The organism is Pseudoalteromonas luteoviolacea S2607, assembly GCF_001625575.1.
In the GTDB taxonomy this organism is placed as follows: domain Bacteria; phylum Pseudomonadota; class Gammaproteobacteria; order Enterobacterales; family Alteromonadaceae; genus Pseudoalteromonas; species Pseudoalteromonas luteoviolacea_E.
In genome coordinates this window covers 57,672-115,342 of record NZ_AUXV01000016.1, presented here as the reverse complement: position 1 = coordinate 115,342, position 57,671 = coordinate 57,672, and the positions used below count along the sequence as shown (strand labels likewise).

At 42.6% G+C, this 57,671-nt stretch carries 64 protein-coding genes and 1 tRNA gene (2 of these 65 cut by a window edge); 15 read left to right on the top strand and 50 right to left on the bottom strand.

Annotated elements, in window-relative coordinates:
- From N480_RS10100 to N480_RS09990, 23 genes are all read right to left on the bottom strand, one after another.
- Positions 1 to 690: the 5' portion of a baseplate assembly protein gene (locus tag N480_RS10100; protein WP_063372379.1), read on the bottom strand. Its footprint begins 150 nt before the window's first position; 690 of the gene's 840 nt are visible here — the first part of the coding sequence; it begins with the start codon at positions 688 to 690; its stop codon lies beyond the left edge, outside the window.
- Positions 691 to 717: 27 nt separating this feature from the next.
- Positions 718 to 1,074 carry a hypothetical protein gene (locus tag N480_RS10095; RefSeq protein ID WP_063372378.1) on the bottom strand — a complete coding sequence of 119 codons (357 nt, stop codon included), beginning with the start codon at positions 1,072 to 1,074 and terminating at the stop codon, positions 718 to 720.
- Between the two features lie 7 nt (positions 1,075 to 1,081).
- Entirely contained in the window at positions 1,082 to 1,870 is a 789-nt protein-coding gene (locus tag N480_RS10090; RefSeq protein ID WP_063372377.1) for a hypothetical protein, read from the bottom strand.
- A gap of 102 nt (positions 1,871 to 1,972) precedes the next feature.
- Positions 1,973 to 2,278, bottom strand: a complete 306-nt coding sequence (locus N480_RS10085; RefSeq protein ID WP_081225465.1) for a tail fiber assembly protein — start codon at positions 2,276 to 2,278, stop codon at positions 1,973 to 1,975.
- Positions 2,279 to 2,290: 12 nt separating this feature from the next.
- Positions 2,291 to 3,103 carry a hypothetical protein gene (locus N480_RS10080; protein WP_063372376.1) on the bottom strand — a complete coding sequence of 271 codons (813 nt, stop codon included), beginning with the start codon at positions 3,101 to 3,103 and terminating at the stop codon, positions 2,291 to 2,293.
- 1 nt (position 3,104) lies between these two features.
- The gene (locus N480_RS10075) at positions 3,105 to 3,659 is read right to left on the bottom strand and encodes a phage tail protein (RefSeq protein ID WP_063372375.1); all 555 of its coding nucleotides are present in this window, start codon (positions 3,657 to 3,659) and stop codon (positions 3,105 to 3,107) included.
- Between the two features lie 14 nt (positions 3,660 to 3,673).
- Positions 3,674 to 4,564, bottom strand: a complete 891-nt coding sequence (locus tag N480_RS10070) for a phage tail protein I (protein WP_063372374.1) — start codon at positions 4,562 to 4,564, stop codon at positions 3,674 to 3,676.
- Entirely contained in the window at positions 4,557 to 5,588 is a 1,032-nt protein-coding gene (locus N480_RS10065) for a baseplate assembly protein (protein ID WP_063372373.1), read from the bottom strand. Before N480_RS10065 ends, N480_RS10070 begins: the two co-directional genes overlap by 8 nt.
- A 72-nt stretch (positions 5,589 to 5,660) precedes the next feature.
- A complete protein-coding gene (locus tag N480_RS10060) occupies positions 5,661 to 5,963 on the bottom strand; it encodes a hypothetical protein (RefSeq protein WP_063372372.1) in 303 nt (100 codons plus the stop codon).
- A 2-nt stretch (positions 5,964 to 5,965) separates the two neighbouring features.
- The gene (locus N480_RS10055; protein ID WP_063372371.1) at positions 5,966 to 6,862 is read right to left on the bottom strand and encodes a hypothetical protein; all 897 of its coding nucleotides are present in this window, start codon (positions 6,860 to 6,862) and stop codon (positions 5,966 to 5,968) included.
- A 99-nt stretch (positions 6,863 to 6,961) separates the two neighbouring features.
- On the bottom strand, positions 6,962 to 7,330 hold the full coding sequence (locus N480_RS10050; RefSeq protein ID WP_081231822.1) for a hypothetical protein: 369 nt from the start codon (positions 7,328 to 7,330) through the stop codon (positions 6,962 to 6,964).
- Positions 7,331 to 7,340: 10 nt separating this feature from the next.
- Complete coding sequence (locus N480_RS10045) at positions 7,341 to 7,922, bottom strand: hypothetical protein (protein ID WP_063372369.1); 582 nt, start codon at positions 7,920 to 7,922, stop codon at positions 7,341 to 7,343.
- Positions 7,923 to 8,038: 116 nt separating this feature from the next.
- A complete protein-coding gene (locus tag N480_RS10040; protein ID WP_063372368.1) occupies positions 8,039 to 8,500 on the bottom strand; it encodes a hypothetical protein in 462 nt (153 codons plus the stop codon).
- 21 nt (positions 8,501 to 8,521) lie between these two features.
- Complete coding sequence (locus N480_RS10035; protein WP_063372367.1) at positions 8,522 to 9,298, bottom strand: hypothetical protein; 777 nt, start codon at positions 9,296 to 9,298, stop codon at positions 8,522 to 8,524.
- A 63-nt stretch (positions 9,299 to 9,361) separates the two neighbouring features.
- Positions 9,362 to 9,628: a hypothetical protein gene (locus tag N480_RS10030; RefSeq protein ID WP_063372366.1), complete on the bottom strand. Its 267-nt coding sequence runs from the start codon at positions 9,626 to 9,628 to the stop codon at positions 9,362 to 9,364.
- A 9-nt stretch (positions 9,629 to 9,637) separates the two neighbouring features.
- Positions 9,638 to 10,192 (bottom strand): phage tail protein, encoded by a 555-nt coding sequence (locus N480_RS10025; protein ID WP_063372365.1) that lies wholly within the window; start codon positions 10,190 to 10,192, stop codon positions 9,638 to 9,640.
- A gap of 26 nt (positions 10,193 to 10,218) precedes the next feature.
- Positions 10,219 to 11,229, bottom strand: a complete 1,011-nt coding sequence (locus N480_RS10020; protein ID WP_063372364.1) for a phage tail protein I — start codon at positions 11,227 to 11,229, stop codon at positions 10,219 to 10,221.
- A gap of 3 nt (positions 11,230 to 11,232) precedes the next feature.
- Complete coding sequence (locus tag N480_RS10015) at positions 11,233 to 12,069, bottom strand: baseplate assembly protein (RefSeq protein WP_063372363.1); 837 nt, start codon at positions 12,067 to 12,069, stop codon at positions 11,233 to 11,235.
- A 118-nt stretch (positions 12,070 to 12,187) separates the two neighbouring features.
- Positions 12,188 to 12,436 (bottom strand): hypothetical protein, encoded by a 249-nt coding sequence (locus N480_RS10010; protein WP_142050168.1) that lies wholly within the window; start codon positions 12,434 to 12,436, stop codon positions 12,188 to 12,190.
- Positions 12,433 to 12,831: a 3TM-type holin gene (locus N480_RS10005; RefSeq protein ID WP_063372362.1), complete on the bottom strand. Its 399-nt coding sequence runs from the start codon at positions 12,829 to 12,831 to the stop codon at positions 12,433 to 12,435. Before N480_RS10005 ends, N480_RS10010 begins: the two co-directional genes overlap by 4 nt.
- Positions 12,828 to 13,247, bottom strand: coding sequence for a glycoside hydrolase family protein (locus N480_RS10000; protein WP_063372361.1), 420 nt, complete (start codon positions 13,245 to 13,247; stop codon positions 12,828 to 12,830). The genes N480_RS10005 and N480_RS10000 overlap by 4 nt, the downstream gene beginning before the upstream one ends.
- A gap of 13 nt (positions 13,248 to 13,260) precedes the next feature.
- Positions 13,261 to 13,620 carry a hypothetical protein gene (locus N480_RS09995; protein WP_063372360.1) on the bottom strand — a complete coding sequence of 120 codons (360 nt, stop codon included), beginning with the start codon at positions 13,618 to 13,620 and terminating at the stop codon, positions 13,261 to 13,263.
- Entirely contained in the window at positions 13,595 to 13,870 is a 276-nt protein-coding gene (locus N480_RS09990) for a helix-turn-helix domain-containing protein (RefSeq protein ID WP_063372359.1), read from the bottom strand. Before N480_RS09990 ends, N480_RS09995 begins: the two co-directional genes overlap by 26 nt.
- 572 nt (positions 13,871 to 14,442) lie before the next feature.
- Here N480_RS09990 and ettA point away from each other — a divergent pair.
- The 5 genes from ettA to N480_RS09965 all read left to right on the top strand — a co-directional run bounded on the left by ettA (position 14,443) and on the right by N480_RS09965 (position 18,831).
- Positions 14,443 to 16,107, top strand: coding sequence for an energy-dependent translational throttle protein EttA (gene ettA / locus N480_RS09985; protein ID WP_063372358.1), 1,665 nt, complete (start codon positions 14,443 to 14,445; stop codon positions 16,105 to 16,107).
- Between the two features lie 111 nt (positions 16,108 to 16,218).
- Positions 16,219 to 16,581, top strand: a complete 363-nt coding sequence (locus N480_RS09980) for a PilZ domain-containing protein (protein ID WP_063372357.1) — start codon at positions 16,219 to 16,221, stop codon at positions 16,579 to 16,581.
- A gap of 16 nt (positions 16,582 to 16,597) precedes the next feature.
- A complete protein-coding gene (locus N480_RS09975; RefSeq protein WP_063372356.1) occupies positions 16,598 to 17,002 on the top strand; it encodes a DUF350 domain-containing protein in 405 nt (134 codons plus the stop codon).
- 9 nt (positions 17,003 to 17,011) lie between these two features.
- Positions 17,012 to 17,605 (top strand): DUF1190 domain-containing protein, encoded by a 594-nt coding sequence (locus N480_RS09970; protein ID WP_063372355.1) that lies wholly within the window; start codon positions 17,012 to 17,014, stop codon positions 17,603 to 17,605.
- Positions 17,606 to 17,661: 56 nt separating this feature from the next.
- Positions 17,662 to 18,831 carry a glutathionylspermidine synthase family protein gene (locus N480_RS09965; RefSeq protein WP_063372354.1) on the top strand — a complete coding sequence of 390 codons (1,170 nt, stop codon included), beginning with the start codon at positions 17,662 to 17,664 and terminating at the stop codon, positions 18,829 to 18,831.
- A 43-nt stretch (positions 18,832 to 18,874) separates the two neighbouring features.
- Here the strand turns inward: N480_RS09965 and N480_RS09960 are convergent, their stop codons facing one another.
- Both N480_RS09960 and N480_RS09955 read right to left on the bottom strand, forming a co-directional pair.
- The gene (locus N480_RS09960) at positions 18,875 to 19,708 is read right to left on the bottom strand and encodes a CheR family methyltransferase (protein ID WP_063372353.1); all 834 of its coding nucleotides are present in this window, start codon (positions 19,706 to 19,708) and stop codon (positions 18,875 to 18,877) included.
- A gap of 17 nt (positions 19,709 to 19,725) precedes the next feature.
- A complete protein-coding gene (locus N480_RS09955) occupies positions 19,726 to 20,658 on the bottom strand; it encodes a chemotaxis protein CheV (RefSeq protein ID WP_063372352.1) in 933 nt (310 codons plus the stop codon).
- A 140-nt stretch (positions 20,659 to 20,798) separates the two neighbouring features.
- Between N480_RS09955 and flgA the strand changes: the two genes are divergently transcribed.
- The 3 genes from flgA (at position 20,799) to flgN (ending at position 22,322) form a co-directional block, all read left to right on the top strand.
- Entirely contained in the window at positions 20,799 to 21,506 is a 708-nt protein-coding gene (gene flgA, locus N480_RS09950; protein WP_063372351.1) for a flagellar basal body P-ring formation chaperone FlgA, read from the top strand.
- 71 nt (positions 21,507 to 21,577) lie between these two features.
- On the top strand, positions 21,578 to 21,901 hold the full coding sequence (gene flgM / locus N480_RS09945; protein ID WP_063372350.1) for a flagellar biosynthesis anti-sigma factor FlgM: 324 nt from the start codon (positions 21,578 to 21,580) through the stop codon (positions 21,899 to 21,901).
- Positions 21,894 to 22,322, top strand: coding sequence for a flagellar export chaperone FlgN (gene flgN / locus N480_RS09940; RefSeq protein WP_063372349.1), 429 nt, complete (start codon positions 21,894 to 21,896; stop codon positions 22,320 to 22,322). The genes flgM and flgN overlap by 8 nt, the downstream gene beginning before the upstream one ends.
- An 89-nt stretch (positions 22,323 to 22,411) precedes the next feature.
- Here flgN and N480_RS09935 read toward each other — a convergent pair whose 3' ends face one another.
- A complete protein-coding gene (locus N480_RS09935; protein ID WP_063372348.1) occupies positions 22,412 to 22,882 on the bottom strand; it encodes an LPP20 family lipoprotein in 471 nt (156 codons plus the stop codon).
- Between the two features lie 125 nt (positions 22,883 to 23,007).
- Between N480_RS09935 and N480_RS09930 the strand changes: the two genes are divergently transcribed.
- A complete protein-coding gene (locus tag N480_RS09930) occupies positions 23,008 to 24,198 on the top strand; it encodes a flagellar assembly protein T N-terminal domain-containing protein (protein WP_063372347.1) in 1,191 nt (396 codons plus the stop codon).
- 54 nt (positions 24,199 to 24,252) lie between these two features.
- Here the strand turns inward: N480_RS09930 and N480_RS09925 are convergent.
- From N480_RS09925 to N480_RS09880, 10 genes are all read right to left on the bottom strand, one after another.
- Positions 24,253 to 24,327: transfer RNA gene (locus tag N480_RS09925), tRNA-Arg, on the bottom strand.
- Between the two features lie 211 nt (positions 24,328 to 24,538).
- On the bottom strand, positions 24,539 to 25,180 hold the full coding sequence (locus N480_RS09920; protein WP_063372346.1) for a FlgO family outer membrane protein: 642 nt from the start codon (positions 25,178 to 25,180) through the stop codon (positions 24,539 to 24,541).
- 5 nt (positions 25,181 to 25,185) lie between these two features.
- Positions 25,186 to 25,842: a FlgO family outer membrane protein gene (locus N480_RS09915; RefSeq protein WP_063372345.1), complete on the bottom strand. Its 657-nt coding sequence runs from the start codon at positions 25,840 to 25,842 to the stop codon at positions 25,186 to 25,188.
- Positions 25,843 to 25,853: 11 nt separating this feature from the next.
- Positions 25,854 to 26,444 (bottom strand): FlgO family outer membrane protein, encoded by a 591-nt coding sequence (locus N480_RS09910; protein ID WP_063372344.1) that lies wholly within the window; start codon positions 26,442 to 26,444, stop codon positions 25,854 to 25,856.
- Positions 26,445 to 26,562: 118 nt separating this feature from the next.
- The gene (locus N480_RS09905) at positions 26,563 to 29,478 is read right to left on the bottom strand and encodes a hypothetical protein (RefSeq protein ID WP_063372343.1); all 2,916 of its coding nucleotides are present in this window, start codon (positions 29,476 to 29,478) and stop codon (positions 26,563 to 26,565) included.
- Positions 29,479 to 29,495: 17 nt separating this feature from the next.
- Positions 29,496 to 30,302, bottom strand: coding sequence for a molecular chaperone (locus tag N480_RS09900; protein ID WP_081231820.1), 807 nt, complete (start codon positions 30,300 to 30,302; stop codon positions 29,496 to 29,498).
- Positions 30,303 to 30,308: 6 nt separating this feature from the next.
- On the bottom strand, positions 30,309 to 30,758 hold the full coding sequence (locus tag N480_RS09895) for a DUF4402 domain-containing protein (RefSeq protein ID WP_063372342.1): 450 nt from the start codon (positions 30,756 to 30,758) through the stop codon (positions 30,309 to 30,311).
- Between the two features lie 60 nt (positions 30,759 to 30,818).
- Positions 30,819 to 31,412 (bottom strand): DUF4402 domain-containing protein, encoded by a 594-nt coding sequence (locus tag N480_RS09890; RefSeq protein ID WP_063372341.1) that lies wholly within the window; start codon positions 31,410 to 31,412, stop codon positions 30,819 to 30,821.
- Positions 31,413 to 31,574: 162 nt separating this feature from the next.
- A complete protein-coding gene (locus tag N480_RS09885) occupies positions 31,575 to 32,198 on the bottom strand; it encodes a hypothetical protein (RefSeq protein ID WP_063372340.1) in 624 nt (207 codons plus the stop codon).
- A gap of 232 nt (positions 32,199 to 32,430) precedes the next feature.
- Complete coding sequence (locus tag N480_RS09880) at positions 32,431 to 33,282, bottom strand: thymidylate synthase (RefSeq protein ID WP_063372339.1); 852 nt, start codon at positions 33,280 to 33,282, stop codon at positions 32,431 to 32,433.
- Positions 33,283 to 33,576: 294 nt separating this feature from the next.
- On the opposite strand from N480_RS09880, the gene N480_RS25310 reads away from it, so the two are divergent.
- Positions 33,577 to 33,717 (top strand): hypothetical protein, encoded by a 141-nt coding sequence (locus N480_RS25310; RefSeq protein WP_155732814.1) that lies wholly within the window; start codon positions 33,577 to 33,579, stop codon positions 33,715 to 33,717.
- Positions 33,718 to 33,766: 49 nt separating this feature from the next.
- On the opposite strand, the gene N480_RS09875 is transcribed toward N480_RS25310, so the two are convergent.
- From N480_RS09875 to N480_RS09850, 6 genes are all read right to left on the bottom strand, one after another.
- Positions 33,767 to 36,916: an efflux RND transporter permease subunit gene (locus tag N480_RS09875; RefSeq protein ID WP_063372338.1), complete on the bottom strand. Its 3,150-nt coding sequence runs from the start codon at positions 36,914 to 36,916 to the stop codon at positions 33,767 to 33,769.
- Positions 36,917 to 36,925: 9 nt separating this feature from the next.
- A complete protein-coding gene (locus N480_RS09870; protein ID WP_419554939.1) occupies positions 36,926 to 38,656 on the bottom strand; it encodes an efflux RND transporter periplasmic adaptor subunit in 1,731 nt (576 codons plus the stop codon).
- Between the two features lie 151 nt (positions 38,657 to 38,807).
- The gene (locus N480_RS09865; protein WP_063372337.1) at positions 38,808 to 39,296 is read right to left on the bottom strand and encodes a DUF411 domain-containing protein; all 489 of its coding nucleotides are present in this window, start codon (positions 39,294 to 39,296) and stop codon (positions 38,808 to 38,810) included.
- Between the two features lie 145 nt (positions 39,297 to 39,441).
- Entirely contained in the window at positions 39,442 to 39,849 is a 408-nt protein-coding gene (locus N480_RS09860; RefSeq protein ID WP_155732813.1) for a hypothetical protein, read from the bottom strand.
- Positions 39,850 to 39,982: 133 nt separating this feature from the next.
- Positions 39,983 to 40,777 carry a prolipoprotein diacylglyceryl transferase gene (lgt, locus tag N480_RS09855; protein ID WP_063372335.1) on the bottom strand — a complete coding sequence of 265 codons (795 nt, stop codon included), beginning with the start codon at positions 40,775 to 40,777 and terminating at the stop codon, positions 39,983 to 39,985.
- A gap of 9 nt (positions 40,778 to 40,786) precedes the next feature.
- Entirely contained in the window at positions 40,787 to 41,599 is an 813-nt protein-coding gene (locus tag N480_RS09850; protein ID WP_419554938.1) for a sulfite exporter TauE/SafE family protein, read from the bottom strand.
- A 764-nt stretch (positions 41,600 to 42,363) separates the two neighbouring features.
- Here N480_RS09850 and N480_RS09845 point away from each other — a divergent pair.
- Genes N480_RS09845 through N480_RS09830 form a run of 4 tightly spaced genes read left to right on the top strand, consistent with a single transcriptional unit; the run spans position 42,364 to position 45,432 of the window.
- On the top strand, positions 42,364 to 43,197 hold the full coding sequence (locus N480_RS09845) for a hypothetical protein (RefSeq protein ID WP_063372333.1): 834 nt from the start codon (positions 42,364 to 42,366) through the stop codon (positions 43,195 to 43,197).
- 15 nt (positions 43,198 to 43,212) lie between these two features.
- Entirely contained in the window at positions 43,213 to 44,079 is an 867-nt protein-coding gene (locus tag N480_RS09840; protein ID WP_063372332.1) for a Hint domain-containing protein, read from the top strand.
- A gap of 52 nt (positions 44,080 to 44,131) precedes the next feature.
- Positions 44,132 to 44,929, top strand: coding sequence for a hypothetical protein (locus N480_RS09835; protein ID WP_063372331.1), 798 nt, complete (start codon positions 44,132 to 44,134; stop codon positions 44,927 to 44,929).
- Positions 44,926 to 45,432 carry a hypothetical protein gene (locus tag N480_RS09830; protein WP_063372330.1) on the top strand — a complete coding sequence of 169 codons (507 nt, stop codon included), beginning with the start codon at positions 44,926 to 44,928 and terminating at the stop codon, positions 45,430 to 45,432. The genes N480_RS09835 and N480_RS09830 overlap by 4 nt, the downstream gene beginning before the upstream one ends.
- Positions 45,433 to 45,485: 53 nt before the next feature.
- Here the strand turns inward: N480_RS09830 and N480_RS09825 are convergent, their stop codons facing one another.
- The 3 genes from N480_RS09825 to rppH all read right to left on the bottom strand — a co-directional run bounded on the left by N480_RS09825 (position 45,486) and on the right by rppH (position 50,323).
- Positions 45,486 to 47,234 carry a PKD domain-containing protein gene (locus tag N480_RS09825; RefSeq protein ID WP_063372329.1) on the bottom strand — a complete coding sequence of 583 codons (1,749 nt, stop codon included), beginning with the start codon at positions 47,232 to 47,234 and terminating at the stop codon, positions 45,486 to 45,488.
- Positions 47,235 to 47,510: 276 nt separating this feature from the next.
- A complete protein-coding gene (ptsP, locus tag N480_RS09820) occupies positions 47,511 to 49,790 on the bottom strand; it encodes a phosphoenolpyruvate--protein phosphotransferase (protein WP_063372328.1) in 2,280 nt (759 codons plus the stop codon).
- Positions 49,791 to 49,804: 14 nt separating this feature from the next.
- Positions 49,805 to 50,323 carry an RNA pyrophosphohydrolase gene (gene rppH, locus N480_RS09815; RefSeq protein ID WP_063360376.1) on the bottom strand — a complete coding sequence of 173 codons (519 nt, stop codon included), beginning with the start codon at positions 50,321 to 50,323 and terminating at the stop codon, positions 49,805 to 49,807.
- Positions 50,324 to 50,753: 430 nt separating this feature from the next.
- Here rppH and mutH point away from each other — a divergent pair, with 430 nt between their 5' ends.
- Positions 50,754 to 51,428 carry a DNA mismatch repair endonuclease MutH gene (gene mutH, locus N480_RS09810; protein ID WP_081231819.1) on the top strand — a complete coding sequence of 225 codons (675 nt, stop codon included), beginning with the start codon at positions 50,754 to 50,756 and terminating at the stop codon, positions 51,426 to 51,428.
- Between the two features lie 67 nt (positions 51,429 to 51,495).
- Here mutH and eno read toward each other — a convergent pair whose 3' ends face one another.
- The 5 genes from eno to rlmD form a co-directional block, all read right to left on the bottom strand.
- Positions 51,496 to 52,788: a phosphopyruvate hydratase gene (gene eno, locus N480_RS09805; RefSeq protein WP_063372326.1), complete on the bottom strand. Its 1,293-nt coding sequence runs from the start codon at positions 52,786 to 52,788 to the stop codon at positions 51,496 to 51,498.
- A 157-nt stretch (positions 52,789 to 52,945) separates the two neighbouring features.
- Positions 52,946 to 54,580 carry a CTP synthase gene (locus tag N480_RS09800; RefSeq protein ID WP_063372325.1) on the bottom strand — a complete coding sequence of 545 codons (1,635 nt, stop codon included), beginning with the start codon at positions 54,578 to 54,580 and terminating at the stop codon, positions 52,946 to 52,948.
- A gap of 110 nt (positions 54,581 to 54,690) precedes the next feature.
- On the bottom strand, positions 54,691 to 55,482 hold the full coding sequence (mazG, locus tag N480_RS09795; protein WP_063372324.1) for a nucleoside triphosphate pyrophosphohydrolase: 792 nt from the start codon (positions 55,480 to 55,482) through the stop codon (positions 54,691 to 54,693).
- A gap of 9 nt (positions 55,483 to 55,491) precedes the next feature.
- Positions 55,492 to 57,648 carry a GTP diphosphokinase gene (relA, locus tag N480_RS09790; RefSeq protein ID WP_063372323.1) on the bottom strand — a complete coding sequence of 719 codons (2,157 nt, stop codon included), beginning with the start codon at positions 57,646 to 57,648 and terminating at the stop codon, positions 55,492 to 55,494.
- Positions 57,649 to 57,654: 6 nt separating this feature from the next.
- Positions 57,655 to 57,671 carry the end of a 23S rRNA (uracil(1939)-C(5))-methyltransferase RlmD gene (gene rlmD / locus N480_RS09785; RefSeq protein ID WP_063372322.1) on the bottom strand. 1,288 nt of this gene lie beyond the right edge of the window, so only the last 17 of its 1,305 coding nucleotides appear in the window; its start codon lies beyond the right edge, outside the window — the gene reads right to left on this strand; the stop codon is at positions 57,655 to 57,657.

The window sequence follows — 57,671 nt, the reverse complement described above, 5'->3', positions numbered from 1 at the left end:
AAGTGCCATGGTCTCTTGCCAAGCTTCACGCAGCTTACCTTCCAGTTGAGTAAATACCCAGTTCGGTACATTGTCTTGCAGATAAATATCTGCTTTAACATCAATCGGGACTTCTTCAGCATGATTAACCTCGACCTGATCAGTTAAAACTTTGACCTGATCACTCAATATGTGGCTTCTTACTTGTTGCAATAAAGCATCTGCATGCTCTTTGTCTTGAAATAGAATTGAGACGCGTACGCGCCCAGGGGTTGGACTATCCACTTCAACATCTTGAATAGTATTTGGAGCAGCTGTTAATGCTGCATTGCGGTAATGATCTTTGCTGCCGGCAGTACTGGACGCCAATGTTTTTTGCCGAATGCGAAGACGGTAGTTACCGTCTTCTTCACCCTCGGCACGCACTAAACCATAAAACACACCAAGCTGATCTAAATCACTACTTTTCGCAGTGGCCAATAAGTTGCTATATGCAGCTTCATTGATACGCTGACGCAACAATAGCTCTCGATAACTTTCCACTTGCAGACATACAGTCAGTGGATCGCTTTCAAGTTCTAGCGCGTCAGCATATTGGGGCGCTATTGATTTAAATCTTTCTACTCTAGCTTGGTAAATAGCTTCATAGTCCAGTTGCTCAATGATGTCCGGCGCAGGCAGCGCAGAGAAATCAAAGTACTGGGAGTTCATAGTGGGTTCTTGGGTTGGTTAAAATTTTTAAGGTTTGATGATATCAGCAACACCCTGCGCGCGCGTCGATATTTCATCATATACACGAGCAATTTCTTTGTGTTGATAAGGAAATGTCAACTGATTAGCCAAGTGCTTATCTAACAAAGGTGCAAACATATCAGCTGGCGGTTTTGCTGCAGCTTTTACTTCTTCAAGTGATGTAGCAGCCACAATTGCTTTGCTTAATTTGGCAAATTCAACGAGCAGTAAATGTACTGTGTCCGAAGTTGTACCAAGTAAAGAATCAGAGTCTGCAACTGCATAATGAATACGGCTACGTTGCGCTTCTTTTTCATATACGACGGAAGTATCTTTGAATTCAGATTCAATATTTTCAGTCATGCTTCACCTATGCTGGAATTCGAGGGTAGTTAACAACGCGGTCAATCGCAAAATTACAACTGCCACCAAATTGAATGATGTTTTGAGGCTGTTTATCACCAGGCTCAGAAACTCCGTCAGACACAACATTAACCAACCGAACAAATAAGCTGCTATAGACATGCAATCCAGAGATTTGCATAGAAGGAATATCTCTCACTGAAGAGCCATTCCACCAACCACCTGTAAGTGAGGTATTAATATCAACACCTTGAGATGCAATATTTTCATTGATTTGCTCGCTGCTCGCCTCAGAGTTAGTCAGAATAAACTGCATATATGTGCGACTCCAGTCTCGCGCATACTGTACAGGAGATTCACTGTAGCCCGGCGAATATGAGTAACCCGCAACAGTATGTAATTTGGTCATTTTATTTGCCGCAGGATAAGTATGAAAGCCGCTCCAATCTCCACCATTTGGTACCCTAACCCAGATTGACTTGGACTCGTCATTAGGGTCTGCTACCAAAGCATTATCTTGTACCAAAGTATCTTTCGTATGCACTTTGCGGTCATAATAATTGATACGCATATCCGCATGACTCTGCGCCAAGTTCAAAATCGCTTGGCTAATGCGACTATCCGCTGTAGAAATAGCAGTATTTACGCCAGCTTGCGCATTAGTAAGTGCCGCATCAATCGTGCCCATCTTGTCAACAACTGTACTCGTAAGTTCATTATTAGCTGTAACAAGTTCACCATTAGTGGCGTGCAGCTCGGTAATTAGCTGTTCAAGCGTTTTTGCTTGTGTAGACATCTATAAGTTTCCTTTTAAATTGTATTTTTGTTTCAATCCAAAGCTAAGTAACTCTGTGCAAGCGTTTGCTTTGGACAAATAAGGGAAAGAGAAAAGTAGCCGCTATGATGGCTCTTTTGGCCATTCAACGTCTTCGACAGATGAATAAGTTTGCGGTATTGCGCGTAGCGCTTTGCGATAAAGGGACCATTGCTGCTTCATATCATCAGAAAGATCGATGTCTGACATTTGTGTGAAATCAGACTCAGCAAGTAGTTGGTTTCTTTTGGTTCTAATCGAGCTCCATTTAAGCTGATCAATTGCCTTTTCGGTTGCGGCAGAGTCGAAACCCAAAGATTTCAAGTACTGGTAATCTTCTTCGCTGTTGATGACACCAAACACCGTTTGGCCACAAATAGTAATATCCATAGAAATATACTCCTAAGTAGTCACAACATGTAAGCTGTTAAATACAGTGTGTATTTGGTTAGAAGACTCAGAGTAAGTAAATACTCCCTCAGGAAAAGTGCTTTGCCAGTTGTTTACAAAACAACTACCTGCATACCGAGATGCAAAGGCAGTTACTTTTTTACCCGCTGGTGCTTCGGCATTTTTCAACCGAAAACGACTCAATGAAATTGAAGAAATACCACGCGCACTCGTGTAACTCCCTTGCATTAAGGTCAGGTGAGCATTGCCTGTTATATCCAAAAATGTTGATTCGTATCCACCTATATGAAGATTTGCGCCCGCCTTTGCATACATCAGTGTTTTATTACTGGACATCGAAATGCTACCAGATGCTCCACCCCAGTTAGAAAACTGCAAGCTACCGTGGGGGGCGCAATTAAATACCGTTGTAATTTTGTCATCTAGATGGATTTCATTGCCAACGAATCTAATCTCAACAGCTCTGCGGCCTAAATCAATTAGTTCATCGATCACAAATGGCGTGCTCTTGCCGTCTGGTATCAATTGAATCGTGCAAACGCAATTTTCAGGTGTGCTTTCGATTGCGCGTTTAATCGACTTAAATGGCTTTGCGCTAGTACCATCAGCTGTCACATCATCTCCTTGATGAGATACATAGTGATGAGCATCCATCATGCCATTGACTCTGCTTGGTAAAGCTTTAAGCTCTGAGTGCATGCTGTTGAGCACACTTGAAACTTCTGACGTTAGGCTACTGACATCTAAACTGAGTTTGGTATTTGAGCTTGTCAGCTCAGCCATTCTTTGCGTAATACCAGCCATGTTAAGCTCCTACAGCCAGTAGACGTTCATTGAACTGTATTTGCCTATGATTGGATTGAACTTGAGCCGTGGCCATCTGCGTCTGTGCAATTGTCATCGCTGCAAATTCATCAGCATAATAGAGGCTCAAATCGCCTGTTACATTGAAATCAAGGCTATCTGGCGGAACAGCCGACAGTAATAAATCAAACCCTTGTACAATTTTCGCTATCGGAGTCTGATAAAAAAGCACATTTTCGGGGTGAGACCACACCGCAAATAATGTTCTCTGACTTTCGTCTGCATGATCATTTAGATAGAAGCCGACCTCTTTGACCGCATATTGCTTATTATCAGTGAACTCAGCAGTTACATGAAACTGGCCGTTACCGACAACTTCTGCACCAGATACTGGCGCCGTGTTTTTTTGGCTTTTCAGAGCGGTTTGGTTTCTATCAGGTGTATAACCTGAATCACCGACTGCAATATGACCAATTTGGATTTTAACCCCTTGTTCAAGGGCACTCACCGCTGCATTTATCCCTTGCTGGGTAACAACGGGTGTATATACATTCATATATGTACCTCAGTTTAAAAATTAAGCGTAATATTTTGAATTGAAACGGTGTACGCACCGTTTGCTATCGAACTGCTAGTTGCAAAGTTTGATGTAGGATTATCTCGCATTTGAGTTTGCGACATATGTGTCGACAATGCTGTCGTAGATACAGTCACCAAGTCGGTAAAACTTGCACTTGGCGCATCTTGAAATAGATCTATCGCCACTTGATTTGTATGACCGCAAGTGAATACTTGTATATCGCTTAGATTGAAATCAATGCTTGGATTATCACTAAAACGTGTGACTTGTAGGTTGTTGGAATGAGCACTGGCCAAACTGCCAACACTTACGGGGGCAAAGTTAAAAATAGGTTCATCTCTATTAAGCGCGACTTGAACCGTAGCACTTTGCGCACCACCAATCACTTGAATACCAGAACTAAGATTAACGCCAATTGTAAAGTCAACTTGGGTCCGCTGTGGCTTAGTAGCGACAACTGATTGCCACATTTGTGCCTGCAATTTGGGACTTAAAAATGTATTGCCCTTGCTGTCTAGATTTTCATTCGCAATCGCCAACAACTTAGCACTATGAGGAACACCTCCATACTGCCACCACTCCTGCAACTCAACTTTTGCATTGAGCACATTAAGTGAATTATTAACCGCACTCACAGTCCCTTTGTATCTATGGCGTGGCACGCTGTCCGCGATGACTTTTCGCTTCACGTGTTCTGGCCAATTACTATCCCAAACATCCACGCTCAATGCATCAGCCAACCAAGGGAGAAAGCTCGCTGGACATTGAAATGGGTCCCATAATTGGTGGATATTCACCGGGGTTTGTAATATGCGATCACTACAATGCTCTAGTGCAAGCTCAAGTGCAGTCGTATTTCCCAGCAGAGAAAAATTAGACATGCTCTTCCCCTAACTCGATATTGACTGAAGAGCAAAATGCCGCTTGGTGTTCTTTTATTGATATATCCCATTGCGGGGAGTGCAATTCAACTCGCTGTACCCCCTCCTGATGAAGTACCGCATACAAACCTGACAGTGAAATATCATGGCCTAGCTGATGATGTTGATTCAGCCAAGCGGTTAAACTTTGCTTTGCTTCATTGACCAATGCTGCGCCATCCATCCCAGGATAAATATGCAACGTTGCATCGAGTGCAAATTCAACGATCTCTGCCGATTTGATGTGAACCCTGTCGGTAAGCGGGCGTACGTTGTCTTTATTCAGCTGTGCCTGAACTTGCTCAATAACTCCCTCCGTTGCATGGCCATTTCCTTGGTCAGTTAACAGCGTTATTGCGACATCACCGGGCATTGGCTCTGGTGGTATTGCTCCTGCCAATACACCAGGTGTTAACCCTGCATCGTTTGTACACACTAGCAGCCTTGCACTTGGGGGCAGTAAATTATTGACTTGTTCAGATAAATCAACGTATGCAAATTGCGGCGCGTCGACGAATACATCTTTAACGTGCTGCGACCCTTTCATCGCATGAAATGCATAAGCGCCTGCGGGCCCCGCGGTACTAAATCCCTCCAAAGCAAGTGCGATACGCTCGCGAAACCTCTCGTCACTCTCATACTCAGCCTGCTGAGGTGGTATTTTGCTATCGTCTGCTGGGACCAATAATACGCGTTCAACGCCAAAACGATTCCCAAGATAATCCAGCTCGCTACTTGTTGCATTTGCTAAAAGTACACTGTGGGCGCTCTCGTTAATCCGTTGACGCAGCAGTAACTCACGATAAGCAAAAGACTCCACCAGCTTTATCACCGGGTCGCTCACTAAATTCAACTCAGCGTTTGGGAATCGCGTTTTAAAATCATCTAAAATCTCAGCCCTAATCTTTTCAAAGCTTAAAGGTTCAATGAGGTTTGGCGCCGGCAAACGGCTGAGATCAATGGCGCTAAAGTTTGTCAATGACATAACTAAGCTCTTAATTAAGTGTTGAGAAATGCCTGACTAAAACCTAGCCAGGCACATGGGGAAGTGTATAAATTATGACTTTGGAAAGCTTGCTTTCACGCTAGCTCTAGCACCCAACCAAGCTTGTTTTGCGTCTATAGTCGCTTGTGCCGCATCACCTAACTCCGTTAGGTTTGCCATGTAATCGATAAACAAATGGTCGCAAGCTTGTGCATATCCTTCTCGGCGATAATCTAGAACCTCTTTTTCAGAGAAAACAAGCTGATAGTCCCCTTCAGCTACGCCTGCGTTTTTGGCCATTTTCTTCGCGCTGTCTTGGTTTGTAAGCCCACCAGCAACAATACGGCCTGTTGAAATCTGTTTTAAAATAGCCATGATTACACTCCTACATATCCGGCTGCATCAGTGTGTGTATATGGGAATCCAACACTGTCTGCCCAAACCATATTATCGCCATGATTACCCGTCCCTACATAAGGTAGGCATATGGCAACTTTCATTTTACCAAGCCCACTGAACAACGGTTGGTGGCACCCTCCCCACCCAGATCTAATTGCATGCTTGTACTGCCACCCTTTACCAAGATCGGATTGATTACACTCAATCGTTGCTGAGCGATTTGACGAGGGGTAAAAACGAATTGTATCCGCACATTCCAATACGTTTATCCAGCAACTGGCTTGAGTAAGGAACTCACCTCTCCCCCAGCCAAAATGGGTGTCACACCCCTGAGACAAGACGAAGAATTGACCATTATTTGCATCACTGTTGCGCCCTTTAGTAATTTCAATATCAAACAGTAAAACACGATAATTAGAGCCATAGAAAGCTTCTCCACCATGGTTTTTGTAACCTATGCCTCGGTTTAGAAAGTTTTCATTTGGTGTCAGGCCATACTCATCTAATTTGTCTAAACTTACGCGAGTAACAGTACCAGTCCCTTCAGTGCCATCATATAAAAACGACAACCATGGTGCTTTGTGCGCAGTCACAACATCAGTTGGGGTGTTGTTGGCTTCGCAAATTGAATTAAAAAACTTAGAATCCACCAGCGTATTCGGCGCCAGTGGTAGTGCCTTTTGAAAATCTCGAATTTTGGCATCAACCGCCTGCTCTTTAGCAGTTAAACGGCTTTCAACCGCAGCATTTTTTTGGTCAATCTCAATGGCTTTTTGTGCCACGCGATTGTCGATATCTTCAATTTTTGTATCCACCACATCACTGAGCTTTTCTGATGCTTCAACGACGCGGGCAATGTCTTGCTCTAAAGACATAATGTACCTCCATTTAAAAATAAAAAACCCACCGAAGAGGTGGGCTGGGTTTGTTTAGAATTCTGTTTGTGGGTTAAATTACAGCGTATTTTGCCTACTTTATTTCAGCAAATTGCTGACGCCATGGGCACGCGATAGCGCCTCATCTAGCGCGGCCGTTTGACCTTTTATTTGGTAAGGTAATTCAACTTCACCGCTGGCAACTTTCCCTTCAATTGCGCCAATGGCATTTTTCAATGACTCTGTTGAGGTGCGCATTTCAGCTAGGGAGTTAGCTTGCGATAATTTGTTCACAAAGATGCTTAACTCATGGAGCAGAATATGGGAAATATCAGATGTATTCCCCAGCATGCTGTCTGTATCTGCAATACGATTGAGTATTTTATGCCTGACATCAATACGTGCATTCTCCAATACTATTTTTTCTTCTACTGATGCACTTTGTGTATTTGCAATTAGATTTTCCATTATTAGCTCCCTATAGCTGCGCTTCTGTACTGCTGATAAAATGAACATCACCTGGCTTAAGTACTCTACCGTTGCCAACGTAAGTAGAGTCAACGCTCAAGGTTAGGTAGTACTGACTTTCAAGCGTTATTCTTAAATAAATATGTTGATCAGTGCCGACATAAACAATAGGTTCATGGGAGCCCGAGGTCCTTGATTGATAAAGTCGATTGTTAGATGCATAACAATAACCGGTGAATGTCGCATCAACAATTTTGTTACTACCATATTCGTAGCCATATATATTTAAATGGAACATACAGTTATGAGTATCGATCTTAAACGGGAGCTTTAGGTGCATGTTGGTCGCACCTCCCTCTGTAGTAAAAAAGCCTGCAATGGCCACACTTTTTGTGCCTCTAGTACCATCGCCAAGCACTTGCTTACTCTCAAGCGCATTATCAACCCGAGTGACTTGCTGAGAAATTGTCGAATTCATCTCAGACACTTTGCTATTAACTGTGCTATTAATATCTTCAATTTTTGTATCCACAATGCCAGTGAGTTGCTCTGCTGCACTGACTACATTTGCAATGTCTTGCTCTAAAGACATAATTTACCTCCAAGTAAAAAATAAAAAAGCCCACCAAATGGCGGGCTTTGCGTTTAGGTTTAAGAATGAAAATTCAAAATCAATAAGGTGTGCTCAATACCCTATTGATGCCATATTTACTGCGCTTTAATGACGGCATCGACGCCATTAGCACGCGCGATAATGTCATTCATCACATCACTTTGACCTTTCGTTTGATATGGAAAGCTTAGCGAACCATTGGCCACTTGAGTTTCAATATCACCAATAGCCGCTTTAAGCGATGTCGTTGATGAACGCATTTCTGCAAGTGATTGAGCAGCACTCAACTTATTGACAAAGCCGCTCAATTCATTCAGCAATAAATGTACGGTGTCAGAGGTTGTACCTAGTATTGACTCTGAGTCCGCGACCTGCTGTTCAAGGTTTGTGCGTACAACCTGACGACTTTTTTGTAGTGCTTCATCAACAGTAAGCTCTACTGAAAATGTGCTGTCTTCACCAAAGTTTTCTGTGACAATTTGTGCCACAGCATATTGAGATAAGCTCGCGTCGAAAAACTGCTCAACAACTTGCCCATTAACAATTAGTTTAGCCATTTATTTATTCTCTCCTTTACCTTACGAAATCACGTCGAAGGCACCATCACCAATGTAGGCGAACTGGCTCCAAGCTTTATGAATTGGCACATGGCCTGATACAACAGCTGGTAAAGCGACCTGAATTACACCTTTTTGATCAGCCGGTAAATTTTTCCCACCCACGATTGGGTGGCAATGTGTGTAATGATTACGGCTACTATGGCTATAATGAACCCCGCATACTTTTGCAGCCTCGCCTGCTTTAAGCCCGTTACACCATGCCCCATTCGGAACAACACCACGAATATGCTTTACGATTGCGCCAATTGTTATTTCAGTTGGTCTTCTTACATATTGATACATAATGTATGAGTCTAAATGGCTACTCTCGCCACCACGATTAGGCGAGTATTCCAGCTCCCAAATATTAAAGTTCTGTGCAAACCATTTAGTATCTGAATTGATCGCTTGTAAAAACTCTCTTGCAAGGGGCGTACGTTGGTCACGCTCAACACCGGTTTCGACTTTCTCAAGTAACGTTGCCTTTGTTACATAACCACCGGCCCAAGCTTCAGGGAAAGTACCTGCTTGGTTAGCAACCAAAGCCTGATTTTTTGTCAATCTGAAGTGCGATTGACGCTCCTCATATGAGTTGAGAAGTGCATCTGCTGATGCTAGATGGCTATCCACCTTAGTTTTTGTCTCGGCCACAGCCGAGTTCAATTTATTTGTGATCTCACTGATCTGATTATCAACCGTTGCCGTCAAACCTTCTGTGGCTTCAACGACTCGAGTTATATCCTGTTCTAATGACATTAAATATCTCCGCTAAAAACAAAAAAGCCCACCTAAGGTGGGCAAAAGCACTGTCAAAATTAATTAGTCATGAAATTTAGGATAACGCGCCTGCACAGCCTTTCGAGCGAACAGCCATGCTTGTTTGGCTTCATTTGCCTCAGGGCTTTGCTCACCGAATTCAGCTTGGGCTGCCAAATATTTGAATGCAAGACCATCACTTTGCTGTTGATAGCCAAGAATGCGCGCAGCCTGACACTGTGCTTGCTGTTGCAAAAGTTTTGCCTCTTGCATCAATTTCAGAGCTTCTTCAGCGAGCGTCAGTGCACGCAAGTTATCTTCTTTTTTCATAGACCTTCCTTACAAAATTCCTTTGTCAATTAATGCAAACTTTTGTTTTAAGTGACGATACATATTCATAATTTGAGAACGTGCCATTTTGGCAAGCTCCGGCGCAATTAAGATATTAAAATCCACGCCTTTGTCGATAATCGTAATTGCATCGCCTGGCACACCAGTCAAAGTCAGATCAAAAGCCAACAGTAAATCAATGTCATTTGACTTATAGGCGATTGGCTCACCTGCCGAGTAAACAGCAAATAGTACATGGCGAACTTGGCCATTTACTTCTTCTTCAGTATAAAAACCAACCTCATTTACAAAGAAGCCGTCTCCAGCAACCTTGGAGTCGTCTCGAACAGTTAAATGTAGTTGCTTTTGATCTTCAAAATACTCCGCATGGTCGATATCTAGACGATACTTTTCATCTTTTAGATTTGTGGTATTTTCATCAACTTGATGAACACCAGATCCTATTCCAATTTTTGTGATCTTGGCTTTAAAACCTTTTTGCTGTGCTCTGAACACAGCAGCAAGCCCCGCTGAGGTGATCACCGGCTGTAAAATCGTGCTCACTATTGCACTCCTTGTTTTCGAAATGTTTAAGTTGCAGTAACTGCATTTAGGTACAAACGACGCACGGTCGTTTGCTTTGCACTTTTCGAGATTGCACCTGCCATCTGACAGCTAAACTCTATAAAGCGCGAAGGCATTGTTTGTTCACTGCGGATGTACGTTCTGACAACCTGTCCTGAGCCAGTTGATAGTGCAGCACCAAAACCTAATTTTGCGCGAGCACTCAAGCTGCGTACATTCGCAGTACTCACACGCTGGCGACTAATCAAAGGCACTTGTTTTCGAATGACAAGGGCGCACCCTGGCTGAGATTTCGCGGTAATTTTGCGCTCAGATGAAGATGCAGCATAGTGGCGGGAAGCGGCTGTGCGATGCCCAGAGATGGCACCTGCGAGTGAGAGTGTATTACTGCCAGCACGACGCTTCTCATGTGGCATAACTTTGGCATAAACACGACTACTCGCAAATCCATGTGCAGAGCTCGCTGCAACGGCTTGCGAAGACATTTTCATACCAACTAAAAAATCAAAATGAGCCCGCTGTGGTTTTGTCTGGTTCGTAACTCGATAAATCGTGTCATAGAGTTTCTGATCCAGTACCACGGCGCGGCTTGTATACGGTACAGCATTTGCCCAAGCAATAAACGTAAATGTATGTGGTTCACCACTGTGATGAGGCGCTAGATAAACGTCATCAATATCATCAAACCATTCAAAAAACTCAATTTCCAGTCCCAGTGATGCTAAGGCACGCTTTACTGCACCAACGGTCCCTTTATGTTTGTGGATTGATACCGAGCTTGCAATCATGGCCCGTTTCGTTTCGACAGACCATGATTCATCCCATTCATCAACAGAGAGTGCCCATGCCAACCAAGGCAACAGACCTTCTGGGCAAGTCAATGGGTCCCACTGAGAACCTATACTCTGAGGGATCACTTGGTTAGAATTAAACTCCTCTCGACTTAACGTTAGGCTTTGTTCTAATTCCCTTTCCAGCTTTGTGCTATTTATTGGCAGTAACGATGTTTGCTTCATCTTTTATGCCTCTTCTGGAAAAGCGATATCAAGTGTCAATCGATAAGCTTGGTTTACAGTTGGCTGCAAATCTTCTGTCGGCGTTAAAAGTTTTACTTTTCTAACCCCAGGCTGGTGAAGCGCATCAATAATGCCTGAATGCGGTACTTCTGTGCCAAGCTTAAAGTGGTTCTCAATAAACTTATCAAGCGCTTGTAATATGGTAAGTTCAACCTGCGCTTTATTAGCACCTACACTCAAATATACTTGAGCAGACAAAGGGACTAAAGTCGGCATTACCCACTGAACCACAACTTTATCCGTAATCGGTCTGATATCTTCATCATTTAGCCGTGCTTCTATGTCTGCTTTTACCTCATTAGCCTGGGCTTCGCTCATTGTATCTAGCAATGCGTAAACATTAACTCGCCCTGGTTGCTCTGAGTCTACATACACATCATGTACCAAACTATTCGCGGAAAAAGTATGAAATTCGTAGGCACCGCGAGTACCTGCCATGCTGTAACTTTCTAAAGACATTGGGATGCGCTGGCGATAGCGTTCATCCTCTTCGATACCATCACGCTCAATACCAAATAGTGCGCCTAAGTGATCTAAATCATTTCCTCTAGCAAACGCTAACATCACAGACTTGGCAGCATCATTAATACGCTGTCGCAGTAAAAGTTCTCGGTAGGCAGCTAATTCCAGTAATTTAATGGCTGGATCTGAAGCTAATAGAGCATGATCAGGAATTTTCTCCAACAATGCTTGCTCAATTTGTTGATATATCTCCTCATAACTAAGCGCTTCAATAACCTGAGGAGGTGGCAATTTCGCTAATTCTATTGCAGTACTCAAAACTCGTCTCCTTGTTAAATTTTTTGCACACGAACGCACACTCGGCCCTGTCTGTCAGTGCCGACTATCTTCAGTGCTTAATTACAAAGGTGGAAAAATGGAGGCTCAGTAAAAGGTTTTACAGGCCATTACGTTTGGCGCTTAACAGGGCGTCAAGCTTTGCATCAATGGAGTCCAAACGTTTCTCTATGCGCTTTTGGTCTTCTTTTCGGATTTGTTTTAAATGAGCAAGCTCCTGCTTATTGGATGTAATGCGTTTATCCAAATCATTCAGATACAAAATTCCAGATACCACCAAAGCTATCGTAGTTAAAATATGGGCTAAATTTAACTCCTTTTTCATTTGCCAATTATCAGGCTGTCTCACTTAGCGACTCCTTTTATCTTCTCAATCGTTCTCAAACCTGCTAAACCTAGCATGCCCAAGGTCAATTCAAGCATCACATCAAGTGGTAACTCTGGTGCGCCATATTGCGGTAAAATCCATTGCAATACAGGGTTAATTACAAATGCAAATAAAAACCCCAAACCACAAACCCACATTAAAAAAGGTCTTGCACCCGCGACAAATGCGCTGCGATGGCTGGCTTGGACAGAATTAATTTGCGCCTGAATTTCACTTTGCTTTGTTAGCAAACGCGCCTTTAATACTTGCTGTTCCAACACCTCTTCTTCGCTTGTGTACAAATCGTCAATTATATTGCCAACAATTTGTAATGGTTCGCGCACGTTACTTGCAAATAAGCTGGTAAACCAACTCATGACTGCCACTCTCCACTTAGCATTTGTTGCGCTAGCTCCTGCGCTCTATTTGGCACTTGTTTAGCCCAGCGACTGTCTAACATCTCTAAGGCAGCTTCCTCAAACTTGCCTTGTTCAACATGCCCCAACATCCTTTTAAAGCCCATCACGCCCTGCAATCCGATATTAAAGGCCATATTAGTCAGTACAGCCAATCGCGCTTCGTTGCAATGACTTACATTAATACGGCGCTTCACCCCAGCTAACGCATTCTGCACATCTTGAGCAAGCAAGTATTCAGCTTCTTCTTGGTCAACACCTTTGTTATCCAAGTTTCTGCCATACCCAATGGTAAGTTTGCCACCAGTACAGTAATATGGGTAGCGCCGATACCCCTCATGCTTTTTTATTTGCTCCACTGTATTCATAATCGACATTTATTTTCCTATTCTAATAACTAAGCTCCAGCATTAACGCTCTTTCAGCTTTGATTAGCCAAAACTCTGCCGAACGTTTGGTATCAAAGCCAAGCATCTTTGCTGCTTGAGTAAGATCCATATCCAACAAATATTTGGCCCGTATTGCACGTATACACTCTGGTCGCAGCTTAGCTATTAACTGCCCGATTAATTCAATTTCTTCAGGGACGCTCATCATATCGCTAGAAAAATAATTGCTTCGTCCACCGCCTGCTTGTTCAGTTACGGCTTGACGACTAAACCCTTTACCAAGCTCACGTTGACGCCAAAACTTACCCCAGCGTCTAAGTGCACTTCTAATTTGTTTAATGGTTATCTGAGTTGCTATCATTTAGCTTTCCTATTACTTCTAAAATATCTAATGAGTAAACATCTTCTACTAAGCCAACTACGTCGTTCCATTTAGGGCTGTATTCCTTATTTTCCCAACGCCTCAATGTGCGTTCTTCAATTCCGTAGCTTGCTGCTGACTCTGCTTGAGTGTATCCACGTAAACGTCTTGCAAAACGGAGTATCTCTGCTCCAAGCGGAGCTCGTCTTTGTTTAAAAATCCTATTTGGTGAGTAACTTAACTGCGCCATAGCTTTCCTTACCGAGTTTTCCAGATGAGCTTATGATTATTTTTATTGCTATTTAATTGATATTTTCCGTCTAAAAAGGTTCGCAAATAACCTCGTCAATGAGGCTATTAAAAAATTCTTTCTGATTAAAATGATGAGGTTTTTAATTATTAAGGTACGTTGAATCACGAGGTGGATTACTACTCCCCTCTTCGATTTGTAAATAAATTTGCTGAAGAGTTCATTCTATAAAGTGTAACAACTTTATTTCATAGCTTTGCTGAGCATAGGTAAATAATACCGTTTTTCTGGAATTAAAACAGGTCAAAAATGCCCTAAGAACAAGGGTGTAAGATAAATAAGGAATTGAGAGGTCAATTTAGGTCCAAAGCTAAACAGTTACAATTAGCTGTATCAGCATTCTAATTTCCGCCACAACCCTTTCCAATAAAGGAACACGCTTCGCACAAATAGTACACAGTGACTTAAGTAAAGTCGGCACAAGTGAGTCACGATATCTCCCTTGCTACGTTGAATGCTTATTAAGTTGTAACTACAATAGCGGAAATTAAAAAATTAGTTGGACTATATAGATGGCTCAATATATTTATACTATGTCGCGGGTGAGCAAGGTTGTTCCACCTAAGCGCACAATTCTAAAAGATATCTCTTTGTGTTTTTTCCCAGGCGCAAAAATAGGCGTTCTTGGTCTAAACGGTGCCGGTAAATCTACTTTACTTCGTATTATGGCTGGCGTGGACACTGAGTTTGAAGGTGAAGCACGCCCTCAACCAGGCACTAAAATTGGCTATTTACCTCAAGAACCAGTACTTGACGAAAGTAAAACGGTACGAGAAACCATTGAAGAGGCTGTCAGCGAAGTTAAAATGGCTCTTACACGTCTAGATGAAGTATATGCAGAATATGCGATGGATGGCGCTGACTTTGACGCGTTAGCTAAAGAGCAAGGTGAACTCGAAGCAATTATTCAAGCACATGACGGCCACAACCTAGACAATGCACTAGAGCGCGCTGCTGACGCACTGCGTTTGCCTGAATGGGATGCAAAAATTGAACACCTATCTGGTGGTGAGAGACGTCGTGTTGCCATATGTCGCTTATTGCTTGAAAAACCAGACATGCTGCTACTAGATGAACCAACCAACCACTTAGATGCAGAATCAGTGGCTTGGTTAGAGCGCTTCTTACATGATTACGAAGGTACTGTGGTTGCGATTACCCACGACCGTTACTTCTTAGACAACGTCGCGGGCTGGATCCTAGAGCTTGACCGAGGCCATGGTATTCCATGGGAAGGTAATTATACATCTTGGCTAGAACAAAAAGATGCGCGACTTAAGCAAGAAGAAAAGTCAGAAAAAGCACGTCAAAAGTCGATTGAGAAAGAGCTTGAATGGGTGCGTTCAAACCCTAAAGGCCGCCAAGCAAAATCAAAAGCGCGTATGGCGCAATTTACTGAGCTTCAACAGTCTGATTACCAAAAGCGTAATGAAACTAATGAATTATTTATCCCACCGGGTCCTCGTCTGGGAGATCAAGTCATTGAAGTGACTAACCTTAAGAAAGGGTTTGGTGACCGAGTTTTAATTGATGACTTGAGCTTCTCAATGCCAAAAGGCGCTATTGTGGGTATCATCGGTGCCAACGGTGCGGGTAAATCAACACTATTTAGAATGTTAAGTGGCGAAGAGCAACCAGATAGTGGTGAAATCAAACTTGGTGATACCGTTGAACTTGCTACGGTAGAGCAGTTCCGCGACAATATGGATGACAGTAATACAGTTTTCCAAGAAATTTCTGATGGTCAAGATAACCTAAAAATAGGCAATTTTGAAATTCCTAGCCGCGCTTACGTGGGGCGCTTTAATTTCAAAGGCAATGACCAGCAAAAATTTGTTAAAGAGCTTTCGGGTGGTGAGCGCAACCGCCTACATTTAGCTAAACTGCTTAAAGCGGGTGGTAACGTAATCCTACTGGATGAGCCAACCAATGACCTAGATGTAGAAACATTGCGTGCACTTGAGAATGCAATTTTAGAGTTTCCTGGGTGTGTTATGTGTATTTCGCACGACCGTTGGTTCCTTGACCGTATCGCGACACATATTTTAGATTATCGTGACGAAGGTCAAATTAACTTCTTTGATGGTAACTATACTGAATACGAAGAGTGGTTGAAGAAAACGTACGGCGCAGAAGCAGCTGAACCTAAGCGTATCAAATACAAAAAGATTGGTTAATTTAATGCCAAACTAAATTTGAAGCCCTGAACCTGTTCAGGGCTTTTTTATATCTGGTTAGTCTGTAAAAAAATGACTAAACTTTAGATAACGAAATGACGAGATCCCTTTATGAAAGAACGCAGAAAATTTTCCCGAGTCCTATTCTCAAACCAAGCATCATTAATGACGACAACTGGGGACTATAATTGCGAAATTATTGACTTGTCATTAAATGGTGCACTGATCACCTTGCCAATTGGGTTAACGCCACTCAAAGGACAACCCGCGAGTCTAAAGTTCAACTTGCCCGGTAGCGAGGTAGAAATATGTATGGAAGTAGAAATTCGACACATCGAAGAAGCACACCTAGGGTTGCACTGTGCGCAAATCGACCTAGACAGCGTAACTCACTTAAAACGATTAATTGAATTAAACATCGGTGATGATGATATACTCCACCGTGAGTTAGAGAATTTAACACTTCACGAATAATTTAAAGGGACGCTCGATGTTACTGGAATCTCTGCAAGGATTTATTCCTTTTATCGCCTATTTCACTCTGGGTTATCTACTCATTCTGACCTTTTTATTTGTCTACACTAAGGTTACACCCCACTGTGAGTGGCAGTTGGTCAAAGACAATAACCCGTCAGCAGCTGCGGCTTTTTGTGGCACGCTAATCGGGTTTACCCTCCCAGTAGCCAGTGCTGCTGTTAACGCAGTCTCCCTCATTGACTTTGCATTGTGGGGTGTGATCGCAGGCATAATGCAGTTAGTGACATTCTTTTTAGTGCGTTTATATATGCCGTTACTTTCGCAAAAGATTGAAAGCAACCACATTGGCGCAGGTCTGTTTTTAGGTGGCGCGTCACTGGCAACAGGGATCTTAAATGCTGCCTGCATGACATATTAAGGAGCCGATATGAAACGCAGCAAGCATATTAAGCTCACCTTAATGATGGGTGCCAGTGCAGGTCTAGTAGGGTGTGGCGACAGTGATGAGTCAGCATTGCTGTTTAAAAACATTGATGAATGTACCTCCTTTGGCGTTGAAGAAGACGCCTGTCAATTTCAATATGAACAAGCACAAAATAGGCACCTTTCTGAAGCCCCTAAATATGCCACAGAGCAGCTCTGTGAAAGCGATTTTGGCTATGAACAATGTGATAACAACGGCGGAATATGGCGGCCGTTAATGGCAGGGTTTATGGTCGCAGCGATAGCTGAAGCTGTCGACGAAGGCCTTGATGCCATGAAAAAACGCAAGCGAAAAAAAGCGGCATTTTTAAGCGGTAAATACTATTCAGGAGCAAAGCCTTTATATCGTAGTAAGGATGATTACTTCAAGTATCGTAATGCTCAAAATGCGATTGTTGCTAGCACAAGCGCAGCCGGAACAACCAAAGTAAGCGCTTCAGCTATTAATTATAGGGCCAAACCAAACAAGGTGGTCACGAGGACGAAAAGCCGAGGCGGCTTTGGTCGCAGCGCCAGTAGTCGAAGTTGGGGAGGGTAACCAGCCCTTTCTACTTTTAGAGCACACAAAACCCGAAGTCTGACGGCAGTATTCAAATGATAAAAGTCCCCATCAATGAACGTCCAAACTGGCGGACACAAGCCCAAGAAATTGGGTTTAGATTTCACACCATGCATGGACAACCCTACTGGGATGAGCGAGCTTATTATCAGTTTTCTCTCAAACAAATAGAGCAAGGTATAGAAGCACCTACCGTAGAACTGCATCAAATGTTATTACACGTGGTAGACAAAGTTTGTAATGACGATGCCTTAATGCAACGTTTTGCTATCCCTGAACCTTTTTGGCATATGATAAGACGCTCTTGGCTGAGGCGAGACCCGCATTTATATGGCCGCTTTGATCTTTGTTATGACGGTCGTCACAATGCCAAATTACTTGAGGCTAATTACGATACGCCGACCTCTTTATTCGAGTCAGCCTATTGGCAGTGGATATGGCTTGAACAACAAGTCAGTGCAGGATTGCTGCCCAAACACACAGACCAATTTAATAGCATACAAGAACAGTTAATTGCTCGCTTTCGACATTTACACAAACTAAATCGTTCTAAGAGCTTACATTTTAGCTGCTGTAAGGACACTATCGAAGACAAGGGGACCATTGATTATTTAAAAAGTTGTGCCATTGAGGCTGGTATCCGTAGCAAGTTTGTATATATCGAAGATATTGGAATAGATACCCATCGCCAATTTACTGACTTAGACGATACTTCAATTAGCTGGTGTTTTAAATTATACCCTTGGGAGTTTATGTTTGAGGATGAATATGCATACGCATTGGCTGACAGTAAAACAACTTGGTTAGAGCCATCTTGGAAAGCGCTGTTGTCGAATAAAGCAATATTACCACTGCTGTGGCAGCATTTTCCAAACCACCCTCACCTATTACCAGCGTATTTCTCCGATCAAAAACATCAATTATCAACTCGTCAGGGCATTGTTAAAAAGCCTATTTTTTCTCGAGAAGGTGCGAATATTGAAATCCGTCAAGATAATCAAGTCATTGCGCAATCTTCAGGGAGTTATGGTGAAGAGGGGTTTGTTTATCAAGCATATAGTCCGCTACCTAAATTCGAAGATGAATATCTCGTGGTTGGAAGCTGGGTTGTAGGAGACGAGCCCGCGGGTATGGGTTTAAGAGCAGACAAAAGCTTAATTACACAAGATTTAAGCCGTTTTATTCCACACATTATCTTAGGTTAGTCAGCACCACTAGAATAAAAAAGCAGCCCGATGGCTGCTTTTTTTAAGATTTTTTCTGATAAATAATGCCTGGATTACACCGCAACATTTCAAAGTCGTCGCTTAAACCAGCCATAGACTCCGATGCTCCCAAAAATAGATACCCATTTGGGTTTAACGCCTGAGCAAACTGCGAAATTATTTTAGCTTTCACTTCTGGTGAGAAGTAGATAAGTACATTGCGACAAAAAATCACGTCGAACTTACCCAATAATGCGTATGAATCAAGTAAATTCAAATGTCTGAAATTCACCATTTTACGAATAGGATCGACAACTTTTGCCATACCATTGCCGCTATCCATAAAGAATTTTTTTCGTCTTTCAGGCGACAAACCTCGCGCAAGTGCAAGTGCATCATATTCTGCATTCTTACACATATCGAGCATGGTATTAGAAATATCGGTTCCCACTACCTGTGCACCCATTTTCAGTGCACCAGGATTTAAGGACTGGTACTCACTTGTCGACATCGCTATAGAATACGGTTCCTGACCAGAAGAACTAGCAGCAGACCATATTTTAACTGGCCGACGCAAGTCTTTAAATTCAGGGTAAATTTTCTTTTTTAGCAATTCGAACGGATATTGATCGCGAAACCATAGTGTTTCATTCGTTGTCATTGCATCAACAACTGCAGCTCGCAGTTGGCGCTCATGTGGGCTCAGAGTTTTGCTCACCAATGAAGAAAGAGACTCTACATTGAATCGAGACATCAGAGGCGCAAGCCGACTCTTCACCAAATATAGCTTGTTATCACCAAGCACTATCCCGCACTGCTGTTCTAAAAAAGTGCGAAATTGATCGTACTCGCTTTGCTCAAGATGTTTATTTTCCAAAGTTATACCGCCACTTATTAATCACAATGAACCCATTTTTTTACAGCAGATGCCAGTTCATCAGGGTTAAATTTAGCGATAAAGTCGTCTGCACCGACTTTTTCAATCATAGCCTGATTAAACACACCACTGAGAGAAGTATGTAATATAACATGTAAAGGTGCTAATTTTGGATCGGCTTTAATTTCAGCCGTTAGGGTATACCCATCCATTTCTGGCATTTCAACGTCAGAAATCAAAAGCCCAACACGCTCAGTGATGTCATTTTGACAGTCTACTTCAGCGATCTCTTTTAATCGTATGAGTGCCTCTTTACCATTTTTGGCCAGCTCGGTCTGCACACCAAGCGGTTCAAGCGCTCGCTTGACTTGGTTTCTAGCTACCGCAGAGTCGTCTGCAATAAACACGATACGCTCACCGAGGTCTTTTTGCATCTCACCATCGGCAACAATGTCTTCACTGACTTCTGTGTTAATTGGGCAAATCTCATTTAAGATTTTCTCAACATCGAGTATCTCGACTAATTCTTCTTCGATTTCTGTCACAGCAGTCACATAAGAGTAACGACCCGCGCCAGATGGCGGAGGCATAATGCGCTCCCAATTCATATTTACAATGCGCTCTACCGCGCCCACCAAAAACCCCTGAACCGAGCGGTTATATTCAGCAATAATAACAAAGCAATTTTTAATATCTTCGATTGGCGGACCGCCTACAGCGAGAGACATGTCAATAACTGAAATAGTTTGCCCACGAATGTGTGCAACCCCTCTTACATACGAATTAGATTTTGGCATAGCCGTAAGAGGTGGACATTGGAGTACTTCTCTTACTTTAAAAACATTGATACCGAAGCGTTGGCGACCTTTCAAACGAAAGAGTAATAGTTCAAGTCGGTTTTGACCCACCAACTGAGTTCGTTGGTTAACTGAGTCTAAAATACCTGCCATTTCATTCTCCTACTCAAAATACAGCTTATCGGAACAATGTTTGCTTGTTAATTAGCATTCAAAGTTGCCCTTGAAGCGGTGAAGCAATTCACGCAAAATCTTTATACCTTGTTTCACCCCATAAGCATAGTCGAAACATCATGAGTTTGTTAAAAAATACAGTTGCAGTTCAATTCTTTCTTATTTTGGCATATTTTTTAGCCATGTCATCCGCTTATGCTCAGACCTATCAGTCAGAGCAAATTCAGGAACTCGCAATAAAGTATGTAGAAAAGCATGCGATTCAAGAGTCTAAAGGAGAAACGAATATTAGCGCACTCCCACTAGACTCTCGTCTTCCTAATAGGCAATGTGCACGCCCCCTAAAAGTATCTAGCAAAACACGCCCGCCGTTTGCGCGTCAAGTAACCGTACAAGTCCGTTGTGATAGCAGAGAGAAGTGGGTACAATTTGTGCATGTGAAAATTGAAGTACTATTTCCTGTTATAGTCAGTTCACAGCAGTTAGACAAAGGTGTTGTGCTACAAGCGGAAGATCTCAAAATCGCGATGCGACCAAAACATTTTGTACGGGCATCAAATATCGATGACATTTCAATGTTGATTGGCAGTAAAACAAAACGTCGCATTCAAGCTGACAAAGCAATCAACATGAGACATATATGTATGGTCTGCAAAGGAGATACCGTTATAATTTTGGCTGGTAATGAACACTTCGCCATCAAAACGCAAGGAATAGCCCTGCAAGACGGCAACTTAGGTGAACAAATCCGAGTTAAAAACACAAAATCAGGAAAAACTATACGAGCACGTGTAAAAGATGTTGATTCCGTAGCGGTCAATATTTAAAATTTTTGCTAAAGTAAATAAAGGAACGGTCGATATAAAGACTGAATCAACTTTTTTAATGGGTCAGAATCATGGTTAATAACATTAACGGTCAGAATCAGCCGAACAATGTTGCTAATAATGTTAAGCAACAACGTGCTGAATTGCAAAGAAATGATGCAAATAATCCTGCAACTAAACCTGCCGCCCAACAGAAAGCAGCAGCAGACTCTGTAAGCTTGACGCCTCAAGCACAGCAACTTAAAGGTTTGCAAGAAAAAGCACAGCAAGCACCTGCATTCGACAATAAAAAGGTCGAAGAGCTGAAAAAAGCCATTGCTGAGGGCAAATATCAAGTCGATGCAGAAAAATTAGCCAAAAATATAGCCGCATTTGAATTCGATTTATATGGATAACACGACCGAGCTGTGTATACAGCAATTAAATGCTCAAATCGCCTCATTGGAAGCTTTGACCCAGCTTCTTGATGAGGAGTTGACTGTTCTCAGCTCAAGAAACGGTGATGGTTTAAAAGAAATCGCTCGGCAAAAGATTACCTACCTTAATACGATTCAAAAAACTGACAAAAGTTTGTCTTCATTTCCGGCTGAGCTTTTCAAAGACCCAGACGTAGTTCCGCTTACTGAAGAAATCAACAAGCTTTTGTACAAGTGCAAAAACCAAAATGAAGTTAACGCTAAAGCCGCGCATTTGGCAAATATGACAGTCCGAGAATTGAAAGAAATTCTGATAGGGACACCAACTTCAACTACATATACAGAAGAAGGGAGTGTGGTAGAAAATGTCGGTGAGCTTGTGAAGAACTTAAAAGCTTAGCGATAAAACGTCTATACAATCTACGCAAAAGCACGCATTTTAACTAGCGTGCTTTTTTGTGCCGGTAGATGCTCTTTGCCGAGCAAAGATTAGTAGTAGGTTACTCGTTGAATTTTCTTAGGTTTAACTTGGCCTATATAAAGATCGTAGACAGTCTTCATATCCAACTCTAGCTCTGTTGTATAAATGTCTCCAACCGCATAAGATTTCAATACTCTAGCACCGCGGATCACACCTTGTACTTGGCTTCTCAAGCCATCATTTTGGGCAATGACCCCTCTTACGGTTGTCGATGCATTAAGCTGGTGGCCATATACTTGCTCTGCCAGTTCTCGGTAAGCCTCTAACTTAGAGACCTTAATAGCCATCAGCATTTTTTCGCTGTCAGTTGCCCCTGGCTGAGCATCCAGCGGCGCATAACCAATTGCTTTTAAAACAGGGTAGCTATCGGGCTGTACATAACTATACTCTACATGTTTGTCGATAATTGAACTACACCCAGCAAGGCCAAGCACAAAACTTGCAGCAAGCACTTTGCCGATTTGATAAAACTTTCGCATTTGCTACCGACTCCTAATAAAACCAATTAATGTCCACTAAAGCACATGCACAAATTGAGCCAACACTATTGGCATAAGACTTGCGTTAACAACGTTAGATAGATTTTTGATATGGTAATTGCTCAATGAACAAATTAAGTTGTATAGCGCTTGTTACAAGTGCACTCAGTCTTCCTTGTAAAGCTGAGTGGTTTGAAGTTACGGGTTATGCCAATGCCTACACCTCCGACAGAGCAGCCGCCAGACAAGAGGCTGTGCAAGATGCTATTACACAAGCGTTGATATTCTCTGGTGCAACCGTATCTAGTGTACAAACTTTAGCTGACGGTGTGTTAGCGCAAGATCATATCAAAATCAAAAGTCATGGCGAGATCCAAGAGATTAATCTCGTATCTGAAAACACCAAAGATGGAGTCATGAGCGTAACGCTGCATTTGGATATTTTTCCAAAACAGCAAAAGTGCCCTGAAGAGTCATTCAGTAAACAAATTACCGTCACTCAAAGTCAGCTTATTCAACCTCACCAAGCTCGGTTAGGTCAAATTTTTGACATCCACAAGTCTTCGAGTGAGCGTTTGTATCAAACTCTTATGCAAAGAAATATGACCGTTAAACCCATTCCCTTCATAGATAAGAGCCTTAATGTCAGAGCGTTTTTTTCGCAAAATTTTGATTATGACAAGCAATTAATCGAAAGCTTAACAGCAACGAGCAATAGCCAATATGTTTTACTCAGTCAGATCACAGATCTCGCCAGTACGCAGCAGCTCAATAGCGATTATGCATTTTGGCAAGACGACGAGTATGTGCGCAGTTTCAAAATAGACTTTGTTGCATTTGACGCCCTCACCAAAGACAAGGTGTGGCAGCAACACTACAGTGTGACAGGTATTTGGCCGTTCGAGAAAACTAAAATCATCGACGTTTACAGTGACACCTTCTGGCATACCGACTATGGCAAGCGTATTCAAAGCGTGTTTAATAGCCTAGCTCAAGATTTAGACCAAGCTTTTGCATGCATGCCCACCAAAGGAAAAATTCTCCACAAAGACCAAGATCAGCTTGTGATAAACCTTGGCAGAGCACATGGTATTAAAGAAGGACAAGTCTTGAGTGTGGCACATCGCAGTGACGTGGCAGGAGAAAGAAACCAGTTTTTCTCACGCAGTATTCAAACAATAAATCGAGTTAAAGTGACACAGGTTAATGCGCAAAATGCCATTGCGCAAAATATTCAAAACCGCCCAATGAACAATATTCAAGTCAATGACATCGTCGAGTTGATTATCACGCCGCCAGAAGACTTTGCTTTGTAGTTTGGCTGGCACATTGCATTGCATGCGAGGGTGAATTATTTATGTCGTGTTGAATGGCGTCCCCGGTAGGAATCGAACCTACATCAAAGCCTTAGGAGGGCCCCGTTTTATCCATTAAACTACGGAGACAAGCTGAATCGCCTTTGTCTTAATATATATAACAGCTTAAGATACTAAAACACAAGCATATTTTATTTCCCCTTTCCTCTTTTTATATATCGTAAACACAAATCATCAAAGAGGAAGAAAAGCGCTTAGCCTGCGCCTTTTTAGACTTAGCTTGAAGTAACAAATGGGGGGAGGTGCGCACCAATCATTGTTTGTGAACACCTAACCTGAATTAGTATGTTGACGTCGCGTGAGGACCCAGAATAAAGTAAGGGATCATCACATTACTGCTAGCAACGACCAAACGATTATCAAAATCTAGAAGTCTTGTATTCACTTCCACACCTTTGTCTCGGTAAATCATGGTACCTGTTAATACATGACTAGGAGCTGGCTTTTTAGGTAACTGTTTAGCGTTTCTCGACAAAATAAAGTCACCATTGGTGGTAACAGCTATCCCTCGATGGGATTTAAAATCAAGTGCAGGATAACCCATTTTTTGGAACTGATGGATCATGGATTCTGCCAACTGATTACCAAGCTGATTACTGCGGCGCAGGCTGTTATCAAAACTAACAAAACTCGTAATCGCCACCGCACTGGGTGAAATACCAGACAATGAATCAGAGAGCTCTAATGCTATTTGGCCAGCATAGTTTGCTATTTGCTTATTATGCGTGTAGCTAATAAAACCACGATCCTTGTACTCAATATCTGATAGTGTATCAAGCTCACGCGAAAGCTGTGTTAATTGCCGTGCCTGTTGGGTCGCACTAGACTCAGCTTGCTGCTTCGGCACAATTTGCGTATGTGTAGACGATTCACATCCGCTTAGTACAGCAAGGCAACTAAATATTAAGCCACGTCGTTTCATAGTCATTACCTACTCGCTCGTTCTAACCGAATACCATCATGGCCAATACCGTCTCTTAGCGCGTTAACAACAGCTTGGGGTAAAAAGCCTTGCGCGGTTCCAACCACGGCCTTACTTTTAACACCGACAATTCGAGCATTGACCAAAACGCCGCCCTGATGGTTAGCCAGTGTCCCCGCGAGCACATAATTGAATGTATGTTCATCAGATAGCTCTAAGAAGTCTCGACTAAAAATAAAGTCCCCTTCTTTGGTCACTCGCATAAAATCAGTCGTTTTAAAATCGACAACCGGTACTCCAAAGTTATGTAGCTCATGTATAAAGCTCTCCGAAAGCTGGTTGCCCAGCAAAGAGCCATAGTTATAATCTTCGTCTAGGAATACGAAAGTAGCCACTGCAATGGGTGTACGATCATTTACGTAACGCACGTTACTGATCATGTCTTGCATTAAGTTCTGCACATAGTGTGTGACATTGCGGCTCGCCATTTGCTGCGAAACGGTCATACCATGCATGCCGCCAGGATGAGCTTGGAATTGGCTCTCAGGTGTAGCAAACGCGTTTTTCTCAACCATAATGGCACTGCGGTTACTTCGGTCATCTTCGGTAAGCGTGCAACCAAACAAAAGCGGTAAAATAAGCCCGAATGCGTACTGTTTCATATTTATCTCCGTCAATATTGGCCGCGATGAAGTAAGCCATCACGCATTTGCACCTGCTCTTCTCCCCATAAAGTGGACTTAGGCAAGCTTATAGACGCAGCTGACATCGTTTTATTATTTACCATGTCAACCAAGCGTGCATGTATCGTATAAGAATTGAAGCTCTCGCTGACAGTACCGGTTAACACCAAGTCAAATTTATGTCGCTCTTTGAGCTTATCTATATCACGGCTAAGTATGTTATCGGCATCGTCCGACAAACTTATAGCTTTTTGCATGCGAAATTCGACAACCTGTAAACCCATCTGTGTCATATAGGTAATAAAGCTCTCTTGAATTTGATTACTCAGACCCTCACCTTGACTGTGCACCGTATCCATACCGAGCTTACTGTCTTTATAAAAACTCGTTACCGCAACTGATGATCCAGGCTTTAAGGGTTTACTGTACTGACTCAATTGAGTAGCTAATTCACCCACATAACTATGCACTGTGCGTGCGGGTGGTGTATTTTTTGCTGTAGGTTGATTACTTTGATTCATGAGCAGACTAGAACTACATCCCGTCATCAAGCCAACCAACACCAATAATAAAATACGCATATTCTGCACCTCTCATTCAATAGTTCAGGAAATGCAAAAATCGAACCAAGTTATCATATCCATAATGATATTATTTGGGCGGCATCGATTTTAGCTAGTATTGCTTGAGTGCTCACATTTAATAGTTAATTGGCACCTCTTCCACTTCACACTTTATTTTTTCTCGCTTAAATGTCAGGCAAGCTTTTGCCGCTTTTCCTTCATGCTCATAAAATGAAAAGCCCAGTAAGTAATCCTCGCTGTATCTGTCATACATATAAAAAGGTTTAGATTGGAACAACCCAGGTGACTTTTTGGCTAACATCAAAGCGTAAGTTTTTAAAATGGGCAGAGAATTAAACCGGCCACCACTGGCCACAATGCGCTTGCGTTGCTTTAACTGCTCAACGGTTAAGTCGACTTCCAGCAAGACATCTCCTTCGTTGGAGAGCTGTACTGCAACTTTGTCTCTTTGTGTAAACTCATCATCTAATTGCTGCTTCACGCGTGCTTCATAGAGTCCCGGCCGGATATTGCTAAGTACATAATATCCATCAAATGCTGACTTAGCCTGTGCAACAACTCTATTATCTTTATCAACTAGCTCTATTGTCGCGTAAGCTAGTGGTGAGCTGCTACCATCTTGATGTTTTTTGTAGGTAATCCCTTCTAGCTCTCCTGCATGCACAACTGGGTACTCTAAATATGTAATGAGTCCCCGACGCGGAGTCACTGAGCGACCATCATGTGCCGGTATATAAAATGGGTCTGGCAAAGTATCGATATCCAATCGAATATCGGTTCTGCGCTCTAGCGGCATGTTAGAGAGCAGCGCAATGCCATTATCATCGGTGCGTGCTTGGCCAAAACTTTGTACTGATTTAACTCTCACGCCCTTTAAAACTTCATCATTATTATCAAATACCGCATTGTTGTTATGATCTAAGAACACTTTAACAACTACCGAGCCTGTACTCGCGAGGCGTTTATCTGTAAAAAGCAGCACGTCACTCGTATTGGGGTAACCTAAACTAAACTGAGTTGCAAAACCAAGTTGCCACTCGTCATTTTGCTGATAATTTAAATCTCCAGTTAAGCGTAATCTGTCATTGTGCCAACTAAGCCCTACTCCTAGTTCATAGCCATCATGTAACAGCGACTTTGTATACCCCAACTCCACATCAAGATCAGGTTGAATTGACTGGCTTATTTGTATTTGATAATCAGTGAGTTTCCGAGTCGGCTCTAACTGATAGCCTATGTTAAAACGACCATACGCTCGCCCCAAGCGCCCCTGCCAGCGCAAACCACCAAATAGTTCAGTTTCGTCTTTTGAGTCATGTCTAAGATAATTAAGTTGATTACTGAATGTGCCAACTCTTGTCGCCATTGCCAGCAAGTTTGTCGCCATAAAACGACTTTGCTGCTGTGTTCTATGCCAATTTAACGTATTTTGATAATTTAATCGCACAGAGCCATAACTATAAAGTTGCCCTGAAGCGCGTAAGTACACCTCTTGTGAGCGTGTCCTAGATGTACTTTGTGGTGTTAATAATCGATTTTGGTCATTAAAAGTCATGCTCAGAGATTGACCATTCACCTCTGTTCTACTCTGAAGCTGGGTTAACTGATTGCTCTGTTGGTCTCGGCTCAAATCTACATTAAATAGTCCTTTACTCCACATATCAAAACTGACACCCGTTGACAGTTGATATTGGTTAACCTGACTTTCTAAACCGTAGCGTACACCGGAGTAAATGGCTACATGCTCACTTAAGCCATAATCATAACGAGATAGTAGATTCCAACCCGATGAAGGCGCATTGACGAGCTTATCGTTGAGTAAAGTTCTGCCAGTATCCACTATCGACGTGTCAAAATAGTGCTCACCCGCTTTTATCGCATTGCCTGTCACATAATACGAGCGAACATCATGTGCAACTTGCCCTTGTGGTCCATACATTCGTATTTCAAATGCATTGCTACCAAAATACAACTCAATGTTTCTAAAGTCATACAGCCCCGATTGAATGTTCAACTGCTGCGCAATCATCAGTCCATTGTGGTAAAGCTCAACATCCCAGCCTACTTGCACAACACCACTGATCCTCACGGTTTGACTATCAACCTCTTTATACACTGGCCTGTTTGTAACTCGCGCTCCCCGCGCATGAGTCGCCTGGTAATCTCTGCCAATCTGAGTTCCTATGACATCACCAAACTCAATCTGCGTGACTTCTAGCGGCCCCCATTTAAAAACTTCAGAATAAGAGCGACTGGCCTGCAGTCGACTTTGGTTTGCTAGATCTTGCTCACTACCTCGCACAAAATAACTTGTGCTCCAATAGGCGATATCCTGACTGCCTTGAACAACATAATCAAATGTCGTATCGTCGTTCGTTGCTTTAATTCCGAGTTGAAAATCCAGTAGTGGTGCACTCCACTTTTGATAAGGACTCGACTGCCACGGCAACACCGGTAATGGGGGAGCATTTTTCATAGAGAAAATACGACTTTTTCGCGCTAGACGCTGCTCAATAGGCAACTCTTGCGCACTAAATACCTGAATTCTTAAATCCGTATAGTTGATAGTGAACTTGAGATTAAACCACGATGCTAATAAATTTGCATCGACGTAGGTTTCATCTTCAAGTTGACGCCACTGGTGGTCATGAAAGTGCTCAACACGCCCGGCTACATCGGTTCGCTGTTTTTCTAAATCTAGTGAAAAATACTGTTTTGGGTCTATGAACCAACCCTCATAATTGGTTGAAGTCGCGGTGTTTTTTGCAGAAATAGCAAAGTCCAAACTGGAAAACAAGCTTTGTAACTCAATGGCAACACCCTGCTCAGTTTTAATAGCAAACACTTCTGCTATATATGTTTCATTGATATAAAGAGATAAAAGCAGGTCTTCATCTACCGCAATTCGCGCTCCACCCGCATGTACCACACCTGCTTTAAATGCCGCCGGCGCAGCACGAAGTTCAGTCACTCTACCAGCGAGAAAACTAGCCAATATCAACCAAACAAATACAGTATAAAAGTCACGCAATACTGTCACACCTAAAATTAAGGCGTCAGAACAAAAATCTTTTTAACAAATTCCTTGTCAACATACTCTTCCTGACCTGTATAGGTTACTTTGAGCTGCCCCGCATTTTGCAGCGTTTGCTCAGTCAGTACATTAAGCTCAACCGACGCACTTTCTACCTCAGGATAAATTGCAAAGTTATTGGCCACAGACACACGCTGCCATGGTTGTTCATCTCCCCCCTTCCAATCCACTTGAATTTTGCCAAATGTACTGGCGTTCCCTAAACGGTCCATTTTTAGCTTAATGACTTGTTTTCCTGAGTCATTCTCCACGATTTGGGCATCACTTAACGTTACTTTTGGTAAGACGGTTTGCTTACGGTATAAAACGGGAATGCTATAACTCAGAATCATATTCAGGTTAATGCCGATTGCTTTCGAGGCCACATTCTTCTCTGTTGGTAGCGCTTGAAAAAATAGATGAGAGCGATACTCCCCCTGTGCCATTCCCTGTTTACGTCTCAGTGCTAATTTTACTAGTTGTCTTTCTCCGGGAGCTAAATGAATTTGCTTAGGCGTCATTCTAATTAAATGACTCAAACGCCAAGGCCCCACTTCATCGGCAGTTAAATCTCGGTATCCACCGCTAGGCAAAGCATGTTTTTCTTTCCAACCCAAGCGGTATGTTTTTTCCTCTTGACTGTTATTAATCAAATAAACCTTGGCTGTGCGCTGGCGTTCATCAAAAACAACTCGAGTAGGAGATATCATCAAGCTTGCGTTGACAACATTACTCACAAGGCCAATTAACGACAGGCCTATAACTAAAAACAGATTTTTCATAAATGACTAATAACTCACTTCTATGCTCGCCCACACTCGGTATGTGCCATCCGGATATTGATTGGGGCTGCTTTTTATCTCAATCGTACCTCCCACCTCAAATTGTGCATTACCAAGCGTGTCACTAAACACTCGGTCCACATGTTCCAAGTGAGTTAGATTGATACCCGAGATGGCCAAATTACTGTGAGACATATGAGGGTTAATGATAAGAGTGCTGATAGCAATATTGGTTTGCGCAGGTAGAGCCGACAATACAATACTTGCCGCATGTGCTCCCGACACTAAATGCACCGGTCCATTAGTTGTATTTTGCCCGTTGGCTCGTATTTGCACACGGCCAACTTCAGCATGATTTGAGATCAAAATAGTGCCAAAGTTTAAAGGCCGTTCAATAACAATGCTCGCATAGCTATAGAAACTAGGTGCAATACCGAGTCCAATCAATAATGCCATGAGCCCAGCTAATGTATTGAAACTCTCTTTGCTTAAGGCATATTTCAAAGCAGTAGTAACCTAGTAACTTACTTCAATGGTAAAAGTGCCGCTATAGCTACCATCCAAGTAATTGGCAGTGCCACCAGTGGTCGTTTTAAGTGTTGCACCAATATTGAAAAGTGCTTCGCCTTTGTCATCCACCTGAATTTTATTACCCGTAACGTCTTGTTTGCTCAGCGCACCAGTCTCGATGTAATAAGTAAAGGTGTCCATCGTAAAACCCGCCGCATTAGGATTGCCGCCCGCTAAGACAATATTTGTTTCCACAGGATCGGTAATGGTCAAGGTTGCAAAAGGGACAACGCCAGAGATCTTAAACTGCGCAGGCGCCCCAGCTTCTAAAATAGAAATCTCAGCATTGCTAATATTCGTAGACGTTACACTGGCGGCTTTGCCAGTATCGGCTGGAATTACCAAAGTCGCAGTATCTGAGCCCGTAGTATCTGCTCTCGCTCGGATTGTGCCAAATAATAGATCTGATTGCTTCTCTAATTCAAACGCATTTTTTACGGTAACTTTCGCTTCAAATGTTCTTTGCTCACCCGCATGAGAGGTTAATGTCACCGCAGCTAAAGCGGTCACAAGGGCTATTTTTCTAGTCTTGTTTTTCATTGTGTTATCCTTTTAAAACCACTGTGGAAGAAGTTGTGATAAAGAAATTACTTCTCTTGCCAAACAAATAAGAGCATTAGCTCTAAAAAATACCCAAAGCTCCTTCTTTGGCTCCAACACAGCTTGCCCAGCTATACTCGGAGAATTAAATTTACATATGTATTATAAATAGGTACATCTTTTTGCGATATTTACCATCGCCTTGCAAAATACTTTGGCCTCCTCTATTGAGGTAAAGCCTTTTGCAGTTACATAGTAAAGGTGTTGCTCATCGCTCGGTTCAATCATTTGAGCATGCACGGAGTTAAATACTAGGTGGTATTGCTGCCTAACCTTATTTAGTCGCTTATCAATATGTTCAACCTGACTTAAAGCGCGTTCACGTTTCATATGAATGCCCAGTACTAATTCTGGGGTAGTCACATCCGCTTCAATCACGCTGTTTGAAGTCGTTGCTGTGTGCATTTCATTTGACTGTGACTCAGTACGCTCTGTTGCCGTGTGAATTGTTGTTTCCTGCGTTGGACTCAGATGGTTTTGCACCGTCGTCACTTCAGCTTGTGCTGATAAAATGGCAAGTAGCTGATTTAAGTCCCCCTCCATTTGCGCAAGGCGCTCAATACTCGCTTTGTTTTTATCATAAGAGGCAATCATACTTTTATGCGCATGTATTGCTTCTTGCTGTGCTATTTTTTCTTCTAGTGAAAGCTCCGTATTTGCACAGCCAAATAACCCTAACAAAGGTAATACTGACAAAAGTTTTTTTGGCCACAAAGTGGTAGGCATACTGCAAGACCCAAACTAAATTAATTGATATGACATGTCCGTCTTAAAATAGGCCTTTAGACTGACTAAAAAATACTTAATTGTCCATAAAAAAGGATAAAACTCTTATCTTTTGTTTAAAAAACAATCTAAAAGTATGCTTTTGAGTGGAAAACAGCACGCTATATTTGTATTTATTGCAGGAACTATCAAGATCAAAAAAGCAGCACTGGGTGCTGCTTTTTTGAGTTCATTATACAGAGAATGGATATTGAATCGCGTCGTGATGTTGGTAGTTAGTCACTTCAAAGTCATCCAAAGTAACCCATGTTTCCAAGTCCTCAAATGTCTTGATATCAGGGTTAATATGTAACTGAGGTGATTCAAATGGTGCACGTTTCAATTGTACATCACGCATTAGCTCCAGCTGATCTTCATAAATATGTGCATTAACGATCTTATGAAATGCCTTGCCAGGTTTAAGTCCGGTAATTTGTGCAACCAGCTTTAGCAAAGTAAATACTTGAATCGCATTGAAGTTACCGCCTAGCGGCACATCTTGGCTACGCTGATAGCTATTTAGATATAACACTCCATCTAGAATCGAAAATTGATGCTGGAACATACAAGGACGTAAGCAGCCGAGATGAAAAGAACCAGGATGATAAAAGGTAATTATCTCACCTCTGTTATCGATACCTTTAGACAAGTCATCAATTACTTGCTTGACTAAATCTACACTGCCACCGTCTGGTTTAGGATAGTTTCTGGCAACGGCACCATAAACAAACCCCATATCATCTTCACCTTTTCGATTCGGGTTATTTAACCAGTCTTGGTTGTCATTTGCATTGGCATTCCATGTGTTACAGCCAATCTCTCTGAATTGTGCAGCACTGTCATAACCACGCAGATAACCAAGTAATTCCGCAATCGCAGCTTTCCAGTAACTTTTTCGCGTGGTCACTAATGGAAATTCGTTTTTATCAACATGATAGGTAAGGTCGGCATTAATCACAGTGAGGCATCTTTTACCAGTTCTGGTGTTCTCTACCCATTTACCCTCGTCTACGATACGCTGGCATAAGTCCAAGTATTGCTTCATTTATGTAACCCTATCACTAATCTAAACTGTACTGAGCGCTATCATACACTGCCTCAGAGAGCGAAACCACAATGTCCGTATGCGTTTATTTAAAGTAAATGAGCATTTAACTTTTCCACGTCACTTCAATCTACCCCGCAAGAATATTAAATTCCAATAAATAAAAACAAAGCAGCTAACATATTTAAAAGCAACTGATAAATTAATTTAGGAATTACAATCAAGTCATAAGGAAAATAAAATGAAACTATCCATCAAAAAAATACGCTAAAACGTCTTTCTAACGATAAAAAAATGGATCCAGGAGTCACCAAGCGTATTGCTGGTGGAGAGCCAGACATGTGCCCTACGTTTGGCAATGCGGCTTGCATCGCCGCTGAAAACAATAGCGGCTGCTTTACTGCTCGCGAGCAAGATTGTCCCGCTGAGTTTTAAAATGAATATTAGAGGGAATGCCATAATGGCATTCCCTCTATAATTTGTTTTACTTTGCCGAAGAAATCGTTTGATTAAACCGCGCGACCTCACCACGTTTAAGTAAGTTATACACAGCAGGTAACACAATGAGCGTCAGTAAAACGGCACTACTCATTCCCCCAACCATAGGCGCCGCTATTCGACTCATGACCTCAGAGCCCGCGCCCGCCCCATAAAGAATGGGTAATAAGCCAATAATAATCGTGGCGACTGTCATCATCACAGGCCTTACACGTAAACCAGCGCCATTTAACAGCGCTTGGTTATACTGCGCCGTTGAAATAGGCATGGATGTGCTTTGGGCGCGCTCCTTTAACTCGCTCAAAGCTTGATTTAAATACACCAACATAATCACGCCAATTTCGACTGCGACGCCTGCTAATGCAATAAACCCTACCCCCGCAGCAACAGAAAAATTAAACCCCTCTATATACATGAGCCATAACCCACCTATCAATGCCACAGGTAGCGTTACGATGATAACGGCAACCTCACTGATGGCTCTAAAATTCATGTAAAGAAGTATTACAATGATAGCCAAAGTGAGTGGCAGTACGTAAGAGAGCTTTTCTTTTGCTCTTTCCATGTATTCATATTGACCTGCCCATGTAATTGAATACCCCGTAGGTAAGTCAAGCTCAGATGCTAAGTAAGCTTTTGCATCGCTGACATAGCTGCCGATATCAACGCCTTCTATATCAATAAACGTCCACCCATTTATACGCGCATTTTCGCTCTTTATGCCTGGCGGGCCATTTTCAATGTATATATTCGCGACGTCACCCAAAGCAATACGCTGCCCAGAAGGCGTTATCACCGGTAACCTCGCCAGTTGCTCAGGTGAATCTCGATAGTCTTGCGGGTACCTTAGGTTAACAGGGTAGCGTTCTTGACCCTCAACCGTTTGGGTTACATTCACCCCGCCAATTGCCGTAGAGACAACTTGCTGCACGTCCGCTATATTTAACCCAAAGCGGCTCGCTTTTTCCCGAGAGATATCCACTTTTATATAGCGTCCACCAGCAACACGCTCAGAGTACACCGATGCAGTTCCTTTAACATTGGGTAAAATACGTTCAATGTGCTGACCAATTTCTTGAATTACATCTAAATCAGGGCCCGCGACTTTAATTCCAACCGGCGTTTTTATACCCGTCGCCAACATATCTATCCGTGTTTTTATCGGCATTACCCAAGCATTGGTTACACCGGGAAAGTTCACCAATTGATCTAGTTCGGCTTTCAGGCTTTCGGTCGTCATGCCATCTCGCCACTGCGATCGAGGCTTGAGCTGGATAAAGGTTTCTATCATCGTCAGGGGTGCTGGGTCCGTCGCCGTTTCCGCACGCCCCACTTTACCAAATACATTTTCAACCTCCGGCACCGTGCGAATCAGTTTATCCGTTTGTTGCAACAGCTCTCGTGCCTTGCCAATCGAAATACCGGGGTAAGTGGTTGGCATATACATCAAATCTCCTTCATCTAATGGCGGGATGAACTCACTACCAATTTTATTGACGGGATAAAAACCCACAATCGTGATCAATGATGCTGCCGCAATCGTAATTTTAGGAAACCGCATTACTTGCCTGAGCACAGGCATATACAGGGCAATTAAAAATTTATTAAGCGGGTTTTTATCTTGCGACACCACTTTGCCACGGATGAAGTACCCCATCAAAACAGGCACCAAGGTAATCGCAAGCCCAGCTGAGGCGGCCATGGCATAGGTTTTCGTATAAGCCAATGGAGCAAACATTCTGCCCTCTTGTGCTTCCAGAATAAATACTGGTAAAAACGATACTGTGATTATTAGCAAACTAAAAAATAGCGCGGGACCCACTTCAGAAGCTGCCTTTGCTACGATCTGCCAACGGTTTTCATCGGTTAAAGGCGTCTTTTCCATATGCTTATGCATATTTTCTATCATGACAATTGCACCATCTGTCATAGCGCCAATAGCAATTGCAATGCCACCCAGAGACATGATATTGGCATTGATACCTTGCAAATGCATAATGATAAAAGAGGCTAAGATCCCAAGCGGCAATGTCACGACAGCCACAATTGATGAGCGTAGATGGAATAAAAACACCACGCAAACCAAAGCAACTACAGCCAGCTCTTCCAGCAACTTACTCCATAGATTATCAACAGCCCTTTCAATAAGTTGAGATCGGTCATACACCGGTACAACCTCCACACCCGCAGGCAATGAATTTTTAAGTGATGCAAGCTTTTCTTTAACACCTTCTATTGTCTGCTGCGCATTCTCGCCAAAGCGCATCACTACGATGCCACCTACAACTTCACCTTGACCGTTCAGCTCTGCAATCCCTCGTCGCATTTGTGGTCCTATTTGCACATTTGCGACATCCCCAATTGTTAGAGGTGTCCCTTTACTATTAATGCCCAGTGGGATCGCCTCTATATCTTCAATTGATTGTATGTATCCCGTCGCAGTCACCATATACTCAGCTTCCGCCATTTCGACCACCGAAGCGCCCGTTTCTCTGTTCCCTTGTTTTAAAGCCACTTCAATCAGACTGAGAGGTATATCGTAAGCCCGAAGTTTGTCAGGATTAACTTCTACTTGATATTGCTTAACCATTCCGCCCACCGCAGCGACCTCAGAAACGCCCTCTACAGTTTGCAATTCATATTTTAAAAACCAATCTTGAATACTGCGCAGCTGACTAATGTCGTGCTGACCGGTTCGATCTGTTAGCGCATAGATATAAACCCAACCCACACCTGTAGCATCTGGCCCTAACTGTGGTTTTGCTGTTTCGGGTAAGCTTGCAGAGACTTGGCTCAAATACTCTAAAACTCGACTGCGTGCCCAGTATAAATCAGTGTCATCATCGAAAATAATATAGACGTAGGAGTCTCCAAAAAAGGAAAAGCCTCGCACAGTTCTAGCGCCAGGCACCGAAAGCATGGCCGTCGTCAATGGAAAAGTAACTTGATCTTGCACAACTTGAGGTGCTTGACCTGGATAGCTCGTTTTGACAATCACTTGAACGTCAGATAGATCCGGGATAGCGTCAACAGGGGTGTTTTTAAGCGAATATACACCGCCAATTGCCACCATTGCCGTAACCAGCAAAACAAAAAAGCGATTGACCAGTGACCACCTAATGATAGATTCAATCATTCTGGCTCCTTAATGATGGTCGTGGCTGTGATGCTCCGCATCGCCAGTCTGTTGCAACATGATCTCTATCACCACCAAATCTTCCCTCACTTCAAAGGTAAACTTGACAACATCGCCAGCTTTAAATTGTTCAAGCTCAATGCCCTGTGCAGCAACAAAATTCATCGTCGCAGCTTGACGATTCCATTTTTCGATTGCGTCTCGGCTGATATTTAGCACCCGTGTATCAGCATCAACTTGATTGATTACACCACGTACCGTCGCACTCGCAAATGCAGGTTCAGAAACAATATGGACTTCTGAGACCAAATACTCACCAGAGTCTGATTGTATAACTTTAAAATGCAGCTCTTGACCCGCTTTGAGAGCTTCTACATCAACACTGTCTGCAATGGCGAAGTCCATCGTCATTGCTGGCCAACTCCATACCGCTACAGGCTCATGGGTAATATTAACAATTCTTTGTTGTTGCTGAACCTCATTCACCCTACCCTGCATCCATGTAAAAGTGGGGTTTTCGCCCACGCTCATGCGCTTGAAATCGGAGTTTTTACTTGATTCTGAGTCAATTAAAAATTGAGCAGAAGTCACAATTTCATCGCCTGCCGAGAGTCCGTCTAATACTTCAATGTATTCACTGGTTACACGCCCGATGGCAATTTCGATAGACTTAAACTGGCCATTACCAACCACAAGTACCACTCTATCTTGTTGGCCTGTACGGATCACAGCTTCTTTAGGTACTGTCACGACGTCATCGATGGGATCGGAATGGATAGAAACTTGCGCAAACATGTTTGGTTTTAATGCCAAGTCTTGATTGTCAAACCTCAGCCTAACTCGCAATGTTCGGTTTTGCGCATCAAGGCTTGGATAGACGTAATCAACTTCACCTTGCCAAGTTTTCCCAGGTAAATAATCCAATTTCATCGTCACGGGCAAGCCAGCTTTCACTAAGGCCGCTTCTCGTTCGAATACTTCTGCCTCAACCCACACTTGCTGCAACTGACCGATACTCATCATTGTTGTATCAGGTTGAACGTAAAACCCTTCTCGAATATTTAAATTTTCGACTACACCAGATTGCGGCGCGTAAAAAGTCACGGTTTGACTGACTTCTTTGGTCCGTACCAAGTGCTCTATAAATTTGGGTGACATTTTCAATGCCTTCAAACGTTTGCGCGCGGCGCTAATAAGTTGTTGATCTGATTGCTTTAAAGCTACCAACACCTCTTTTTGTGCATTTACAAGCTCAGGGGAGTATAGCTCGTATAACGGTTGGCCCTGATCTACTCGCTCTCCCATTGATTTGATGTACAACTTATCTATCCACCCTTCGACTCGAGGGTGAATATGCACTAACTTATCCTCATCGTAACCAACGTAACCAACCGTGGTTATCTCTGTATGTAAGCGCATGCTTTTCACAAGTGCCGTTCTTACCCCTAAGTTATTCTCAACATGGGGAGAAATTGTTACTACTCCAGAACCTGCGCTGTCATTAGCTTGCGACTTCTCATACACCGGAACAAGATCCATCCCCATGGGCGATTTTCCAGGTTTATCACGGCGGTAATTCGCATCCATTGGTGCCACCCAATAAAGCGGCTTTTTCTCTTCATCTGCTTTGTCACGGCTTGATTTTTCAACGTAATAAAATGCGTAGAGGCTAACCAAACCAGCGCCTATAAGTACGCCGACAAGTAACCCTATAACGTGTTTTTTAATCGACAATATCATCGCGCGATACTCCTTCTATTTCGCATGGCATAAGATGCACAATCCAAAAAGAAAGCCCTTGTTTTGGCCTGCATACTTAACCCGCAATAGCATAGACGCATTTGACTGGATACCCAGATACTTGTTTCAGAACTCACTCGATATACACTCATTAGAATTGCTCCTCATATCGCTTAACTTCTGCAAATACTGCGTGGCTACCATCAGGCATTAACAACAAAACTTGATAGGGATGAAAACGCTTGCCAACCTCCATACCAGGAGAGCCTAACGGCATAGCGGGAACAGATAAGCCGATAGCCCCCTCGACTGGGGCATTCAAAAACTGCTTAATATACTTTGCTGGCACATGGCCTTCAAACACATACCCATGCTCACTTAGACCTGTATGGCAAGACTGATATCTTGGTAAAATATTCAACTGCTTTTTGATTGAACTCAGATCTGTTACATCAATGGCTTGATGAAATACACTTTGGTCCTCAAGGTGCTTCAGCCACTTCCCACAACAACCACAAGTAGGCGTTTTATAGACTTTTAAAATAGATAGCGCTGAGCTTTGCTCAGCATAAGAATAACTATGAATAATCAACCCAGTGACAAGGACGCCCCACTGGAGTACTAATCTTAAATATTGCATTCTGACACTCTTACAATTTGTATCATTGTTGGACCATCTCAGACACACTTAAACAATGAGCACACTTCAAAATTTCGAAGTAAACAAGCGTGACTTTGATGACTTAATAATCAAAAACCCAAATTTTGGGCACAATAAGCCTGTGTTAGGTCAGAATGGGGGGTTTATAAACGAAGTTTACGGTGCTTTGTGGGGTCCCGGAAGGACTTGGAAGTGGTTTTTCAGTCAATTCAATTCGGCTGTACAGCGAATTGGCGTCACCAACATAAAGCGAAAAAGGCGCACACATACTCGTCGGGCAACTGCATTCCGTTTCGCAGCAATCCATATCACTATGTATCGACATTGCCATATGATTGTTAGGCTCTGCCATAAGCGTGTGGCCGTGGCTTTCACTGTCCATATTCATAGACGCATGCCCCGATGGCATGGTGTGTGAACAAACCATTGCAGCTTTAGCAGCTGGCTGCACAACAAACATCACCATCATCACCGCTATCAGCATGAACTGCGCAGCAATGTTAGTAAGTTTTGATGTGCGAGGTATTTTCACGGTAATTTATTAATCGACTGATAACTAATGTTCGATACTATAACGCCAAATGGCGGCTTAGCAAAGTTACAATCAAAAAGAGTGACTGTTGAGTCACTCGTTTTTGGGTTTACTGGAGGTTAATCGCACCGCATTACGCTGCACGTGCAACCTCTCGACGGTGTGCCCAAATCATCAGGCCTAATCCACCAATAATCATCGGCAGTGATAAAATTTGCCCTTGCGATATCACACCTGCATACAGCCCAATATGCGCATCGGGTTCACGGAAATACTCTATCGCAAACCTAAAGCTACCGTAGCCTAGCAAAAACAAACCTGCGATACTGCCCGCTGGGCGAGGCTGTTTGCGGTACCAAACCAAGATTAAGAATAGCACTAGGCCTTCAAAAAAAGCTTCGTATAATTGAGAGGGGTGCCTAGGCACATCACCACCGGTTGGGAATATAATTGCCCACGGTACATCTGTTGTACGTCCCCAAAGTTCACCATTTATAAAGTTGCCAATTCTTCCCGCTAGAAGACCAACTGGTACCATTGGCACGACAAAATCACCGACTGATAGCGGTGACTTGTTAGTTCGCCAAGCAAAAACAAAAATAGCCGTAATTACACCAAGCGCACCACCGTGGAATGACATGCCGCCTTCCCATACTTTGAACAAGGTTATAGGGTCCGCCAAAAATTTATTGAAGTTATAAAAGAGTACGTAGCCTATGCGTCCACCTAAAATAACCCCAAGCATGCCGTAAAACAGTAAATCACTGACCTGCTCTTTGGTCCACCCTGAGTTGGGCTTTTCTGACTCTTTATTTGCCCACCACATAGCAAATGCAAAGCCGATCAGGTACATCAAACCGTACCAACGTACACTTAACGGTCCAATTGAAAAAATAATTGGATCTATTTCTGGAAACTGCAAAGCCATCGCTTTCCCTCAATAAAATAACATTTTGCCTGCAATCACTACCAATATGAATGCAAACACCTTTTTAATTGTTGCCACAGGCAGATACTGTGTCGCTTTTGCGCCCAAGGGCGCAGTAAACCATGAAGTCAACACAATACCAAACAGCGCTGGCAAATAAACGTAACCAGCAAAACCTTGTTGTAATGAGAGTTTCTCACTGCCCGAAACAATATACCCAATGCTGCCAAATAAGGCGATCACTATGCCACTGACCGTGGCACAGCCAATCGCCTTTCGCATGTCCACTGAAAAAAAGCACAGTAACGGGACAATTAATACACCGCCACCAATGCCAATCATGGCACTCAGCGCACCCATCACACTTGTGATAACGCTGATAAATGGACCTCTCGGCAATACTCTTTGTTCAGCGTTGTCGCCATGCCTACTAGAAATCACCATATTAATTGCTATTAGAACAACGCACACTAAAAAAATCCACTTGATAACTAAAGCAGGTATTAATGTTGTTAAAAAACCACTTATCAAAGCCCCCATTGCGACACCACTCATTACCCAAGGAGCGATGTGCCAAGGAATATTATTATTGCGATGATGGGCTAACGCTGATGAAGTCGACGTAAATAAAATTGACGCTAATGACGTTGCAATGGCAACCACAATGACTTGCTCTGCAGGTAAAATTGAAAAGCCTATTAAAATTGCGGATAACATCGGAACGATAATTAATCCACCACCAATACCAAGTAACCCAGCCAAAAAGCCGACGGCACAACCTAGCAAGGCACAACTCAAAATTAATGATGTGCTGAAAAGCATAAGGACACTCATCGTTTTAGTTGTCGCTATGTTAACTCATATGATTTCCAGCTGCACCTCAATCTTAAAAAGTACATACCTCCCAATGTTGCTGTTTACCAATGCGGTTAATCAACGCCATGCTGATGTTCACAACCAAAGTATTCATCATTGGTCGACTGATAGATTATTATTAGTCAGCGCATAAATAGTACAAGCTTAGCTATGTGCGTCCAACACCTAGACTTGTCATAACACAGATTTTCTTGGCTAAAACTTAAGAGGTCACCGCCGCAATATGCTCGCGCCCACAACAAAGTAGCTCTAATAAATCTATTTTCAACAACCTCTAAATACATGTAAATATATTAAAAACACCTTTAACCATGTAAAAAACCAAAAAATATAAATTTAATTATTAAAAATAAATAAAATAAGAAATCAAGAAAAAGCTATAACCTCGTGTTTATCATGATAATAAAAGCAAATAGAAAAATAAAAATCCAACTTTTAGAAACACACAACATTTAGTTAAAAACTCCTTTATTGCACTGAAAAAATAAAGCTGATAGATTCTGTACCGCTGCTCTAGACAGTGTTAATCAAGAATATTTTAAAATACGCAAAATGGAAAAGTGCAAAATAAATAATATTCTAGATTTCAAAATTAAAGAATTAAAAACAAGGATGTCGAACTTTACTAAAAATGGTAATGATGTACATTTTTGCACAGTAGAATTGTTCGACTTTATATTATAAAACATTAATATAAATGGATAATTAACGTGAAAAATAAACGCTATTTAATACCTTTAGTATTCTCTTCAATTGCCGCTTCTGCGAGTGCTGTAGCGGTAGATCAATACGAGAGTTGTAATGCAATTCTAGCCGGTGGAGTGCTTGATACTTACGAACAAACTATGAACTTCGAATCTAAAATCGCACTTAAAAAGTGGGTTTGTAGCTCTGAGTTCAGTTCTGGAAGCTCAGGTGGTGACTTAGCTCTTGATGTTATTGGAATTTTTTCTATCGGTGGTGGCGGTGGTAACGTCAAAGAATGGAAAAGAGAGCATTGTTCTCAAGATGACCAATCTTATGAGGGAAGTAAGTCATCTCACGTCCTAATTCAAAAGGCTAATGACACTATCGTTAACGCTTGGTCTCAATGTATGCAAAACAAGAATCGTAACAACCTATCTTGTTATGCGAAAGAAACTCATGACTCTTTATTAATGAGTATCGACCTAAAATATGGCATCGGCAATATCGTAAATACGGACATAGTTGGTACAAATATGACCGCAAAAAACCGTGTTCCTGATGAGTTTAGACCAGGTATAACCAACATTCGTTACACTATTGATAATAAGCATCAAGAAGCGTATTTCGACTTAAACGGTCATGCTGATTACATCAATGTTTCTTGCTCGTACACCGTACCTAAAAAAGCAACGATTGACGCAAACCAGTGTGAAGTATTCAGACAACAATCGCTGCAAAAAGGCAAGATCTCTGCGTACGATTACACCTACCTAAGAGATACAAACCAAGTACCTCTATTCAGCAGCAATCACGGTGGTTTAATCGGGTATTACCCTTGTTCATTGTTTACTAACTAAAAAAGGATTTTAAAAATGAAACTTAAATTATTGGCAACTTCAGGCATGCTTTTACTAGCATCTGATATGGCATTTGCTTTGGACCCAGTAAGAATCGAGCAGCGTTGTGAAGACGACTCTATCAGCACGCCTCTTGGTATTGGTCGTAACCAATGGGCTTTGAAGTGTAAGTACATCTCAAACCGTACTTACGATTACAATATTAATGATGATTGGGGTAACCAACGTTCACGTGTTTACTACCCAAGCTTTTACAAGCCAGGTAACTTCAACGATTGGTGGCGTGCGCCTACGTCAAAAGCGCCAGCGTGTACAAACAATGGTTACACAGGCATCATTCATTGCCTATCTTCATGCTACACACCTGATCAGAAGTTACTATTTGCTGAAGGTGAGCTAGCTATTTTTGACGCGTTTACTCGCCGTGTTAGCCGTATTGTTACATTGAGCGATGACGCAACACTTGATAGCCTTGCGTACACCGTGCGTGATGTCGATGCTTATAGCGAATCTGTACGTGACGTAGAGCATGATATTCTGCATATCAAAACAGCAAGTGGCGGCTCTATCAAAGTCACCTTAAACCACCCACTTCTTATCTCTTCTGGTCATTTAAAGAATGCTGAAGACATTAAAGTTGGTGATGCGTTGATTGCCGAAAATGGCGACTTTGACCAGATCACTGAGATCGACGAAATCCAGTTTTTCGGTAAAGTTTACAACGTTCGTCCTGATTCAAATGCTGAAGACGGCGTGATCTTAAACGGTCAGATCGTTGTTGCTCAAGGATACCTTTCAGGCTCAATGTTCTATCAAAACACTGGTGCAAATCACGTAAATAGATTGCTTCTACGTGACAGTGTACCTGCTGATTTAATCTAGTCATTACCGAGTAAAGCAGGCTTCGGCCTGCTATTTAATTGAGAGGTCAACTGTGAAAATTCAAACTAAGATACTTGCAACAACAATTGCTGCACTGGTTGTAGCGGGTGGATATTACTTCTATGTTGACAACCCACAGCCAACAGAAGCACTTACAGTTCAGGTTGTTGCGCCTGAAGCTGTGGCGTTGGAAGAAACGGAAGTAGTCACACAAGAGTCAGCAAACATTGCTCATGAAAACCCGCAACATGATTCTGAACCTTTAATAAAAGTTGCACGAGAAGATCGTACTGAAGAGAACAAGCTCGAGTGGCGAAAAGCCTCTCCCGAATTTAGAGAGTTTCTGGATTTGTCGAGCAAGCCACTTATTAGTATTGAAGACAAAGACAGGTTAACGCAACTGATGTATGAGCCCAAATTAATCGACGCTAGTCGTGAGACCTTATTGAAGGAAGTCACTGAAAACGAGTTAGATTTAGTCGCTGAACGAAAGCGTTTAGATGCTATTGAGTACTTATCTACAGTACTTGTAGGTAAGTTTAATTCTCCTCAAATTCATAACGCTAAGCAATTAGCCAGTGATGTATTGTTGAATACAAATACTCGAGATGAGCAAAGTAAGGATTTACGACGCTCATTGGTTGGCGACAAAATTGAGCTAGGTATGGCACTTGCTGTTTATCATGAAGAAGAGTGGGCCACGGTAAAGGATCAGTTAGCTGGCATGGGTGAAAAGCAAGCAAAGTTAGTTTCACATATTGACGAACTCGCATTAATTAAGGCAGATCAGCTGAGCAGTAATGCATTGAAGCTGGCACAAAGATTGAAAAACCTTAAGGAAGAAAAATGAAAATCTACTTAGTACTTATTGCCACACTATTAGTGAGCTTTAACTCGGACGCGTCTCGCCAAGAAAGACGTTGCCAAGCAGAAGACAAGCTAACTCCAGCAGAAGCTAAAGGAAGAAATGACTGGGCTAGAAGCTGTGGCCATATGGATGCTCAAACATATAATCACTACATGCGTAATGCAGACCAGCCTATGTACGATAGCTACTATAGACCATATGATTTTTACGATTGGTTCAAAGCACCTATCTCTAGAGCTGGCAGCTGTGATCTGGGTCAAGATAACGAATACACTCATACACTAACGTGTGTTTCAACAAAAGATACTGATCTTCCACCAGAGCAAAATGCGGCATGTGAGGAGTATAGATTAATGTCTTTGACTCAAGGGCGTATTACAGCATATGACTATGAGTACTTAAAAGCAACTAACCAAGTTCCTCTATTTTCTAGCCAAACAGGTCGGTTAATTGGTTATTACGCTTGCGAAAAGTTCCAATATTAATATTATCAATAATAAAAAAGGGCTGATGCCCTTTTTTATTATTTAATCACATTTCAATCAACCAAATAATAATCAATATACATTTTAATAAATGCATATTTAATCCCTTCTTTACTTTGTAGGTTATTTGCTGACAAGTGAATTGTTGTACTTTCTAGAATACCATTATCTGAAATATATGATGTTAATTCAGATTCATGAATATAAATATACACATCTTGTATTGGGTTAACTCCCTGTAGGGCTAATTGAGCTTTTGCCTCCCTGACCCAATTCGCAAAATCAGACTGGGATACATCACCCCAACGTAACCTCTCACCAAACCCAAATACATGCGTAGTGCCATCAAAACTGCGCTGAGGTTGATAATCAACAGACTCAATTGATTCAGAAGAGTAAAGTGTTTTTAGATCGACTGTTTTGTCGTAACCAAAAGTTAGAGGCTTTGGAGCCGCACCATTTAGTTGGAAAACAAGTTCATCTCCCTTCAGCTCCCCAACAATAGGAGACCAAAAGATCTTGTTTCGAATCTTTAACTGTTCATACAACCTCACATTTTGGTGAGCGATGTCGGCAGGTAAGCTACTTAAAGACAATGTGACTCGATTTAAGCAACTATGGGGGTATGTAAAAAATGGCTGCGCTAGTGGCTTAACACCAAATAGACCTTGGCTATGTTCAAACGCTCCCGTATACACATCAAGCTCGATATCATCACAATATACTTTGTAGCCGAGGCTGGAGTTGGGGCGATTGAAAGAAAGTGTATTTTTCAGCTTGTTAGCTGCGGCGCTCGCTGTGTCTCGACCAAATACGCTGAGAATAGAAGTGCCTTGGTTTTGATTGCTATCAGTAACTGTAAGCTTAAATTGAAACTCCGTATCGGCGTTTAGCGCCGGCATAGCCAAGGTTACTTTAGCCTCTTCAGGTGTGTCGATTGCGATATTTGGCGCACCATTTTCAACTTGCTGCCACATGTAACTCACAATTTCACCATCAGGTGCATGACTCGCGGTGCCATCAAGTGTAAAAGCCCCGCCCTCTGATACCTCTAGATTTTCTCCTACCACGGCGTTTGGACTTACGATTACATCTATGACCTTGACTGATACCGTATCAAATGCTGTTGCACCTTTATCGTCAGTGACTGTTATCTTTAACACCATTGTATGGTCTGGCGTTTCATCAGTAAGTGAAGGTACAGACATGCTGGCCTGTAATTGCTGACTATCTCTTATCGTATCGAAAGGCCCAGAAATATGCTCCCAAAGAAAGGACACAACTTCTCCATCCTCGTCATTGGCTGTCGCTGAAAGCAGCAATATCTCGCGCTCTTCGATCTCTAGGGGCACATCAGCGATGACGGTCGGGGCTAAATTTCCTGCTTTTAACGTGATACTGACCTCATCCGTACTTGAGCTACCATCATCATCTGTCACTGTCAGAGAGAATTTCAATACTTCAGATTCAGGCACATAGGGAGCAAGAAACGATGCGCTCGCAGAATCTTTGTCTCGCAATACAACGGCAGTACCTTCAAGCTGTTTCCACTCATACTTTTCGACGGTGCCATCTGTATCCAAAGCAGAGCTTGATAATAATATTTCGCCACCTTGCTCAGCTTCACTGACGGAGCTTACTGTAACTTGGGGCGCTTTATTTTGAACTATGGGGGGAGGTTTCGGATTATCAGTGCCACCACTGCTGCCGCCACATGCCGTCAGCAATGTACTGATACCGACGGCGATTACGCTAGACTTTATAGGTGTGAAACGGTCCTTTTGTCTTTGTGCTCGAGTCATAAACGGTCCTTATTTCGAGTTAAATAAATGCTGGAAAAGCCCAATAAATTAATACGGCTTAAGCGTTCCCAGTTTAATACAAAGAGACTACCACCTCAATAAAAACAACATATTTGCAACAAGTAATTTACTCACATTCTTATTTCAAGATTATGGCGACTCTGCCAGCTTGAACGCATCACGTTTGCAAACACAGAAAAGGTTTTATGCTCAGTTTGGTGTGGCTTTGTACGGGTTGATTGATCTGAAAATATTTAACTAATATTTTTATTTCAACTACTTAGTTGGGGAATGTGTATAGAGTAATTCAGCGAGTTTGTGTTTTATTAAAAACTCTCTAATCATGCGATGTACTTGAATGGCATTAGATGCGCATAAGCATTGCTCTAGTAGGGCTTCCATATCTTCTACTTTCAGTCTTCTTAGCACCCATTTAACTTTATTTAGAGAAGAAATATTCATACTTAAGCGTCTGTAGCCCATTGCCACTAATAATATTGCCCCTTCATACTCGCCACCAAGCTCGCCACACAAACTAAATGGGAGCTCCAAGTTTTGACAGTCGCGTGCAATTTTATGCAGAGCACGCAACACACTTGGGTGGTAAGGCTCAAACAACTCAGCCACACGAGCGTTTGCCCTGTCTACAGCGAGTAAGTATTGCGTTAAGTCATTGCTACCTACAGAGCAAAAATCTACTTTATCAGCCCATTCAGGCAATAAAAACAAGCTAGATGGCACTTCTAACATTACACCGATTTCTGGTTTGTCTATTTGATAAAATTGATCTGCCCACTCTTCTTGCAGCTCAAAGTAGGCTTGTTCCAACAACAGAAGCGCATCATCAACTTCTTCGGTATGACTCACCATAGGTAACATAATTTGTAAATTACCAAGACCGGCATTCGCCTTGATCATCGCTTTCAACTGATCTAAAAATAACTCGGGATGGTCTAAGGTCACTCGTATTCCTCGCCATCCTAAAAAGGGGTTTTCCTCATCAATATCAAAATAGTCAAGAACTTTATCCCCCCCTATATCCAATGTTCGCATAACCACTGGTTCAGGGTGGTATCGAGATAGTACCTCTCGATAACACTGCTCTTGCTCTGCTTGAGATGGAAATTGTCCTCTTTGCATAAACCAAGACTCAGTGCGATACAAACCAACACCATCGCTGTATTTTGCACTCATATGCTCTGCAGACAGGTCTAACCCTGCATTAAGCAATAAACTGATCCGCTCACCATCTAATGTCACGGGCGGCAAATCATACTCAGCTTCAAACTTGTCATGTAGTTGACTGTCTTTTAACTTTAGGGCTTCATATTCTTGTGTGAGCACTTTAGAGGGGGAGATATAGACTCGGCCCGCATATGCGTCCAATATAATTGGTTTATCTTCAAATTGAAGCAGCGGCACATTTTCAATACCCCAAATTGCCGGTATATCCATCGCTCTGGTCAATATTGAAGCATGTGAATTTGCAGAACCGTGCACACTGACGACCCCTACAAGTTTACTTTTAGGCACTTCCGCTAACATAGCAGGGGTCAGCGTATCAGCAATAATAATAGTTTGCTCATGATAAGACCGCGTTACACTCTCCGTGCTTACCAAGTGGTGTAGCACTCTGAGACCTAAGTCTTTTACATCTACTGCTCGCTCTTTAATATAAGGATCCTGCATCGCTTCAAACTGCGCAATCAGTTCACCGATAACATGTTTAAGCGCAGATTTTGCGTCCCACCCTTTGTCCAGCTCTTTGTCTACCTTCTCTCCCAGGCTTTTGGCATCGAGCAACTGCTGATAGACTTCAAAAACGGCAAGTGCTTCTTTGGGTAGTGATGCAGACAAGCAATTTGCCAAAATATGAAACTCCTGACGGGTGGCAGCCACGGCCTGTCGAAACTTTTGCCTTTGTTCCGCAATGTTGTCGCTTTTTGTGGATTCAATACTTGAGAACTCTAATTTAGGTAACACCACATAAGCTTGCCCAAGCGCAATTCCTGGAGCACTGGGTACCCCCTTTAGCACTGAGGTTTTATGAGTTGATGCTTCTTGTTTAAGTATTGTTTGAAGCTCTACATGTGCCAATTGAGAAGCGAGTTGTGCAGATAAGGTAATTAAAAATGACTCTTCATCATCGCTAAACACGCGTGTGTTTTTCTGTTGAACAACAATAACACCCAGCACTTTTCGTTGATGCACAACGGGAACCGACAAAAAGGCATTGAAGCCTTCTTCATTTACTTCAGGAGAATGTTTAAACCGAGGGTGGCTCTGTGCATGAGCAATATTGATGGGCTCTTCTCGCTGAGCTACGAGTCCTACAAGCCCCTCCGTAAAACCAATTCTAAATTGGCCTACGGCACTGGGATTAAGGCCATCACTGGCCATCAAAACAAAATTGTCTTTGCTGTAATCAGCAAAATAAATGGAGCAACATTCGGTCTGCATGGCATTTTTAACCATAGTTACGAATAAGTTCAATGCATCGTCTAAGTTATCTTGTTGAGATACTGCTTCAGCAATTGACCTTAATGTTGCTAACACTTTTTATTCCTTAGTTATCGTCTGCGCCAATGATCTTTATGGTTATGCTCTTTGCGGTTAAAAGGCATGGCAAAGGGCGCAAATTCTTTCATCACCCTGCGGTATACATCTCTTTTAAATGAGACGACCTGTCTAACCGGATACCAATAACTTACCCATCGCCAATCATCAAACTCCGGATGATGGGTTCTGAGCAAATCAACTTCTTCATCTTTACATCTTAACTTAAGTAAAAACCATTTTTGCTTTTGCCCTATACATACTGGGCTAGAGTCTTTACGAATTAATCGTTTTGGTAATTTGTACCGCAACCAGTGTTTTGAACTCGCCACAATCTCCACATCTTCCGGCCGTAAACCAACTTCTTCATGAAGTTCCCGATACATGGTTTGTTCAGGTGTTTCTCCTTCATCCACACCCCCTTGAGGAAACTGCCAAGAATGCTGGCCATAACGCCTCGCCCAAAATACTTGCCCTTGGTTGTTACATATTACAATTCCCACATTGGCACGAAATCCTTCGGCATCAATCACCTTAGCGCCTCATTCTTATATCAATTTTACTTGATTGTTCCATATCTAAGAGACATCAGCAAACATTATTCCCGCTTTTGCTCAAGTTACCCACAGCTTGTGCATAACTTTTAACTAACGCGCCCAATTTACAAACAAATCCACAGAAACAGAGCAAAAAAGCTAACTTCTCCACAGAAACTGTGGATAATATTGTTCATATATCTGTATTTATCCAAAAATACGACAAAAGTGGCTGTAAAGAAGAATGCAAAAAACCACTAAACCCCTTTATTATCATCGTGTTACACTATTCACACCCATCATCAAGAGTGATTAATCTTCCACCACAAACAATCAGGTCAAAAAACGCACAAGCAGGACTTAATCCACACGCAGCCACTTATCTGGTAACATTGACTGACAATAATTAGGTATATGAGTCATCTACGTGCAACGAGTTTCTCCTCCACTTTCCATATCAGAATTAATGCAACGCGTTGAAGCCATTGCTGGTACCACACTTGGTGAGTTAGCTGCTCAGTTCAAATTTAAAAGTCCAGAGGATCTACTCAAAGAAAAGGGTTGGCCAGGACAGTTAATTGAGCATGTACTTGGGGCAAGCGCTGGTTCAAAGCCCGTACCCGACTTTGAACATATTGGCGTGGAGTTAAAAACACTGCCTATTAGTTATCAAGGAAAGCCTTTAGAAACAACTTATGTATCTATTGTGCCTCTCACAGACTTAACTGGTTTAAGTTGGCATCAATCCAGCGTAAAGAAAAAACTTACCCATGTTTTGTGGTTACCTATTCTAGCGGAGCGTGATATAGCCCCTGTAGACAGAACAATAGGCACTGGATTTTTGTGGCAGCCTTCGGTAGAGCAAGAAGCCCAACTTAGAAGAGATTGGGAAGAGCAAATTGAACTTATCGCGTTAGGCCGCATTCAAGAAATCTCGGGGCACTTAGGTGAGGTGATGCAAATCCGCCCAAAAGCCGCCAACAGTAAAGTATTGACCGATGCTATCGGCCCAAATGGGGGGCTCATTAAAACATTGCCAAGAGGGTTTTACCTCAAAACCCAGTTCACGCAAAACATTCTCATGAATCACTTTGCAAATTAAGCTGTGAGTAAATAAAAAAGCCGCTGAAGATAACTTCAACGGCTTTTTTTAAAGCTCAATAAGTGAATTACTGACCTTTAATTTCTGAACGACCGTTGTAAACCGCTTTTTCACCTAGCGCTTCTTCGATACGAAGCAACTGGTTGTACTTAGCAACACGGTCTGAACGGCAAAGTGAACCCGTCTTAATTTGACCAGCCGAAGTACCTACCGCCAAATCAGCAATTGTCGCGTCTTCAGTTTCGCCTGAACGGTGTGAAATTACCGCTGTGAAACCTGCATCTTGTGCCATCTTGATCGCATCAAGTGTTTCAGAAAGAGAACCAATCTGGTTGAACTTGATTAAGATAGAGTTACCGATGTTCTCATCGATACCACGCTTTAAGATCTTGGTATTAGTAACAAATAAATCGTCACCTACTAGCTGAACTTTCTCACCGATTTTATCAGTTAAGATTTTCCAACCAGCCCAATCGCTTTCATCTAAACCATCTTCGATAGATACGATAGGGTAACGTGCTGCAAGATCAGCTAAGAAATCAGCAAAACCTTCAGAGTCGAATGCTTTACCTTCACCGCTTAGGTCATACTTGCCATCTTTGTAGAACTCAGAAGAAGCACAGTCTAACGCTAAAGTGACATCTTTGTTCATTTCGTAACCCGCAGCAGCAACCGCTTCAACGATCACTTCTAACGCTTCTTCGTTTGACTTAAGATCTGGAGCAAAACCGCCTTCGTCACCAACAGCTGTATTTAGACCACGAGCGCTTAATACTTTTTTCAAGCTATGGAAGATTTCAGCACCCATACGAAGTGCTTCACGGAAGCTAGCAGCGCCAACAGGCTGAACCATGAATTCTTGAATATCAACGTTGTTGTCAGCGTGCTCACCACCGTTGATGATATTCATCATTGGTACCGGCATAGAGAATTGGCCTGAAGTACCGTTAATGTCGGCAATGTGCTCGTAAAGTGCTACACCTTTCTCTTGTGCAGCAGCTTTAGCCGTTGCAAGAGAAACTGCTAAAATTGCATTTGCACCTAGTTTTTCTTTATTTTCAGTACCGTCTAGGTCAAGCATGACTTGGTCAACAGCGCGCTGTTCAAGTGCATTCTGGCCTTCTAGTGCCTGTGCAATTTCATTGTTTACAAAGTTAACTGCTGTAAGTACACCTTTACCTAAGTAACGAGACTTATCACCATCACGTAATTCAAGTGCTTCGCGAGTTCCTGTTGATGCACCAGATGGCGCACATGCGCGGCCCCAAGCGCCAGAGTCTAAATGTACGTCGGCTTCAACAGTAGGGTTACCACGTGAGTCCATAACTTCACGGCCAATCACTTTTACGATTTTTGACATCTTGATTCCTCTTTTCCCAAAGTGGTGAGTGTTTTTATTTCTGCTTAATTCGCATTGCTATACAACCGATAATGTGTGTTCAGTCGCATAGCGATACTGCCAGCAATTACTGCGTATACAAACAAAAAAGCCGTGCACTCGTGCACGGCTTTCTCAGTTAAGAGTTTTCTTTCTGGTGGCTAAATGCTGCACCTACAAACCCTTCAAATAATGGGTGACCATCACGTGGGGTTGACGTAAATTCCGGGTGGAATTGCGCGGCAATAAACCAAGGGTGATCTTTGTTTTCGATGATCTCCACCAGCTTTTTGTCTTCTGAAAGACCAGTGAACGCAAGGCCTGCTTGCTCAAGCTTTTCTACAAAGTTATTGTTCACTTCATAACGATGGCGGTGGCGCTCTGTAATCTCAGCATTACCATATACTTCACGAACTTTAGAACCTTCAGCTAAATGACACAATTGTGCCCCCAGGCGCATAGTGCCACCCAAATCAGATTCTTCAGTACGCGTTTCAACATTACCGTCTGCATCCAACCACTCAGTGATCAAGCCGACAACTGGGCTAGGTGTATTGGCATCAAATTCTGTTGAGTTTGCATTCTCTAGGCCCGCAACATTACGAGCGTACTCAATCAACGCAACTTGCATACCTAAACAAATACCTAAGTAAGGCACTTTGTTTTCACGAGCGTATTGTGCAGCAAGGATCTTACCTTCGACACCACGATTACCAAAACCACCTGGAACCAAAATCGCGTCTAAATGAGTCAGTAATTCAGTGCCTTTAGTTTCAATATCCTGAGAGTCAACATACTCGATATTCACCGTTACACGGTTTTTCAAACCAGCATGTTTCAGCGCTTCATTCACTGATTTATATGCATCTGGTAGTTCAATGTACTTACCAACCATACCAATTGTCACTTCACCCGTTGGGTTAGACTCTTGATATAAAACTTGCTCCCATTCAGATAAATCCGCTTCAGGGCAATCTAGATAAAAGCGACGACATACTAAGTTATCTAGCTCTTGAGATTTAAGTAGCGCAGGGATCTTGTAGATACTATCGACGTCTTGAAGTGAGATAACTGCTTTTTCTTCAACGTTTGTGAAAAGTGCGATCTTCGCTCTTTCATTCGCAGGTAACTTACAGTTAGAACGACATACAAGAATATCAGGCTGAATACCGATTGAGCGCAGCTCTTTTACCGAGTGTTGTGTCGGCTTAGTTTTAACTTCACCTGCCGCGCCAAGGAATGGAACAAGCGTTAAGTGCATGAACAATGCGTGCTCACGGCCAAGCTCAGTACCTAGCTGACGAATTGCTTCAAGGAACGGTTGCGACTCAATATCACCAACAGTGCCGCCAATCTCTACGATGGCAATATCGTGACCTTCAGCACCTTCGATTACACGGCGCTTAATGTCATTTGTGATGTGAGGGATAACCTGAATAGTTGCGCCAAGGTATTCACCTTTACGCTCGCGACGAAGTACATCTTCAAACACTCGACCTTGCGTAAAATTGTTACGGCTAGTCATCTTGGTGCGAATAAAGCGCTCATAGTGACCAAGGTCTAGGTCTGTCTCCGCCCCGTCTTCAGTTACGAACACTTCACCATGTTGAATCGGGCTCATTGTGCCAGGGTCAACATTGATATAAGGATCCAGCTTAAGAATTGTCACATTAAGGCCACGGGCCTCTAAAATCGCAGCCAATGATGCAGCTGCAATACCTTTACCCAAGGAGGAAACTACTCCGCCCGTTACGAAGATAAATTTTGTACTCATGCGAACCCTAGAATATCAAGGAAAATGGAATTTAAATAAGAATCAAGACGGGGCAATAGTATAGCAAAAGCCCAATTAGCAATCCAGCAAAATTATTGGGCGAATGATGTTTAAGCTTTAGACCGTTGTTTTATGTGCTCCCATGCAGCATCCATTTGCTCTAGGCTCGCTTCACTTAAGTTTATATTTTCTTGTGCAAGTACCGATTCCACTTGCACAAACCTATTGGTAAATTTATTACTCGCCTGACGCAATAATTGTTCGGGGTCGCGTTTTGTGTGACGAATAACATTGACAGTGGCAAACAGTAAATCTCCGAGTTCCTCAGCGCTGTGTTCAGAATAAGGGTCTTCGGCCAATGCTTCTTTCACTTCTTGGACTTCTTCTTCTACCTTTTCGAGTGCACCGTGATAGCTTGGCCAATCAAAGCCCAGTGAGGCAGCCCGCTTTTGAATTTTATTCGCCCGCGTCAGAGCAGGTAAACTCGCCACAATATCAGCACCAAATTGTAGATCTTTATTGTCTGCTACACGCTCAGCTTGCTTTATCGCTTGCCACTGCGCATCGAGTTCTTCTTCGGACAAAGAAGTTTGCTGTTCAAAAACGTGAGGATGTCGGCGAACAAGTTTCTCGTTCAATCCAGCCATGATGACATCAAAGTCAAAGAGCCCCGCTTCCTTACCCAGCTGTGCATAAAATATAACTTGGAACAGTAAATCGCCAAGCTCGTCTTTGAGACCCTCGAAGTCTTCTTTCTCAATAGCGTCCGCAACTTCATGTGCTTCTTCCAAAGTATGAGGCACAATGCTCTTAAAGCTTTGTTGTTTATCCCAGTCACAACCTGTTACGGGATCTCGCAGCTTAGCCATAATGGCTAATAACTGCTGTAAGTTTTGGCTCATGAGTTCACCTTAATGCTGCCTTTTCGCTTCAAATACACCGTCGGTTTGCAACAACTTGGTCAGTAATCGATTGGTCGCTGACAAATCCCCGACCTCTATTTTCATTGTAAAGATTGCCACGCCTTTTTCGTGCTGTGTTTGCACATTCATATTGAGCACATTGACTTTTTCATTGGCTAACACTGCACTAATGTCGCGAATTAGCCCTTGTCTATCGTTCGCTTCAATACGAATGGTTATCTCGTAAAACGACTGCACATCTTCGGACCAACTGACCGCAATTTCCCGCTCAGGGTGCTGCTCAGTGATGTGCGCAAACGCATCACAGTCAGCTCGGTGTACCGCAATTCCACGCCCTTGCGTGATATAGCCTACGATCTCATCTCCCGGTACCGGCTGACAACATTTCGCTACGTGACTTAGCAAACTCCCTACGCCTTCAACCACAATGCCATTTTTATCGCCCTTGTGTTTTTTGCGTGTACTGAGTTTTAGCTGAGGCTCAACTTCTGGTTTATCTTGGATAAAGTTCAAGAATTGATTAATACGCACATCGCCTGCGCCAATGGCCACCATCAGATCATCAAGCTCTTTAAAATTAAAGCGCTCAATTGCAGGCTCTAATTCTTTGTAGCTGATGTCTAACTTTTGCAAATGGCTATCCAGTATTTCTTTTCCAGCCTGCAGGTTCTTGTCTCGGTCTTGTTGTTTGAACCAATGGTGGATCTTACTTCGCGCGCGCGAAGAGTGAATATAACCCAACGAAGGGTTGAGCCAATCCCGGCTCGGAGACGGGTTTTTCTGCGTTAAGATTTCAACTTGGTCGCCGGTAGAAAGCTTATAGGTAAATGGCACTATTTTGCCAAACACCTTGGCACCAATACAGCGGTGACCAACATTTGAATGTATGTAGTACGCAAAATCCAATGGGGTAGACCCTAAAGGTAAATCAAAAATATCACCACGTGGGGTAAAGACATACACTCTGTCTTCCACCACCTGGTTTTTGAGTTCTTCCGCAAACTCACTGCCATCAACCACTTCTTCTTGCCATTGCAGCAGTTTTCTCAGCCAGCTGATTTTTTGCTCGTATCCAGAACCTCGACCAGGCAATGCACCTTCTTTATACATCCAATGTGCCGCAACCCCCATTTCAGCGTCTTTATGCATTTCTTGCGTACGTATTTGGATCTCTACGGTTTTACCTTCCGGACCAAATACCACAGTATGAATAGACTGGTATCCATTCGGTTTTGGCGTTGCAACATAGTCGTCAAACTCTTTGTTCAGGTGACGCCAATTTGTGTGCACAATACCAAGTGCAGCGTAACAGTCTTGTATTTCGTCTACGACGATACGCATCGCACGAATATCAAACAGTTGCTCAAAAGCATAATTTTTCTGTGCCATTTTTTTGTAGATACTAAAAATGTGCTTTGGCCGACCGTATACTTCCGCTTTAACGTTAGCGTCAGCCAGTTTTTGCTGAACCGACTCAACCATGTTGACCATATAAGCTTCTCTGGCCAAACGCTTATCAGCTAACTTTTTAGCAATCGTTTTATAACTGTCTGGGTGCAAATAGCGAAACGAAAGATCTTCTAACTCCCACTTTAGCTGGCCAATACCAAGGCGATTCGCTAAAGGAGCAAAGATATTGGCGGTTGTTTTTGCTGCGACAACACGCTCTTCTTCACTGGCGTCTTTAACACTGCGCAAGTAGCAAATTTGCTCAGCCAGTTTGATCACGACAGCACGAACATCTTCAACCATAGCCAGCAACATACGACGAATCTTATCAATTTGTACATTACCCTTACTTTGGTGTGCCAGCGTACTGATTGACGCCATTTGATCGACGCCCTTTAACAGCAGCGAAATGTTTTCGCCCAATGATTTTTCAACAGCTTCAAAATCGAGCTGCTCAGCAATAAAGTAAGGTGTCAAAAAAGCACTTGCGAGCGATTCGGCATCAAAATTAAGCTCGGCCAAAATCTCCACCATCTCAATGGCCTTCTCAAGCAGCTCAGTATCGGCTTCCTCGGGGCATAAGGCATACGCTTCATTGAGCCGAAGAATCTTATCTTCTGACAAGTTGAGCAACGCCAGCCGCGCATCAAAGTCTGCGGGGAGTTTTGCGTGATGAGATTGGCGAGTCGCGACCATATTTGACTACCTCCTTTGGAACA

Coding starts and splice junctions, on each gene's coding strand:
- N480_RS10095 (WP_063372378.1), bottom strand. CDS start 1,074: ATGACTGAAAATATTGAATCTGAATTCAAAGATACTTCCGTCGTATAT.
- N480_RS10090 (WP_063372377.1), bottom strand. CDS start 1,870: ATGTCTACACAAGCAAAAACGCTTGAACAGCTAATTACCGAGCTGCAC.
- N480_RS10085 (WP_081225465.1), bottom strand. CDS start 2,278: ATGGATATTACTATTTGTGGCCAAACGGTGTTTGGTGTCATCAACAGC.
- N480_RS10080 (WP_063372376.1), bottom strand. CDS start 3,103: ATGGCTGGTATTACGCAAAGAATGGCTGAGCTGACAAGCTCAAATACC.
- N480_RS10075 (WP_063372375.1), bottom strand. CDS start 3,659: ATGAATGTATATACACCCGTTGTTACCCAGCAAGGGATAAATGCAGCG.
- N480_RS10070 (WP_063372374.1), bottom strand. CDS start 4,564: ATGTCTAATTTTTCTCTGCTGGGAAATACGACTGCACTTGAGCTTGCA.
- N480_RS10065 (WP_063372373.1), bottom strand. CDS start 5,588: ATGTCATTGACAAACTTTAGCGCCATTGATCTCAGCCGTTTGCCGGCG.
- N480_RS10060 (WP_063372372.1), bottom strand. CDS start 5,963: ATGGCTATTTTAAAACAGATTTCAACAGGCCGTATTGTTGCTGGTGGG.
- N480_RS10055 (WP_063372371.1), bottom strand. CDS start 6,862: ATGTCTTTAGAGCAAGACATTGCCCGCGTCGTTGAAGCATCAGAAAAG.
- N480_RS10050 (WP_081231822.1), bottom strand. CDS start 7,330: ATGGAAAATCTAATTGCAAATACACAAAGTGCATCAGTAGAAGAAAAA.
- N480_RS10045 (WP_063372369.1), bottom strand. CDS start 7,922: ATGTCTTTAGAGCAAGACATTGCAAATGTAGTCAGTGCAGCAGAGCAA.
- N480_RS10040 (WP_063372368.1), bottom strand. CDS start 8,500: ATGGCTAAACTAATTGTTAATGGGCAAGTTGTTGAGCAGTTTTTCGAC.
- N480_RS10035 (WP_063372367.1), bottom strand. CDS start 9,298: ATGTCATTAGAACAGGATATAACTCGAGTCGTTGAAGCCACAGAAGGT.
- N480_RS10030 (WP_063372366.1), bottom strand. CDS start 9,628: ATGAAAAAAGAAGATAACTTGCGTGCACTGACGCTCGCTGAAGAAGCT.
- N480_RS10020 (WP_063372364.1), bottom strand. CDS start 11,229: ATGAAGCAAACATCGTTACTGCCAATAAATAGCACAAAGCTGGAAAGG.
- N480_RS10005 (WP_063372362.1), bottom strand. CDS start 12,831: ATGAGTTGGTTTACCAGCTTATTTGCAAGTAACGTGCGCGAACCATTA.
- N480_RS10000 (WP_063372361.1), bottom strand. CDS start 13,247: ATGTCGATTATGAATACAGTGGAGCAAATAAAAAAGCATGAGGGGTAT.
- N480_RS09995 (WP_063372360.1), bottom strand. CDS start 13,620: ATGATAGCAACTCAGATAACCATTAAACAAATTAGAAGTGCACTTAGA.
- N480_RS09990 (WP_063372359.1), bottom strand. CDS start 13,870: ATGGCGCAGTTAAGTTACTCACCAAATAGGATTTTTAAACAAAGACGA.
- ettA (WP_063372358.1), top strand. CDS start 14,443: ATGGCTCAATATATTTATACTATGTCGCGGGTGAGCAAGGTTGTTCCA.
- N480_RS09980 (WP_063372357.1), top strand. CDS start 16,219: ATGAAAGAACGCAGAAAATTTTCCCGAGTCCTATTCTCAAACCAAGCA.
- N480_RS09975 (WP_063372356.1), top strand. CDS start 16,598: ATGTTACTGGAATCTCTGCAAGGATTTATTCCTTTTATCGCCTATTTC.
- N480_RS09970 (WP_063372355.1), top strand. CDS start 17,012: ATGAAACGCAGCAAGCATATTAAGCTCACCTTAATGATGGGTGCCAGT.
- N480_RS09965 (WP_063372354.1), top strand. CDS start 17,662: ATGATAAAAGTCCCCATCAATGAACGTCCAAACTGGCGGACACAAGCC.
- N480_RS09955 (WP_063372352.1), bottom strand. CDS start 20,658: ATGGCAGGTATTTTAGACTCAGTTAACCAACGAACTCAGTTGGTGGGT.
- flgA (WP_063372351.1), top strand. CDS start 20,799: ATGAGTTTGTTAAAAAATACAGTTGCAGTTCAATTCTTTCTTATTTTG.
- flgM (WP_063372350.1), top strand. CDS start 21,578: ATGGTTAATAACATTAACGGTCAGAATCAGCCGAACAATGTTGCTAAT.
- flgN (WP_063372349.1), top strand. CDS start 21,894: ATGGATAACACGACCGAGCTGTGTATACAGCAATTAAATGCTCAAATC.
- N480_RS09935 (WP_063372348.1), bottom strand. CDS start 22,882: ATGCGAAAGTTTTATCAAATCGGCAAAGTGCTTGCTGCAAGTTTTGTG.
- N480_RS09930 (WP_063372347.1), top strand. CDS start 23,008: ATGAACAAATTAAGTTGTATAGCGCTTGTTACAAGTGCACTCAGTCTT.
- N480_RS09920 (WP_063372346.1), bottom strand. CDS start 25,180: ATGAAACGACGTGGCTTAATATTTAGTTGCCTTGCTGTACTAAGCGGA.
- N480_RS09915 (WP_063372345.1), bottom strand. CDS start 25,842: ATGAAACAGTACGCATTCGGGCTTATTTTACCGCTTTTGTTTGGTTGC.
- N480_RS09910 (WP_063372344.1), bottom strand. CDS start 26,444: ATGCGTATTTTATTATTGGTGTTGGTTGGCTTGATGACGGGATGTAGT.
- N480_RS09900 (WP_081231820.1), bottom strand. CDS start 30,302: ATGAAAAATCTGTTTTTAGTTATAGGCCTGTCGTTAATTGGCCTTGTG.
- N480_RS09895 (WP_063372342.1), bottom strand. CDS start 30,758: ATGGCATTATTGATTGGACTCGGTATTGCACCTAGTTTCTATAGCTAT.
- N480_RS09890 (WP_063372341.1), bottom strand. CDS start 31,412: ATGAAAAACAAGACTAGAAAAATAGCCCTTGTGACCGCTTTAGCTGCG.
- N480_RS09885 (WP_063372340.1), bottom strand. CDS start 32,198: ATGCCTACCACTTTGTGGCCAAAAAAACTTTTGTCAGTATTACCTTTG.
- N480_RS09880 (WP_063372339.1), bottom strand. CDS start 33,282: ATGAAGCAATACTTGGACTTATGCCAGCGTATCGTAGACGAGGGTAAA.
- N480_RS25310 (WP_155732814.1), top strand. CDS start 33,577: ATGGATCCAGGAGTCACCAAGCGTATTGCTGGTGGAGAGCCAGACATG.
- N480_RS09875 (WP_063372338.1), bottom strand. CDS start 36,916: ATGATTGAATCTATCATTAGGTGGTCACTGGTCAATCGCTTTTTTGTT.
- N480_RS09870 (WP_419554939.1), bottom strand. CDS start 38,656: ATGATATTGTCGATTAAAAAACACGTTATAGGGTTACTTGTCGGCGTA.
- N480_RS09865 (WP_063372337.1), bottom strand. CDS start 39,296: ATGCAATATTTAAGATTAGTACTCCAGTGGGGCGTCCTTGTCACTGGG.
- lgt (WP_063372335.1), bottom strand. CDS start 40,777: ATGGCTTTGCAGTTTCCAGAAATAGATCCAATTATTTTTTCAATTGGA.
- N480_RS09850 (WP_419554938.1), bottom strand. CDS start 41,599: ATGCTTTTCAGCACATCATTAATTTTGAGTTGTGCCTTGCTAGGTTGT.
- N480_RS09840 (WP_063372332.1), top strand. CDS start 43,213: ATGAAACTTAAATTATTGGCAACTTCAGGCATGCTTTTACTAGCATCT.
- N480_RS09830 (WP_063372330.1), top strand. CDS start 44,926: ATGAAAATCTACTTAGTACTTATTGCCACACTATTAGTGAGCTTTAAC.
- N480_RS09825 (WP_063372329.1), bottom strand. CDS start 47,234: ATGACTCGAGCACAAAGACAAAAGGACCGTTTCACACCTATAAAGTCT.
- eno (WP_063372326.1), bottom strand. CDS start 52,788: ATGTCAAAAATCGTAAAAGTGATTGGCCGTGAAGTTATGGACTCACGT.
- N480_RS09800 (WP_063372325.1), bottom strand. CDS start 54,580: ATGAGTACAAAATTTATCTTCGTAACGGGCGGAGTAGTTTCCTCCTTG.
- mazG (WP_063372324.1), bottom strand. CDS start 55,482: ATGAGCCAAAACTTACAGCAGTTATTAGCCATTATGGCTAAGCTGCGA.
- relA (WP_063372323.1), bottom strand. CDS start 57,648: ATGGTCGCGACTCGCCAATCTCATCACGCAAAACTCCCCGCAGACTTT.